This is a genomic window from Priestia sp. 3CA3 (assembly GCF_056836725.1).
The window spans coordinates 1-57671 of record NZ_JBXENJ010000004.1 but is presented as its reverse complement, the minus strand read 5'-3'; the positions used below and the strand labels follow the sequence as shown (position 1 = coordinate 57671).

60 protein-coding genes and 4 pseudogenes are annotated in these 57671 nt (G+C 38.1%); 7 read left to right on the top strand and 57 right to left on the bottom strand.

The genetic code is table 11. The features are described from left to right. Window positions 1-283 precede the first annotated feature (283 nt). From AC1VNJ_RS12080 to AC1VNJ_RS11945, 28 genes and pseudogenes are all read right to left on the bottom strand, one after another. Entirely contained in the window at window positions 284-790 is a 507-nt protein-coding gene (locus AC1VNJ_RS12080) for an ankyrin repeat domain-containing protein (protein ID WP_482640831.1), read from the bottom strand. Window positions 791-910: 120 nt separating this feature from the next. Beyond that, a pseudogene (locus AC1VNJ_RS12075) lies at window positions 911-1251 on the bottom strand (immunity protein YezG family protein). 215 nt (window positions 1252-1466) lie between these two features. Continuing rightward, entirely contained in the window at window positions 1467-1922 is a 456-nt protein-coding gene (locus AC1VNJ_RS12070; protein ID WP_025751642.1) for a DUF4274 domain-containing protein, read from the bottom strand. Between the two features lie 205 nt (window positions 1923-2127). After that, window positions 2128-2613, bottom strand: coding sequence for an antitoxin YezG family protein (locus tag AC1VNJ_RS12065; protein ID WP_374734165.1), 486 nt, complete (start codon window positions 2611-2613; stop codon window positions 2128-2130). Window positions 2614-2911: 298 nt separating this feature from the next. After that, window positions 2912-3376, bottom strand: coding sequence for a hypothetical protein (locus AC1VNJ_RS12060; protein WP_461673100.1), 465 nt, complete (start codon window positions 3374-3376; stop codon window positions 2912-2914). Between the two features lie 303 nt (window positions 3377-3679). Beyond that, window positions 3680-4093, bottom strand: coding sequence for a hypothetical protein (locus AC1VNJ_RS12055; RefSeq protein WP_098626658.1), 414 nt, complete (start codon window positions 4091-4093; stop codon window positions 3680-3682). Window positions 4094-4365: 272 nt separating this feature from the next. Beyond that, window positions 4366-4911 (bottom strand): Imm6 family immunity protein, encoded by a 546-nt coding sequence (locus AC1VNJ_RS12050; protein ID WP_226701296.1) that lies wholly within the window; start codon window positions 4909-4911, stop codon window positions 4366-4368. Between the two features lie 149 nt (window positions 4912-5060). Further along, window positions 5061-5759 carry an SMI1/KNR4 family protein gene (locus tag AC1VNJ_RS12045; RefSeq protein ID WP_374734028.1) on the bottom strand — a complete coding sequence of 233 codons (699 nt, stop codon included), beginning with the start codon at window positions 5757-5759 and terminating at the stop codon, window positions 5061-5063. 115 nt (window positions 5760-5874) lie between these two features. After that, a pseudogene (locus tag AC1VNJ_RS12040) lies at window positions 5875-6057 on the bottom strand (DUF6985 domain-containing protein); the annotation flags it as partial. Between the two features lie 316 nt (window positions 6058-6373). Continuing rightward, window positions 6374-6919, bottom strand: coding sequence for a T6SS immunity protein Tdi1 domain-containing protein (locus tag AC1VNJ_RS12035; RefSeq protein WP_025751635.1), 546 nt, complete (start codon window positions 6917-6919; stop codon window positions 6374-6376). Between the two features lie 305 nt (window positions 6920-7224). Then, on the bottom strand, window positions 7225-7317 hold the full coding sequence (locus AC1VNJ_RS12030) for a hypothetical protein (protein ID WP_226555440.1): 93 nt from the start codon (window positions 7315-7317) through the stop codon (window positions 7225-7227). A 306-nt stretch (window positions 7318-7623) separates the two neighbouring features. After that, complete coding sequence (locus AC1VNJ_RS12025; RefSeq protein WP_226555438.1) at window positions 7624-8079, bottom strand: immunity protein YezG family protein; 456 nt, start codon at window positions 8077-8079, stop codon at window positions 7624-7626. A 147-nt stretch (window positions 8080-8226) separates the two neighbouring features. Continuing rightward, on the bottom strand, window positions 8227-8706 hold the full coding sequence (locus AC1VNJ_RS12020) for a DUF6985 domain-containing protein (RefSeq protein WP_226555436.1): 480 nt from the start codon (window positions 8704-8706) through the stop codon (window positions 8227-8229). A 334-nt stretch (window positions 8707-9040) separates the two neighbouring features. Next, a pseudogene (locus tag AC1VNJ_RS12015) lies at window positions 9041-9468 on the bottom strand (DUF600 domain-containing protein). Window positions 9469-9754: 286 nt separating this feature from the next. Beyond that, window positions 9755-10237, bottom strand: a complete 483-nt coding sequence (locus AC1VNJ_RS12010) for an antitoxin YezG family protein (protein WP_482640830.1) — start codon at window positions 10235-10237, stop codon at window positions 9755-9757. 85 nt (window positions 10238-10322) lie between these two features. Then, entirely contained in the window at window positions 10323-10640 is a 318-nt protein-coding gene (locus AC1VNJ_RS12005; RefSeq protein WP_371905692.1) for an SMI1/KNR4 family protein, read from the bottom strand. Window positions 10641-10855: 215 nt separating this feature from the next. Next, the gene (locus AC1VNJ_RS12000) at window positions 10856-11503 is read right to left on the bottom strand and encodes an SMI1/KNR4 family protein (RefSeq protein WP_371905693.1); all 648 of its coding nucleotides are present in this window, start codon (window positions 11501-11503) and stop codon (window positions 10856-10858) included. 127 nt (window positions 11504-11630) lie between these two features. Next, window positions 11631-12144: pseudogene (locus AC1VNJ_RS11995) on the bottom strand (hypothetical protein); the annotation flags it as partial. Window positions 12145-12513: 369 nt separating this feature from the next. Further along, window positions 12514-13068 carry a T6SS immunity protein Tdi1 domain-containing protein gene (locus AC1VNJ_RS11990; protein ID WP_098113076.1) on the bottom strand — a complete coding sequence of 185 codons (555 nt, stop codon included), beginning with the start codon at window positions 13066-13068 and terminating at the stop codon, window positions 12514-12516. Between the two features lie 641 nt (window positions 13069-13709). Then, window positions 13710-14150, bottom strand: a complete 441-nt coding sequence (locus AC1VNJ_RS11985; protein ID WP_098113077.1) for an SMI1/KNR4 family protein — start codon at window positions 14148-14150, stop codon at window positions 13710-13712. After that, window positions 14150-16228 (bottom strand): ribonuclease YeeF family protein, encoded by a 2079-nt coding sequence (locus AC1VNJ_RS11980; RefSeq protein ID WP_482640829.1) that lies wholly within the window; start codon window positions 16226-16228, stop codon window positions 14150-14152. Before AC1VNJ_RS11980 ends, AC1VNJ_RS11985 begins: the two co-directional genes overlap by 1 nt. An 18-nt stretch (window positions 16229-16246) precedes the next feature. Then, a complete protein-coding gene (locus tag AC1VNJ_RS11975; protein WP_243556672.1) occupies window positions 16247-16504 on the bottom strand; it encodes a YwqI/YxiC family protein in 258 nt (85 codons plus the stop codon). Continuing rightward, window positions 16501-16932, bottom strand: coding sequence for a YwqH-like family protein (locus AC1VNJ_RS11970; protein WP_013057382.1), 432 nt, complete (start codon window positions 16930-16932; stop codon window positions 16501-16503). The genes AC1VNJ_RS11975 and AC1VNJ_RS11970 overlap by 4 nt, the downstream gene beginning before the upstream one ends. 336 nt (window positions 16933-17268) lie before the next feature. Next, a complete protein-coding gene (locus AC1VNJ_RS11965; protein ID WP_014459767.1) occupies window positions 17269-18663 on the bottom strand; it encodes an MATE family efflux transporter in 1395 nt (464 codons plus the stop codon). 154 nt (window positions 18664-18817) lie between these two features. Next, on the bottom strand, window positions 18818-19450 hold the full coding sequence (locus AC1VNJ_RS11960; RefSeq protein ID WP_025751627.1) for an HlyD family secretion protein: 633 nt from the start codon (window positions 19448-19450) through the stop codon (window positions 18818-18820). 29 nt (window positions 19451-19479) lie between these two features. After that, window positions 19480-21135 carry an MFS transporter gene (locus AC1VNJ_RS11955; protein WP_367071960.1) on the bottom strand — a complete coding sequence of 552 codons (1656 nt, stop codon included), beginning with the start codon at window positions 21133-21135 and terminating at the stop codon, window positions 19480-19482. A gap of 193 nt (window positions 21136-21328) precedes the next feature. Beyond that, window positions 21329-21766, bottom strand: a complete 438-nt coding sequence (locus AC1VNJ_RS11950; protein WP_482640828.1) for a MarR family winged helix-turn-helix transcriptional regulator — start codon at window positions 21764-21766, stop codon at window positions 21329-21331. Window positions 21767-21883: 117 nt separating this feature from the next. Then, window positions 21884-22645, bottom strand: a complete 762-nt coding sequence (locus tag AC1VNJ_RS11945) for an exodeoxyribonuclease III (protein ID WP_098432964.1) — start codon at window positions 22643-22645, stop codon at window positions 21884-21886. Between the two features lie 169 nt (window positions 22646-22814). Between AC1VNJ_RS11945 and AC1VNJ_RS11940 the strand changes: the two genes are divergently transcribed. Further along, complete coding sequence (locus AC1VNJ_RS11940; RefSeq protein WP_014459762.1) at window positions 22815-22973, top strand: hypothetical protein; 159 nt, start codon at window positions 22815-22817, stop codon at window positions 22971-22973. Window positions 22974-23102: 129 nt separating this feature from the next. On the opposite strand, the gene AC1VNJ_RS11935 is transcribed toward AC1VNJ_RS11940, so the two are convergent. The 14 genes from AC1VNJ_RS11935 to AC1VNJ_RS11870 all read right to left on the bottom strand — a co-directional run bounded on the left by AC1VNJ_RS11935 (window position 23103) and on the right by AC1VNJ_RS11870 (window position 39294). Further along, window positions 23103-23576: a heme-degrading domain-containing protein gene (locus AC1VNJ_RS11935; protein WP_311264596.1), complete on the bottom strand. Its 474-nt coding sequence runs from the start codon at window positions 23574-23576 to the stop codon at window positions 23103-23105. Window positions 23577-23589: 13 nt separating this feature from the next. Continuing rightward, the gene (locus AC1VNJ_RS11930; protein WP_367071958.1) at window positions 23590-24624 is read right to left on the bottom strand and encodes an oxidoreductase; all 1035 of its coding nucleotides are present in this window, start codon (window positions 24622-24624) and stop codon (window positions 23590-23592) included. Beyond that, the gene (locus tag AC1VNJ_RS11925) at window positions 24621-25391 is read right to left on the bottom strand and encodes a DeoR/GlpR family DNA-binding transcription regulator (protein WP_033579226.1); all 771 of its coding nucleotides are present in this window, start codon (window positions 25389-25391) and stop codon (window positions 24621-24623) included. The genes AC1VNJ_RS11930 and AC1VNJ_RS11925 overlap by 4 nt, the downstream gene beginning before the upstream one ends. A gap of 278 nt (window positions 25392-25669) precedes the next feature. Beyond that, entirely contained in the window at window positions 25670-26761 is a 1092-nt protein-coding gene (locus AC1VNJ_RS11920; protein WP_221817373.1) for a toxic anion resistance protein, read from the bottom strand. 18 nt (window positions 26762-26779) lie between these two features. Further along, entirely contained in the window at window positions 26780-28396 is a 1617-nt protein-coding gene (locus tag AC1VNJ_RS11915) for a YceG family protein (RefSeq protein WP_367071956.1), read from the bottom strand. Window positions 28397-28490: 94 nt separating this feature from the next. Beyond that, window positions 28491-29069: a TerD family protein gene (locus AC1VNJ_RS11910; RefSeq protein WP_028408240.1), complete on the bottom strand. Its 579-nt coding sequence runs from the start codon at window positions 29067-29069 to the stop codon at window positions 28491-28493. Between the two features lie 35 nt (window positions 29070-29104). Further along, window positions 29105-29683, bottom strand: a complete 579-nt coding sequence (locus AC1VNJ_RS11905; RefSeq protein WP_025751616.1) for a TerD family protein — start codon at window positions 29681-29683, stop codon at window positions 29105-29107. A gap of 24 nt (window positions 29684-29707) precedes the next feature. Further along, on the bottom strand, window positions 29708-30304 hold the full coding sequence (locus AC1VNJ_RS11900) for a TerD family protein (protein WP_028408239.1): 597 nt from the start codon (window positions 30302-30304) through the stop codon (window positions 29708-29710). Window positions 30305-30589: 285 nt separating this feature from the next. After that, a complete protein-coding gene (locus AC1VNJ_RS11895; protein ID WP_482640827.1) occupies window positions 30590-34228 on the bottom strand; it encodes a multifunctional 2',3'-cyclic-nucleotide 2'-phosphodiesterase/3'-nucleotidase/5'-nucleotidase in 3639 nt (1212 codons plus the stop codon). Between the two features lie 627 nt (window positions 34229-34855). Then, the gene (locus AC1VNJ_RS11890) at window positions 34856-35302 is read right to left on the bottom strand and encodes a DUF6376 family protein (RefSeq protein WP_049164979.1); all 447 of its coding nucleotides are present in this window, start codon (window positions 35300-35302) and stop codon (window positions 34856-34858) included. Window positions 35303-35699: 397 nt separating this feature from the next. Further along, complete coding sequence (locus AC1VNJ_RS11885; RefSeq protein WP_014459751.1) at window positions 35700-36680, bottom strand: ABC transporter permease; 981 nt, start codon at window positions 36678-36680, stop codon at window positions 35700-35702. Continuing rightward, on the bottom strand, window positions 36673-37584 hold the full coding sequence (locus AC1VNJ_RS11880) for an ABC transporter ATP-binding protein (RefSeq protein ID WP_045291811.1): 912 nt from the start codon (window positions 37582-37584) through the stop codon (window positions 36673-36675). Before AC1VNJ_RS11880 ends, AC1VNJ_RS11885 begins: the two co-directional genes overlap by 8 nt. A gap of 13 nt (window positions 37585-37597) precedes the next feature. Further along, the gene (locus AC1VNJ_RS11875) at window positions 37598-38392 is read right to left on the bottom strand and encodes a GDSL-type esterase/lipase family protein (RefSeq protein ID WP_014459749.1); all 795 of its coding nucleotides are present in this window, start codon (window positions 38390-38392) and stop codon (window positions 37598-37600) included. A gap of 23 nt (window positions 38393-38415) precedes the next feature. Beyond that, a complete protein-coding gene (locus AC1VNJ_RS11870; RefSeq protein ID WP_482640826.1) occupies window positions 38416-39294 on the bottom strand; it encodes an NAD(P)-dependent oxidoreductase in 879 nt (292 codons plus the stop codon). 345 nt (window positions 39295-39639) lie between these two features. Between AC1VNJ_RS11870 and AC1VNJ_RS11865 the strand changes: the two genes are divergently transcribed. After that, on the top strand, window positions 39640-39840 hold the full coding sequence (locus tag AC1VNJ_RS11865) for a cold-shock protein (protein WP_013057405.1): 201 nt from the start codon (window positions 39640-39642) through the stop codon (window positions 39838-39840). Between the two features lie 204 nt (window positions 39841-40044). Here AC1VNJ_RS11865 and pdxR read toward each other — a convergent pair whose 3' ends face one another. The 3 genes from pdxR to AC1VNJ_RS11850 all read right to left on the bottom strand — a co-directional run bounded on the left by pdxR (window position 40045) and on the right by AC1VNJ_RS11850 (window position 43752). Further along, window positions 40045-41478 (bottom strand): MocR-like pyridoxine biosynthesis transcription factor PdxR, encoded by a 1434-nt coding sequence (gene pdxR, locus AC1VNJ_RS11860; protein WP_028413044.1) that lies wholly within the window; start codon window positions 41476-41478, stop codon window positions 40045-40047. Between the two features lie 187 nt (window positions 41479-41665). Then, entirely contained in the window at window positions 41666-41908 is a 243-nt protein-coding gene (locus tag AC1VNJ_RS11855; RefSeq protein ID WP_328173510.1) for a hypothetical protein, read from the bottom strand. Between the two features lie 143 nt (window positions 41909-42051). Continuing rightward, entirely contained in the window at window positions 42052-43752 is a 1701-nt protein-coding gene (locus AC1VNJ_RS11850) for a pyruvate oxidase (RefSeq protein ID WP_223546054.1), read from the bottom strand. A gap of 282 nt (window positions 43753-44034) precedes the next feature. Here AC1VNJ_RS11850 and AC1VNJ_RS11845 point away from each other — a divergent pair, with 282 nt between their 5' ends. Beyond that, on the top strand, window positions 44035-44235 hold the full coding sequence (locus tag AC1VNJ_RS11845; protein WP_013057408.1) for a cold-shock protein: 201 nt from the start codon (window positions 44035-44037) through the stop codon (window positions 44233-44235). A gap of 196 nt (window positions 44236-44431) precedes the next feature. Here AC1VNJ_RS11845 and yjcZ read toward each other — a convergent pair whose 3' ends face one another. Continuing rightward, on the bottom strand, window positions 44432-44569 hold the full coding sequence (gene yjcZ / locus AC1VNJ_RS11840) for a sporulation protein YjcZ (RefSeq protein ID WP_013057409.1): 138 nt from the start codon (window positions 44567-44569) through the stop codon (window positions 44432-44434). A gap of 266 nt (window positions 44570-44835) precedes the next feature. On the opposite strand from yjcZ, the gene AC1VNJ_RS11835 reads away from it, so the two are divergent. Continuing rightward, a complete protein-coding gene (locus tag AC1VNJ_RS11835; RefSeq protein WP_013057410.1) occupies window positions 44836-45072 on the top strand; it encodes a hypothetical protein in 237 nt (78 codons plus the stop codon). Between the two features lie 28 nt (window positions 45073-45100). Here AC1VNJ_RS11835 and AC1VNJ_RS11830 read toward each other — a convergent pair whose 3' ends face one another. Together AC1VNJ_RS11830 and AC1VNJ_RS11825 are read right to left on the bottom strand one after the other, a co-directional pair. Continuing rightward, entirely contained in the window at window positions 45101-45373 is a 273-nt protein-coding gene (locus AC1VNJ_RS11830) for a hypothetical protein (protein ID WP_045292176.1), read from the bottom strand. 142 nt (window positions 45374-45515) lie between these two features. Further along, the gene (locus tag AC1VNJ_RS11825; RefSeq protein WP_014459743.1) at window positions 45516-45713 is read right to left on the bottom strand and encodes a hypothetical protein; all 198 of its coding nucleotides are present in this window, start codon (window positions 45711-45713) and stop codon (window positions 45516-45518) included. Window positions 45714-46021: 308 nt separating this feature from the next. Here AC1VNJ_RS11825 and AC1VNJ_RS11820 point away from each other — a divergent pair, with 308 nt between their 5' ends. Further along, window positions 46022-46804, top strand: a complete 783-nt coding sequence (locus AC1VNJ_RS11820) for an SDR family oxidoreductase (RefSeq protein WP_328173512.1) — start codon at window positions 46022-46024, stop codon at window positions 46802-46804. 22 nt (window positions 46805-46826) lie between these two features. Here the strand turns inward: AC1VNJ_RS11820 and AC1VNJ_RS11815 are convergent, their stop codons facing one another. The 4 genes from AC1VNJ_RS11815 to AC1VNJ_RS11800 form a co-directional block, all read right to left on the bottom strand. Further along, window positions 46827-47597, bottom strand: coding sequence for an SDR family oxidoreductase (locus AC1VNJ_RS11815; protein ID WP_482640825.1), 771 nt, complete (start codon window positions 47595-47597; stop codon window positions 46827-46829). Window positions 47598-47701: 104 nt separating this feature from the next. After that, entirely contained in the window at window positions 47702-48664 is a 963-nt protein-coding gene (locus AC1VNJ_RS11810) for a quinone oxidoreductase family protein (RefSeq protein ID WP_028413040.1), read from the bottom strand. Between the two features lie 118 nt (window positions 48665-48782). Beyond that, on the bottom strand, window positions 48783-50297 hold the full coding sequence (locus tag AC1VNJ_RS11805) for an acetyl-CoA hydrolase/transferase family protein (protein ID WP_328173514.1): 1515 nt from the start codon (window positions 50295-50297) through the stop codon (window positions 48783-48785). A 131-nt stretch (window positions 50298-50428) separates the two neighbouring features. Then, complete coding sequence (locus AC1VNJ_RS11800) at window positions 50429-51073, bottom strand: LytTR family DNA-binding domain-containing protein (RefSeq protein WP_014459738.1); 645 nt, start codon at window positions 51071-51073, stop codon at window positions 50429-50431. Window positions 51074-51231: 158 nt separating this feature from the next. On the opposite strand from AC1VNJ_RS11800, the gene AC1VNJ_RS11795 reads away from it, so the two are divergent. Next, window positions 51232-51912, top strand: a complete 681-nt coding sequence (locus AC1VNJ_RS11795) for a DUF421 domain-containing protein (RefSeq protein WP_033579243.1) — start codon at window positions 51232-51234, stop codon at window positions 51910-51912. Between the two features lie 34 nt (window positions 51913-51946). On the opposite strand, the gene AC1VNJ_RS11790 is transcribed toward AC1VNJ_RS11795, so the two are convergent. The 5 genes from AC1VNJ_RS11790 to AC1VNJ_RS11770 form a co-directional block, all read right to left on the bottom strand. Further along, window positions 51947-53434, bottom strand: coding sequence for a DHA2 family efflux MFS transporter permease subunit (locus tag AC1VNJ_RS11790; RefSeq protein WP_028413037.1), 1488 nt, complete (start codon window positions 53432-53434; stop codon window positions 51947-51949). A gap of 280 nt (window positions 53435-53714) precedes the next feature. Then, window positions 53715-54272, bottom strand: a complete 558-nt coding sequence (locus AC1VNJ_RS11785) for a 3D domain-containing protein (RefSeq protein ID WP_014459735.1) — start codon at window positions 54270-54272, stop codon at window positions 53715-53717. A 331-nt stretch (window positions 54273-54603) separates the two neighbouring features. Next, the gene (locus AC1VNJ_RS11780; protein WP_257042369.1) at window positions 54604-54738 is read right to left on the bottom strand and encodes a hypothetical protein; all 135 of its coding nucleotides are present in this window, start codon (window positions 54736-54738) and stop codon (window positions 54604-54606) included. A gap of 159 nt (window positions 54739-54897) precedes the next feature. Beyond that, window positions 54898-55782, bottom strand: a complete 885-nt coding sequence (locus AC1VNJ_RS11775; protein WP_098627470.1) for a superoxide dismutase — start codon at window positions 55780-55782, stop codon at window positions 54898-54900. Between the two features lie 139 nt (window positions 55783-55921). Beyond that, window positions 55922-56752, bottom strand: coding sequence for a hypothetical protein (locus AC1VNJ_RS11770; RefSeq protein WP_063247827.1), 831 nt, complete (start codon window positions 56750-56752; stop codon window positions 55922-55924). Between the two features lie 230 nt (window positions 56753-56982). On the opposite strand from AC1VNJ_RS11770, the gene AC1VNJ_RS11765 reads away from it, so the two are divergent. Further along, entirely contained in the window at window positions 56983-57648 is a 666-nt protein-coding gene (locus AC1VNJ_RS11765) for a cupin domain-containing protein (protein ID WP_098999540.1), read from the top strand. Window positions 57649-57671 lie beyond the last annotated feature (23 nt).

Below are 57671 nucleotides of genomic sequence, written 5' to 3'. Positions count from 1 at the left end.
TAACGCGTTCCTTACTGTACCATCCATTAATGTTTCTCTATAACTATTATAAACCACTACAATAAACTCATCATTACTCTTATCATAAAACACTAAAGTACTAAATACTTTCTCTCTACTTCCTGCATTGCATTCTTTATATTTCAAATACTAACTTTTTACTCCAACATAAAAAAAGAATTCGACTCTTTTCGAATTCTTTTCCTAATTTAACAACTTCTCTCCTCATTTTTTTGCTCTTAAGCAATTTGTACCACCTGCATGAGAGACAATCTAAACCCAATCAATTTTCAGTCCTCCTTTGCTTTAAATATTCAGCAATCTCAGTCTGCCCAAACTCTCTTGCATATTCATAGGCATTCATATTTTTGATATTTTCTCCCGTGTATCTAATCGACACATCTATTCCTTTTTGCACTAAATATTTAACTACTTCTTGATGCCCCCCATAAATTGCTCCAAACAGTGGATTTCTCTTCGCTAAGCTCACATCTAGTTCTGCTCCAGATTCTATTAAATACTTTACTATCTCTAAATTACCGGACCCAGCTGCTAAATTTAACGCAGAAGCATCAAATGTCCCGCCTTTCGCATTAACGTCAATTCCTTTTTCAACTAAATATCGGACGATTTGAAGGTTCTCTTTTTTAACCGCTACATGTAACCACGTACCAAATACAGTCACGGTATTTAAAACCTCTATATCATCTCCTATTAGTTTTTTCACTGCGTTGATATCGCCAGTTTTAATGGCATTTCTTATCAATTTCTTACTATGGCTTCGGTCCACTATGCAAACTCCTTCATTATCATCTACTCAAATAGGATCATTCGGAAATTCACTATCGTACTTTGCAATTAATACTCTATCTTTTTCTTCACTTGCTTCTTCACCTAGATATTTACGTTTTCAAATTATCATTTGGACACTAAAACTATACTTTGTATCGAACCAATTCGTATAATCATAGTGTATGTTCAACTTCCTGTTACTATCTACAGACATTGTAAATGAATACCAAAGCTCTTGATGACTATTTTCAAAACTGCTTCTTAATTGATTGCTCAATTCAAACAGTTTTCTTTTACATTTTTTAAATTCTTGTTGATCCACATGATACTCGAACGGGATTTTCAAGCTATACGTAAAACTTTGTGTATTCTGAGGTGTATTATAAAAAAATAAGTACCTCCCCCAGTTTCTGATATTTGAGCATAAAAATAAAACTTTCCCCATTCTTCTGGTATCATTTTATTCACTGTTTCAGCTATTTTTTTATGTAATTGCTTCATTTCATTTTCCACTCTTTTCATGACTTCAGTTCGTTCAAATTCTATACCTACCATTCTTCCAGATTTAGCTGCTTGATATTGATATTTAGCTTCCTTTATGTATTTTAGACTTAGACCTAACTCTTTTCTCTTTTTATAATGCATCAATTAACCTAAGTTTAGTTACTAATTCATTATATTTTAAAAATATCAACCGCATCTCCTGGAGATTTATTAATAAGGAGTTCAGGAATGTTTGGATTACTCTTCTTTAATTTATATTTTTGAATGTTTGTTAATTCAGGATTGAAAGAAATAGCCTGAGATGTAAACTCTAAGTTTATGAGTTTGTTGTAAACTTCCCCTAAAAATTTTTTCCAATTTTCCAAAGGAGAATTTAAAACCTCACCAGGATCTTCTAACATACGATACCCGTCTGCATAATGAAACATCAGTAAACCTGTTCCAAAATCACAAGCTGCATTTTCTAGAATAACTGTTGGCACTTCAAATCCACTATTCCAGTTATAATTTGCAGCAGAGTAATGAAGCAATAGAGAGTTATTAGTATTCAATAAATAACTTATTATATAATCCTTATCTGTGCTATTAAGTAACTGTTGAAGAAAATGAATATCGTCCTTATCCATAAGTTCTTGCCTCCTTTTTAAAAAACTCAAATGCTATAAATTATTGATTATTGCTGTTAAAATTTTCTTCATATCTTTTCATTTTCATCATTTGTTCTTTATCTTTTTCATCCGCTAATTCTCTACTTAAATATTTGTACTCGAAGATCCCGCATCTTCACTTTGTTCTTACTGCTTCCTTTATTTGTATAGCCTTAATAATTATTTAAATAGGATTATTTGGATATTCTTTTAAATATTGATCTATTAAACTTTTAGTTTTTTCATCCACCGGTGCTTCATCTAAATATTTATACTTCCAAATCTTTTTCTGTGCTACAAATCCGTAATCTGTATTCAACCAATCTGTATAATCAAATGATACAGAGAACTTCCCTGTTTGATCTAACATTAGCGTAAAAGAATACCATAGCTCCTGGTTATTTTCTTTAAAGATTTCCCTGAGCTGTTCACTAAGATCAAAAAGCTTATCTTCTTTATTATTAAATTCTAGTTCCGATAGATTAAATTGTTTCGGTATATCTAGACTATACGTGTAGCTATTATCTCTAATTGATTTATAAAAAAAGTAAACTCGCCCCCCGGATTCATCAATCTGTGCATAAAAATAAAATCTTTCCCATTCTTCTGGAATCATATTATTAACCGTTTCTGCTATTTCTTGATACAATTCCTGTAACTGGCTTTCCATTTGCATAGAATTTATCCTCCTGACTGGTTTTCAACTGTTGCTATCCCTAGTTCTTCATCTTCAATTTGGTATGTTATTCTAACTGTTTATCTTTAACTTTTTTATGTTTCTTCAAATCCATGTCAGACAACTAAAAAAAGACACTTGGTTACTTTTGTACAAAATCAAGTGCTTTAAGTCCATCTGTTTTTTAGTAGCATTAATGTTGTAACTTTCATAGTAAAAGTATGATACTTATATATATATCGTAGCAACTATTAAGCTGACACATCTTATGAACTCTAGCTTTACAAAAGAATTAGCGTTCTTCTTTGCACAAATATAAGTATTGGCCAAACTCAGGAAACACATCCCAGTTTTTTTCAAGGGTATTGTTTGTTTCGCGCTCCTCTACTGAACCATTCTTTAAATCTCGCTTTTCCATTGCTATGTAACCATCTTCTCGGAAATTCAAAATCAAACTACTTACTTCTGTATTAGTTTTATCATCATATTCCCAATACATGGCTGTTCTTAAAAAAAGCTTACCTTCACTCATAACTTCGAAATCATAATTTAAATATTTACGAATTAGTTCATCATAAAACCCTACCGAAACCCATTCATTTGTAATATTTATAATATACTTGTGCTTCTCATCTTCCCCTAGTACGACCGTATAGGGTTTATGTTTTTGGTGGTATGTGTATGCAGTATGCTCATCGAGAATGTTCCAAGGCTTCTTTTTGATATCTGACCATTCGTCACAATAATACATTTCCATAGTCACTTGTACACCTTCCCATAATATTTCTACTAACAGTGCTGTTTTTTTTCACAAATTCTTTATACGTTTCTGGTAAATTTATTCTCCATTTACCTTCCTTTTCAGAAAGCACAGTATCGTCTGGCAAGGGATAAATGATTGATTGATTGATCCATCCTTACATTCCATTTGTATACCTCCTTAACATTATGATGAAGTGTAATAGTAAATTAGATAGTGACAATAGATACTCGACTTTAGCATCCTTGCTCAAATTATTAAATCGATTCATTTGATTTGGTGATTCTCCTTCATACATGATTACCTTTTGAGTAATTTTATGTATTTCGTATCTTTCCCTTCAAATAATCTTCCTTCTGATTTTCGATTAGCTATATCAAAAAACTCTTTGGCAATTAAAAGAGATCCCACTTCATAATAAATAACGCCTGAAATAAACTCTTTTTCACCATCATCAAATCGTTTAAAGCCTGATGAGTATAGATGAGTTAGCCAATATTGGGCACTTTCATAGTCATTCATTATGATAAAGGTATCAATGATATCTTTTACCACCTCATAAGTATCACTATATAACCCTTTTGGAAGCGGAATTTCTTCCCACCCTTTGATTAATACATCAACAGATTGTTGGTAATTTTTCTGTTCAAATAACTGATCACTTTTCACTCTATATTCTCCAACTCTTTGTTGGATATTTAATTCCATTTTCATTTACATTCTCCTTAATAAAATGGGATGACTTGTTAAAACTAAAGATACATTGTTATTTAATAGTTTTGCACTTATAAAATTTGACTAGACCTATTAATCCCTATCCTAAAACGTAAAAAACACCTTTTTCTTTTCTTTAACAATTACGTGCTGTTAAAAATAGTGCATTTAACTGCTTATTGAGGTTTGCTGACTGTTAGTTCTCACTATTTGCTGTAGTGGTCTACACTTACTCATTCGTTCTCTTTATTCAATGGGTTCCATACACTGAGTTAAAATAATTTCATAAAATCTTCTCTTTTTATTGAGGTTTCATTGCTTGTACACTCATAATCATAAAAAACTAATTCCATTCTTTCAATTTCCTCTACTGTGATAAAACCCGTCTCAACTGCGCTATTCAAAAAGACAGTGCTACTATCTGCACCGATACCTTCCAGTGCTTGCGGTACATATTTTACTTTTTCGTTTTTATAAGCTTCCCAAGATGTATAAGCGGCGGCATCCACTAGTAGTGACCATAGCCTAGCCATATTCAAGTCTTCTTCTTCCTCAGCAAATTCTGAGATCCCTGTATAGTCTGCATTGTCAATAAGCTCATAGAGTTCATCTCCAGTTACAGTATGAGATTCACCCCATAACCAACATTTGTCTAACGCTTCTCTACCTGCTGGATATCTTTCATCACCTTTACTTATTACAGAAAATACTCTTTCAGCAACAATTAAAACAACCCCAACTTTTCGTTCACTTTGCAAATTAAGAATGAATTTATTTTTCACAAAATCCTCTTTATGTTTATTTAATAATCTTTCCATTTTTTTAACGTACACGTAATTCATTTTTGAACTTTTCTATGATTGTACTGATTGTTACGCTCAAATAAAAGAAAGCACCTGCTTCCTTTTATGGACAATCAAGTGCTATATGCTATATAAACTTACTTAGTCTATTTACACATTATTTTTTAATTATCTTGTAACCCTATTAAAATCCATTCATCTACAATATCCCAGAAATCAACACTATATTCAGGCTGATCATTGGTGAACCACAGTGTTGCTCTATTATCCGTACAATTGTTCAAATCTACCGCAACGTATCCACCCATACCATTCTCAAAAAATCCATAAGTGGTATCAAGATTGATTTCTAATGGATGCTCTAAATCATCAAGAATCCCCCATTCATCTTCTTTAAAATAAGTTACTCTCTCTAACGGTACTAGACCCATTGCTCGACTTGGCATATAATAAAAGCCATTATGTAACTTTCCGTAAAATTTAACAATAGATTGCGGAACACTTGACCAAGCTTGTTCAATGTCTAAATCGTAAATTGATTTGTTTGGTATTCCCCCTTCATAATAAAGAATTTCGTCATTTTCACTCTTCACGCTATATAGAATGGCGTACTGTCCATTATCTATAATGAGTTCAACATCTACTAAATTCTCTTTTAAATATGAAATCGTGTGACTTAATTCTTTTTCACATACCCGATTCCATAAAGCAATTAGTTTATCTTTCCTCTCAGTCTTGTCAGTTTCTATAAATACTTCCACCCATTCTTTCGGGATGTTCTCTTTCTTAATATTTAGTAAGTCTTCATTAGATACAAACTCAATACTTTTTCTGTATTGTTGCAGAAAAGACAACTTATCCACTTAGAATCACTCCTATTTATCCGCTTAAATTCATTTATTAAACTATCTTTATTTTCTACCGTGTTTTCTCTTGTAAATATGGTTATAGATTGTTGTCGGATAAAAAACAGTTTATTTAGATGGTCACATCATGCCACCCTACGTCATTCACCTGTTCATCTAATAAACGAAGTCCCAATCCATTTTCTATATCCCATGTACAATCAAATGTTAGTCCAATATCACGTTCATCATAAATATCCTTATACGAAACAATAATACCCACTAGGCTAATTATTTCAAGTATTTGGTCAGTGTTTTCAGTTTCTAGGTAATGCCTATTTTAACTAACATCACAACCTAACTCATGCCATGTTTGTTTATATACGTCTTTGTACTTGTCATACATGGAACTTCCCCCCACTTACTCGCTGAGCTAAGCTCGTTCCGCTCCTTCAGGTAGGGGTCTTCTAGACTAAAATGATAAAATGTCATCTCACCTAGACTCGTAATTCTTTTTCTACTCATTTCACTCGTACTTTGTTTTTTTATTTATATATTCGTTATTGTGTTTCCTATACGATCTGCTTGTAAAATATAAAATAAGTAGTAAGTCTACTTCATTAGAACGAACCTTATACCTCTACTGGCCCCATAAAACCAGTAATAATAAGAATATGTTCCTTCAATTTGACCTTTTTTAAGTTCTCTACTTTTTCTGCTCCACCTAACCCTAATAGAGGTGTATAACCAAAACACTCATCATACTCTAACTCATTGTATTGTTTAAGCGCTTCGGGATAAGGCTGCCAAGATAAATCTTCATCCCTGAATTCTAAATCAGCAATATTTTGAAAGAAAAATTCAAATGTAAACATAATAATCTTTACTATGCCATACCTGTAATTAAGTAATCCAACATATCCATCCGCCCAAATAATCAAGTCTCCCATACTCGTAGCAAACAATACGATTGAATCCTTAAATCTTGGACAACTCTCCTCCAAGATTTCTATAAATTCCTCTGGATTTACGCTTTTAAAATACCCTTGCATAAATGTACCAAATCCATAATTACTCCAAAAATTTATCACTTCATTTGGTACTAATTCTTTATACTTTTCAATGATTTCACTCGGAACTTTACTATGCAACTTAAAATCTTTTAAATATTGCTCCATTCAAACTCCTCCCCTAAAGTGTTAACTTTACATTCAAATACGTATTTTTAAATTGTTCTGGTGTCATGTTTTTCGCTACTTCCTCTATTTGTTTATCAATACTCTTGATTCTAGACCTCCATTAACTACCTATAGAGAAATTAATCCTCTTATCTCCTATTATTTCAGCTTTTCCACCTGCTATCTAGTCAGGAGTCAGGGTGCTTGAGTAACTAACCATGCCTGAGCTTTTTTCTTTGCTTGTGATAACGGTAATCCCTCACTTTGAAGTTCATTTACCTTTTGTACATAAGCTTTTTGTCTAGCTATTTTTGAACTGCATTTCCTTCTTTCGCTCTACCTTTATCAATAAATTGCTCTCGATTTTTCTGATATTCATATATGGTTAATTCATTCATCCCTTTTTCTTGATCTTTTAACTGTCTTGTAAATTCTTATGAATCGAATTTAGTTTTGTAGGTAAATTTCACTTTAATTTCTTTTGTTCTAGGTATATCATCTAAATGCTTGGCTTTATCCGTATCCTTATTTAAAACCAAAAGCGATAATTGGGTTACCAATTATCGCTTACTAAGTCAAACCATTTGATGTACTATAAAGTAACAATTATTTTATTATCTATGATAGTTCTAAAATTGGTGTAATTTCTCATCATGTTATTACCATATGCACTAACTGCTTCATTACCACACACCAATACTAAATTAAAGCTTGTTATTTTTCACTTCTTCAAACCACTCATCAGCAACGTGATCAGCTGTTTTACTATCATCGTTAGTATATACTAAATCATACTTGTATCCAGCTTTAAAATTGCCACTCTTAACATCATAGATTAACTTCATCTCCGTTGGCATATCTCTTTCATATTCTTTGCATAATTCTTCAATCTTTTCGATATCTTCACATATTATTCGCAACACCATAAGCATTCTTTTTTGAGACACATCATATCTTTCGTCTCCATTCTCCAATGCATCATTCACTTTATGACATTCTACATACTTATTATTGATACAATAAAAGAAACTGCCTGAAACAATTCCTCCTTCACGTGAAGCATAAACATATATTTTATCAGCTCTATCTTCAACGTACTCCATACATATAGATATCATATCAGCTTGTAACTCACTAAACTTATCTTCAAATTCTTTCATACTACCTTTACTCCTTTAGCCGCTCTAAATTTAAGTTCAACGTCAATGCTTTTTCATTTAGTTGGACACCACTATCTCTGAACATATGTATCAAGTCCGAGTTATTCTCTTTACTTTACAGTATGCTTTACCAGGTAGCCCTCAAAATTATAAAACAATATCTTGAAAACCAACCGCGACTATTTCTTCATCCTCAAATTTTACCGCAAGACCATGCTCAGGTTCCCACGTGCATTCAAGTAACAAACCAACTTGTCTTACATCTTCATCAAAGACCATAGGAAATATCAGTTGCTTAGGTTCAACAATAGTAGCTATCTCGTCCTTTGTGGATATGACAGGAGCCATCTTATCAGCGAATTTCTCACCGAGCCGCTGTCTGTAATCTTCGTAAACTTCTAAATAATAGTTCAATATAGCATCCTCAGCCAAGTTCAAAAGACGTTCTTTGTCATTAAAAAATTTATGATAAGCATTGACCTGTGCATCTTCAAATTCTGCATCATCTTCTGCTTCAATATTTAATATTACAGTCTTTTCCTGTCCAAACAAGGTAATGTTCATAGCCCTCTTCCAACCATGGTAGTAGGCTAATTCTCCAAACATTTTATGTTGAATGGTCTTCATTGCTGCCACCCTCTACTTGTTTTTTTACTTTACCTGCCTTAAAAACTCCACTTAGGGTTTCATTGACCCTCTCATTCTTATAAGCAAATGTGGAGTCACCACGTTCTTCATTCTATTTTCCATTATTCACCGGCATTTGTGCAAGTCTTTCTCCATACGTATTGTTAAAGGTTCTAGCTGGGCTCTTCTGCCCAACTTCAAACGTACCCTTAGGAGCCTCCTCAAAATTTACGCCTTCTCTCAGTAGCGAAACTGCCTTTTATAAAAAGAAACCCTTTAACGAGTAACTGACACTCAATCAAGGGTTCTTAATAAGTAAAAAGCTATTTTATTATTAAATATGTTCCCTCTTAACTTGCTCAAACCACCGCCTAGCAACGGAACTTGCAGTTTCGTTAGAATCAATTGTATGCACAAGCTCATACTTATAATCTGCGGTTAATTTATTTGCTTTAACATCGTAAACCAGTTTAATCTCTGTTGGCATTTCACGATTGTATTCTTTGCATAATTTAATCATTTCTTTAATATCTTCATTGATTATTTTAACAACTGCTTTTTGACGGACTACAGAAGTATCATAAGAAAAATCGTCTTTATTCTCTACATTGATCAATGCATCATTAAGTTTATGTCTCTCGACAATTTTACCATTGATATTATAAAAAAAACCATTTAAAATAAGACCTTCTTCATAAGAACAATATATATATATATTTTATTTGCTCTATCGAAAACATACTCTAAACATATCGAAACCATATCCGCCTGAAATTCACTAAAGTAATCCTCAAATACTTTCCCCAATATGTTCACTCCTAGTTTAGTATATTTATTCCCTCATATCTTCCGTCTATCTCATATTCAACGATAAATTCTGATGGCCTTTTATTGTTTCCTTTTCTTCTTGAAATAACAAAAACAAAAAGCATTTGTTGCCATTCCATAGACAATCAAGTGCTTTAAGTTTATATGTTTTCGAAGTTTCTATGTTCGTTCAAAGTTTGTAAGTTTCATTACACCGCCGTAACAATATTACCTAACGCACTTAATTCTTCGCATCTTCAAGAGTTTTAAGATACTTTTCTAAGTATTTTTTCCCTGAATTACTTTTAGGCATAATACGAAGATGCTCATATTCCCAAATAATCATTCTCTCATGAGAATTTTCATCCGAAAGGTCATCATAATTAAAATCAATTTTAAACTTTCCTGTATTATCAAAAATCATAGTGAAGTTTGTCCAAACTTCTTGATTGTTATCAATAAACTCTTTCTTCATGGTCTTAATACAACCTAACAAACAATGCCACTTCTTAAAATATTCTTCTTCTGATACATTAAAAAGTTCAACAATATTATGACTGTAAATAGGCGTAGCATCCTCTTCTGGATAGTAATAAAAATATGACTCTTGCACACCTTCTCTAACCTCACCATAAAGATATATATTAAACCACTTGTTGGGAATTGTATCAATCACAACCTCTGCTATTTCACTATATAACTTACTTAACTTTTCATCCCTCATCTAATTCCCCTCTCGGTACGTTATCCAAATTCTTTTCCACAACCATAAAATTTTCATGAACTAAGTGTTTATTTTCTCTTACTCCTTAGTCATATAACTTATTGAGAAATTCAGTAAATGTTGGTTCAACGTAAAATACATTTTCTCTTGCACGCTCTTCCTGGTAATCATTAAAGACTTCTAGAATATGCTCACCATCTTCAACTTCATATGTTAATAATTTTCCAAATACCTTTTCTTTTCCTTCAACTTGACATAATTCAGGACTAACATGGGCACCATTATAATCTATAGCGACCTCTATATAATCTAAGGGAAATTTCACTCCTAATTTTTCTTCAACATTCTCCACTTCTTTCTTAGTCACTGGTTCATCCCATGATCTCCAATTTATATTACTCATCCCTCTATAAATTATCTCAGTCCATAACTTTGCAACCCCATGTCATACCTAGAGGCTCTTTTAAATATCTTTTCAAATGTTAATTTTTATTCATTACAATATGGTGTTTAGCTTACAGAATCTTGTATAACATGCATGGTGAGGGCATTACCGTTATAAAATAAAAAAACCTGAAAGGCATAAAAACCAATTCAGGTCATCTTGTTAATACAAAGCTAATTGTAAATAGGTGTTGCATTAAGAACAGTACCAGCAGGACCCAATTTCTCAATTAGCTTCTTTGCCTTACCATATGGGAATTTTTCTACTAATATAAAAGGCGGATTCTTAGAAGCCCTTAATAAATCTCCAGTTGATATGTCTATTCCTAACACTTTTTTTATATTTACTAAGTCTTTTAACCCACCATCAGGGGCTTTTATCAACACTATATTGCAAGTATTAGATGATTCTACTGCTTGCTTCTGTGCTCCTTCAATTAAACAACCATTACTAACCCATTTAATGAAATCTAAAGCAATTATAGTAGCATTGGTAGGATTCATGTCGCCAGAATCAACTACAAATACTGTTTTTTCTTCCGTATCTTGCAGCATTAAAAAAACATTTCCACCACCGTCATCACCAATGGCAACATAGTCGCTTGTATATTTATCTACTTCCCAAGTTTCATTTCGTTCCGCAATATCCTGAGTACCGTAAATTAACACCCCACCATCAATTGAAAAACCATTCGTACATCTCAATAACCCCCTATATACATTAGGTAGAATAATTTTCATTCGATCTTCTACTTCTTGAATTTCAATATCACTTGCTGAAGTGTTGCTTATTAGACCTTGGACGTTGGATAATTTAAACATTTTACGAAGCCTCCTACACTACAGACATATTTATATGCATCTTTAACTGCTTTTTGAGGTGTGCTTACTGTTAGTTCTCATCATTTGCTGTAGTGGTCTACACTTACTCATTCGTTCTCTTTATTTAATATGTTCTAGCTCCTACCCCCAAGGGACCGTTAGGAAGAAACCTGACCGGTATAGGTAGTGAAGACATATTCATCCACATATGTAAGCGTTCATATTCAGTATTCCATGGATAAGATGCTTTCCAAAAAATTTGGGACACTCCATAACGCGGCTTTACAATTTCTGCGATTTGATCAGATAACTCAAAAAAAAACAGACCATAATTTTTTAGGTATTGATTTATGGAACTCAAACTCCAAATATGAACTATGACTCCAGTTAACTTTAAAACTCCCTTTATAGTGCACCGCTTTATCACGATACAGGTGAACTTCAGATACTCTACGCTCTGAAATCACTTTTTCTAGAATTTCCCGACGATTATATTCTACCTTTACTGTTTCAGAGTTACCCCAATGAGTAGGAGCAAATTTTTCATTTGACTCAAACACATCCAAAAGACGACCTAATAGCTCCTCTTCGTTAAAAGCTACTGTGGGGTACATTGAAATTGAAAAATAATTAGGTTTCATTTATATCCTCCTTCCATACTAGATATCATATCAGTCTGCAATTCACTGAATAAATCTTCAAATTCTTTCATACTACTTTTACTTCTTTAACAATAATAAAATGCTGTAAGGCCATGCTTACCATCAATAATGTTTTTAACTATAAATTTCTTTGTTTGCATATTACTCTCAGTATAAATGTTTTTAACATCAACACCTGTTTTTTTGAAATATTTTTTTCAAAATTCAACCTCATTTCTCTTTAACTTTCTGATGTTTTTCACATTCACATCGGATAATTTAAAAACAAAAAATTGTTCACAAAAAAACACTTGTTGCCTAAAAGGCAGTCAAGTGCTTATAGTTCATTTTGTAATATAGCTTTGAACATTACTGAACTGGTCCCATGAATTCAGTAATAATAAGAATATGTTCCTTCAATTTGACTTTTTTTAGATTCTCTACTTTTTCTGCTCCACCAAGCCCTAATAATGGAGTATAACCAAAACACTCATCATAAGCTGGCAACTCATAGTGGTCTACTGCTTCTGTATAAGGTGACCATTCTAATGATCTCCGTCTAAATGGTTCTTCCTCTAAAAATCTAATAAATAAAGAATATTTTGAAGCTAGCACTTTCGTTTTAGCCTTACGATAGTTAACCATCACTACATAGGACTCATTATTTTCATCCATCTCAAATAGTATAATATCACCCATGGATGTAGCAAAAATTGGAATGGCCCCTTCATTTCTTAAATATGTGTCAGTTATCAACTCCCTAAAATCATCAGGGTTAATTACTTTTAAATAACCATTCAGAAGAGTTCCATATCCATATGTTTTCCACGCTTCAATCAATTCTTTTGGAAGATACTCTTTATATTTATTGATTGTTTCTTCTTCTACTGTTCCAATTTGCCGAAAATCATTGTATATATTCAATTCCTACTCCTCCCTAGTGTGTAAGCTTTACATTTTAATACGTGTTTTTTAGTTGTTCAGGCGTCATATCTTTAGCCATCTCTGCTATTCCTTCATCTCTAACAATATGTATCAAGTTCAAGCCTTTTTCCTTACAGTATACTTTGATTTCGTCTTTTTGATATTTCAACTTACCTGTCCTTGAGTTGAGAATTCTGTATACCCAACAACGCTTAATTTTTCAGCCTCCCGTTACGAAATTTAAATTTATATAACGCTTTTTTAACGAATAGCGAGTATTATACGACCGCCTCTTATAAAGATACAACCTAAAAATTAAAATCCAACGCAGAGTAAGAACACCTTTTTACGTTATCCATTGTTTATCGCCACGAGTTTTGTCAATCTCGTTAATTTTTTAACCACTCCATGTCATACTATCTCTAACATGTAAAATGTCACCTCGCCCATTTCTCGTTCTTGTTCGTTTCTCCAAGTGTTAATACGATACTCCATGATGGTACTACCATCATGAGCTCTCGATTCTCAAACAAGTCATTTTCTTATTATCTCATTCAAATATCAGCGAGTTTAATATTAATTAAAGTAAAAAACCTTGAAAGGCATTTAGCCAATCAAGGTGTGCGTTTTATTATGTTTTTTTAATCAACTAGTAACTCCAAGTAATATTTGTCATCTACTTCTATTTTTCTTAAAAATTCTTCAAGAGAAGTCGCAATTTGAATATCATAATAGTAAACCGGACTGCTATTCTTTTCATTTAATTCAATTGACATTAAAGCTGATTCACTACCTTCAAAAAATATTAGTTTGTTATTTTCAAATTCATCATAGATTTCTATGTCAGGATAAAACTCAAAATCATTATCTCTTAATCGAAAATCTCTTACGGAATAAGGATCCATAATACGATTTATATTATACTCTGAACCTTTAATAAACCCGTAGCCAACCTCTATATAAAAATTAACTAACTCCTTAGGAAATTTTAAATCGAGTTCCTTCTCAACCTCTTTTATTTCATTTTCAGTTACTGGATAAAAACTATTTTCTTGATTTGCCTTCATAGATTCGTATCCCATTATTTTCTACCTCCTTTAAATAGTGCATTTGCTGGTGAACCTGCTCCATGTATACCAGCTTGATGCTCATTTGGAAATTTTGCAGGATGCATATTCCACCATTCATGTTCTCCGCCAAAAGTATTTTCAATTATATGATGAGCATCATACTTATCTCCTTGTTTCCTAATTCTTTTACCTGTTTTTTCTGAAATAACATTTTCAGTATACACAGGCCACTTTTGCCCAGTATTTTCTTCCCACTCTTTAATTACTTTATTTTTTACTTTATCAAATTCTGCCCTGTGCTTAGCTGTTTCTATTGGTGACATTTTTTTATATTCTTTATTTCTTAAGGCTTCCTTCAACTTCTCTATTTGGTTTTTAGGTAACTCTCTGCCGGTTCGCCCTTCTATATCTCTAATATATTTTTTTATTGTATCAGAATCTATCTTATTACCCGTACCCTTAGTAACTTCTTGAACCTTCTCAACTTCTTTAACAACCGGTTTCTCCACTCTCTCCACATTCGGGTTAGCCACAAATCGTCCGGTTTCTGGATCTTGGTATCGCTTGGCAGTTGGGTTATAGAGAGCTTGCGCCATCTGCATCGTCTGCTGCTTCACATTCTGCAAGGTCTCCCTCACCGTCTGCTGGGCAAGTGCTGGACCTGCCGGCACAAAATCTGGCATGAGTCTTGGCATACTGCTGTCTAGGATGTTGTTATACGTTTTATGTAGCGACTGAGTCCAAGAGGCCGGTGCGTTTTTGACGCTTTGGTAGGCTTGCTTTGTGACGTTGGCAACAGCGCTTGTGCGAAGCGTGTTGCGCATGTTGTTGAGCTTTTCGGTTCCTTTGGTCGCAAGGCTTTGTCCCATTTTCCCCGCTACCTTCGTAGAAAGCGCTCCAGCTCCAGCAATTCCTAATGCTTGCAGAAGACTTGCTTTACGCTGCTCTTCACTGATTTTATTCCCGAACATGTCGCGTCCGGTCATGTATTCTCCTAGCCCGTTTGCGGCCACAAGACCGTAGAGGCCTTTTTCGGTTTGCTCTAGGACTTTGAAGGATTTGGCAGATTTGTAGGCGTCTAGGGCGTGATCCGCTGCGCTTAGGCCTTTAGCTGTTTTGTAGATGGCTTTTCCGCCTTTTGCGGCTCTTCCTACCCAGCCGACAACCGGAATGAAGCCGGCTGCTGCCATGGCTCCCGCTGCGACGCGCTGTGAGGTGGAAAGTTTTTCACCCGTAACAGGGTCCACGCCTTCTGCTGCTCGTTTATAATCATAATATCCGCTGACCTCTCCTGTAAAGGTAGAAACCGCGTCCCACGTTTTTTCATACCACGGCTTGTTTGCTTCTTCTTCTTGCTTTTTTTCCAGCTCGTATACTTCTTCTTGCTGCTTGTTGTAATCAACATATGAAGTGGCATAGTCGTTTAGCTTTGTTTGAACTTTATACAGCTCGCTGTCGTGATAGGCTTTTTCGTCAAAGGCAAGCTGATAGACACTTCCTCCTTGACTCGTAGCAAGCTCTAAGCCGCTTACTAGCGTATCCACTACCGCATAGAAGTCGTCCATTTCGCTGTATTCTTTTGACCATTCAGCGTCAAGCTGGTTCACTGCTTCAATTGTATCGGTGCGTTTTTTCTCTGCTTCTTCTATTTTATCGTTAAACTCACTCGTTGAAAACGCTGAAATAGAGACGATATCATCGATGCCGTTTAAAATACTCTGCAGATCGTCGTGCTGCTGCGCAACCATTTCTTTAGCATTGCTATTGGCGTTTTTTAGCTCTGTTTCTAAAAATGATTCAGTTACAATCGTGCTTCCTGATAGCTTTGCTTTTTCAGCTTTAACGTGAAGCGTTGAAAAATAGCTTTGCTGCATTTTAATTAAGTTTTCCCACTGTCCGGCCGTATCGACGTGCTGCTTATAAAAAGATTTTATATTGTCAGCGCCTTTTCCTTCTAAGCTGCCTTCTAAGTCTGCTACGCCCTGCAGCGCTTTTTTCAATTCACCCAGCTGGCTGAGTAACTCATCGTAGGCTTTTTCCCTGTCTTTTGCTACATCAAACAGCGCTTTTGCATCGTATACCTTTCCCACAGTCATCCCCCTTTGCTGCTACGAATGGATAATAGATTCGTCTTGTTCTTTTAGTAAGTCTACATTAGATTTTGTATCTTTTACGTTTTTGTTTAGTGCTTTTATATAAGTAGAAATAAGCGTTTGAATTTCTTCTTCGCGCGCTTCCCATTTCTCTGTAGTATCAAGGCTGTTTTTTCCAAGGTCAGGCATTTTGCTAATGGATAAATTCCCAATCGCTGAGCTGACTGCTTCAAGCTTTTTGATAACGTCAGCGTGATCAAGCTTAATTGTCATGAAAACAGCCCCCTTCTAATTTCACTAATCTTGTTTTCTACTGCGTCATAGGCTTCTTCACCTTTAGCTAATAAAGAATCCGCTTCTCCAATAACGGCGTTCAAGCCACTCAAAGCTCCTTTTTCAGCTTCTAGCGCCCATATCTTTGTTTCAATTTCACGAATGTATCCATCGTAATCACCGTCTAAAATGCCTTTTATGTTGTCGTAGGCTGCCGTACGTTTTTCGTCAAAATCATCCGATAACGTACCCGTCCATTTGTCTCCCAGCTCAGGCTTTTTGATGTGTTCAATTTCTTTTAATGAAACAGCTTGTTCATGCTCAATTTTACTTTTAGCCGTTCTTAGCTTAGAAATTTTCCCTTCTACATCTGAGACTCTTCCAGATACTTCACCCAGCAGTCCGTCTAATACGCTTCCTAACCCCATATCGTTCCTCCTGTTCCGCACATTTCGAGTTTAATCCAATAATTATAAGTATAAAATTTGTCTCATTATAGCTAAATAGGAAAAAACTCTCTTTTTTATGCTTCTAGTTTCATGAATTGAGATAAAAATGAAAAATAAGAGAAAAAAGACTCATGTCTAAATACGTTATCCAACCATATGCCGTTATCTAAAACAAAGAATAAGTAGAATAAAACCATTCCTTTGTACCCATACCCGTTTTTTCCCACAAATTAAAGCTTTTTGCGTAAAAAGACCAACTTCACTTCATTTTTTTACACAGCAAAAAACCTCTGCACATCCTGCAGAGGTTTTGTTTTATACTTGAACCGGCGTTGGTTCTTCAGCTGTTTGTTCGTGCTGTATAAGTCCGTAGTTTTCCCACGCTCGGCTTTTCCAGCGAAAAAACATAATAACTGCGCGCGTCCATTCATCGGCTGCGATGGCAAGCCAAATGCCAGCGAGCCCCATGTCTAAATGGAAAACGAAGAAATAACCGAGCGGCAAGCTCATCATGACCATCGACATCGCACCAATTAACACCGGATATTTGGCATCTCCCGCTGCCCGCAGCGAGTTAATCAGCACAATGTTCATCGTTCTTCCCGTTTCAAGCACAATGCTCAGAAGCAGCACCGTCGCCCCAAGCTCAATGATATGCGGATTGTCTGTAAACACGCTGATCAGTTGTGTTCTGAATGTCATCACAAGAACAACCATCATCATCGTTACGGCACTGGCCCATTTGACGCTTTTCCATACGCGATGGTACGCTTCATCTTTTTCGTTTCCGCCTACTAAACGGCCGACAATAATCGCTGTACCCATTCCAATTGCAATGGCAAATAAGTAAATGAACATTGAAATATTCATCGCGTACTGTCTCGCAGCAAGCGATTCTGCTCCTAGGTAGGTTGCATAGTATAAAAAGACAATTTGACAGCCTTGATACATCACTTGTTCAAAAGCCGACGGAATACCAATTTTTAAAATTTTACCGATATATTCTTTTGAAAGCGTAATGTAGTATTGAAATTTCACTCTATATTCCATCACTTGATACAGCAGCCAAAAGAACACAATAAGGGCAACGAATCGGCTGAACGCAGATGAAATTGCTGCTCCTTGTACGCCCATTTCCGGAAAGCCGAACTTCCCGAAGATTAAAGCATAGTTTCCTGCAATATGAAAAATGTTCATTCCAAGTGAAACAAACATTGCCTGCTTCGTAAAGCCATGTACGCGAATAATCGCTGCAAGAGAGTTGATAATCGCTTGAAGAAAAATAGCTCCTCCAACGATGGATAAATAGCTTTGTGCATACATCAGCACGTCACCTTGTAAGTTCATCGCTTCCATCATATGTCTTGAAAACAAAAGAAAACCCGCGCTAATGACTAGCCCGACTCCTAAATTTAACGTAACGGCCAAAGCAGAAATCTTTGACGCTTCCATATACCGTTTTGATCCTAAATACTGAGAGACAACAATTGCCGCTCCGTTACCAATGACCTCTAACACCAAAATCGCAATGTGAAGGTATTGATTGGCTGCTCCGACTCCTGATACGGCATCATCCGACAGCGCACTTAGCATAAAGGTATCTGCAATCCCCATTAACATAAAAAGAAACACTTCTAAAAAGATCGGCCACGTTAAGAAAAACAAATTCAGCTTTTCTTTTGGCCCTTTTTTTGTTTCGACCGCGGTCATCCCATCACCTTCTTTACCGATATCCAATTTCAAACAAGAAGTATCTTACCACACATTTCCTTTGTATACATCCCCTTTTTAGCACATTTTTTATTTTATTTGTTTAGGCATAAAAAAAGCCGCTTCCTTAGAGGAAGCAGCTTTTTTTCCGTTATTAAATTGAAATTTTCACTTCTGCGTTCATACCTGGAAGAACTTTATCTGATGCGTCATCAATTGAAATTTTCACCGGTACTTTTTGCGTTACTTTTGTGTAGTTTCCTGTATTTTGAGCAGGAAGCATAGAAGACACTGAGTTTGTTGCGCGACCGATTGCTTCAACATGGCCTTTAAAGACTTTACCTGAATCTCCGTCCACTGTAATGTCGACGCTGTCTCCTTCTTCTAAGTCACCTAGGTCTGTTTCTTTAATGTTTGCATTGATATAGATTTTAGATAAATCAGCTGTTTGTGCTAACACATCGCCAGCTTTTACTAATTGATTTTGAGATGCGTTGTTTTTAATAATTGTTCCGTCAATCATAGACGTTACGTCTGTTGATTTTTCGCCTTCTTTTAAGCTTCCAACAGAATCACCTTGAGAAACGCTATCTCCTTCTTTTACATTCCATTCGCTTAACTGACCGTTAGCTGAAGCGATGACTTGTGAAAGCGGTGCTTCTACCTGCGCTTCATCTGTTTTAACGTAATTTGCTTTTTCGTAGAAATAATATCCACCAAAGCCTACTAGTAATAAAATCACAATGATTCCAACAATGTTAGTAACCAATAAACGACTTTTACTCATCGGAATTCCTTCTTTCTATAGTTAGTATATTATACAGAGGTTTCTTCTGTTTGAGGTGCCGGCAGCATTTTTCTTTCTTCTTGCGGCTCAGCTTCTTCTTGAACCTCTTCTTTTTGAACAAGAATTCTATTTTCACCGCTCCACGCTTTACTTAGTGAAGCAATGAGCATAATTACGCCTAAAATACCAAGCATGAAAAATAAGTTGTGATACGCATGTAAAATCGACGCTTTTTTAGCGCCTGCTACAACAGCCGTCACGGCCGATGTTTTTGCGTCTGCTTGACTCATTCCCATACCCATATAGCGTTTGATCATTTCAGATAGCTGCATCTTCACCTGAGGATCTACTGAGCTAATTTGACCTCGGAAATCTTCATAATAAATCGCGTTTTGTCGAACAACAAACCACCCAATCACAGGTGCTACAATCGCTCCTAATAAATTTCGAATGGAGTGCAGTGAAATGGAACGCATCGAAGCTTGATGTAAATCTCCGGCTAGTGCCGCTCCTAATGCACCGGATACCAGTGCCATACTAACACCCATACCAAAGAGCATAATGTGAACATATAAACTTACTAGTGATGTATCAGCTGATACGTTTACCCAGCTAAATCCTACAATGACAATGAGAAGTGATCCAATCGCTCCAAGATAACCTGGACCAAATTTGTCATATAAGAATGTCGTTGCAAATGCTGAAATCAGTACCCCAACAAAAAAGTATAAATAAAAATAAGAAAGCGTGGTGTACGATGCATTTTGCACATTTTGCATGACGCCATTAATACCTGCAATTGCTAAGATGTATGCCATATGACCGCCAATGGCCATAATTGTACCCGCAACTGGTTTTACGGCTAGCAGCGATTTTAATGGTACTAACGGATTTTCAGCCGCTAAATCAACTAAGACAAAAATGACAACTAACCCTGCTGCAGCTAGTAAGAACGGCCACACTTGGATAGAAGCAAATCCTTCGTATCTTAGTTCATACAGTGGATAAACTAATAAAATCATAATAAGGCTAAGAATAAAGATACTTTTCTTATCCACTGGACGGTCTTCTTGCTGAGTTGGATCATGAGCAGGTAATACCTTATATCCGATAAACAGAGAGACAAGAGAAGCAAGTATTCCTAAAACAAACACCCAGCGCCAATTATCCATGCTAAGAGATACAGCACCTAAAAAGGCTCCAATCGCCGTTGAACCGAACAGTCCGCCGATCGCTAATACTAAAAAGAAGTTTCGGATTTTATTCGGAAACGAGATCAGCGCAGCTGGAATAATGGTTAAAAACAGCATTCCTGAGCTTAAGCCTTGAATCAGACGACCAAGGGATAAAAACGCAACGTTTTCGGAAAAAACGTTGATAATCGAACCTGCTAAAAAGACTAAAACGAACGTTAAGTATGCTTTACGTACGCCATATTTTTTCGCAAGCATCGGACCAATTGGTACCCCAAGTCCAAATGCCAAGTTAGAAATAATAGATGGCAATAGTAAGCTTTGTGTACTCGCATCAAATCGATTTTGAATCAATACTTGATTGACCGTGTAAGATAAATTCAAAAAATACTGAGGGCCAATTGAAAATAGCGTTAAAATCGCCATAATTAAGTATTTAGGTACGCTTAAACCTTGTTTGTCGGAGGCTACTACTGGATTATTCTGACTCATATTTATTCCTCCTTTTATTAAATTCTTTTCATATGACTAACAATTCCTTACATATTTTATTGTACAAGTTGTATCATGCAAGTTATAGCAGCACTACATATTATACATCTTTTAATGAAGAAATCAACTTCTTTGTTTCAACTTAAAAAGACTATTTTTCAATAGCCTTTTTGTTCATCTATATGTATTCGCTTTAACATCCATTACTGCGCCATCTTTTAAAATCAAGATTCAAGCGTGATAAACTTTTTTCCAGTGCCAAAACCTCTTCTTCCGACCAATTTTCTAACACTTCAGCATAGGCTTGTTTACGCTTGCTTTGTACATGCTGCAAAATACCTTTCCCTGCATCCGTCATTTCAATTAAACTAATCCGCCCATTTTCTGGACTCGGAAAGCGACGAACAAACTGTTTAGTCTCAAGCGCAGATACTTGCCGGCTAGCTGTAGATAAGCTCAGCTTTAAATTTTCAGCTAATGCATTAATCCCGAGCGGACTGCGCTGATCTAGCTCGCTTAACAGTAAATACTCAGAACGGTCCAAGCTTCCAAGCTTAGGACTGTGCGTCGTTGTTAGACGAACAAGCAGCGCAATTTCGTGTTCAATGGTTTGCAGCGAGTCTCGCTTCACCTCTGTCTCCCCCTTTATCTCATGAAACATTCTGTACTTTTTAATATGTTTACTATACCGCAACCGTTCGCGTGAACCAACCTTTTTTCCGTTTTTCTTCTATTATATAGAAAGATATCATAGATGAGGTACATTTAATTCCAACATCACAGGACAGTGGTCGCTTCCCATTACATGCGGATGAATAGCAGCTTCTTGAATAACATCTTTGATTCTCTCCGAGACGATAAAATAATCAATGCGCCATCCGATATTTCGTTCTCTCACTTTGTTCATATACGACCACCACGTGTATGCTCCTTCTTGATTCGGATACAAATAGCGAAATGTATCAAGAAATCCGCTAGCAAGAAGCGTCGTCATTTTTCCTCGCTCTTCTATTGTAAAACCAGAATTCCCTCGGTTTGGCTTCGGATTACGCAAGTCAATTTCTGCGTGTGCTACGTTTAAGTCTCCGCACAAAATCACCGCTTTACGGCTATTTAATTTGTTTAAGTACACGAGCAGATCGTCTTCCCATTGAAGCCTTTCTTCAAGCCTTGCTAAATCTCTTTTAGAATTTGGCGTATACACATTTACTACATAGCATTGTTCAAATTCAAGCGTAATGATACGTCCTTCGTCTTCCGATTCTTTATCCACACCGTATGAAACCGATAAAGGCTTCTGCTTTGTAAAAACAGCCGTTCCGGAATAGCCTTTTTTCACGGCGTAATTCCAATACTGATAATACCCTTCTAGCTGCAAATCAATTTGGCCTTCCTGCAGCTTCGTCTCTTGAATACAAAATACATCCGCATTTACTTCTTGAAAATAATCTAAAAAACCTTTTCGCACACACGCGCGAATGCCATTTACGTTCCAGGAAATCAACTTCATAAACTGTCCACGTTCTCCTCACTTGATTTATGTATCAGTGTTTAGTGTAGACAATTTTTTGCACGAGTTCAAATAATTTAAAGAGTACCCTTCTTTTTAAGGTATTCCTGATATTTCTTCTTATTTTATTTTCTGTACCTCAAACACTAGATACAAGAGGTGAAACATAATGTCAACAAACTACACGTATGAAAATAACGAAGAAGTTTCTACTGTTTCTAAAAAAGAAGAGCATCCTACTAAAGAATGCGAAACACAGAATCAAACGGCGCTTACCAAAGAAGATTTTTCTTTAAATGATTCTGCCATTAAGCACTTCAGCAGATAATGGCTCCGCAAAAATAGAGGTTGAGACATAGTTAAGTAGGCGAAACCTTCGTTTACCAAACCAATAAAAAGATCCGAACGATTTATCGTTCGGATCTTCCTTAAACTATTCCTACCCTAAGTTCTTTCTTTACGAAATAAAGCTGCGAATCGTATCTGCCACAAGTTCATGATCTTCTTCTTGCGACATACCTGATACGGTAATGGTTCCAATTACGCCGACGTTTTTAACCGAAATTGGAAATGACCCTCCTACTGCTTCGAATTCCTGAGGATTCGCTGCGTAAAACTGCGCGTAAGAACGATCTTTTAACTCGCAGTACAGCTTCATATAATACGAGCTGTGATGGTGACGAAGAACGGTGTTTGATTTTCGTTTTATCCATTCTTCATGATCGGGAATAGCCCCTTCCATCGCATGTTGAAAGAGAGTTTGACCATTTCGTTTAATACTTACGGTTACTGCCTTATCTTTGCTTTTCGCTTCATTAATAATGGCCGTGCCGATCTGTAACGCCTGGTCATTTGTAAATTGATGAAAGATTAGTTCTTTTTCCTGTTGAACTACTTTTTCAAGCAGCGTCTCTGTCGAATGATTACTCACTGTTTCTCGCTCCTTAGTTAAAATAAACCGCTCGTTTTTCTTTGCTGCTTTCAAATGCCGCTTCGATAACTTTAACCACGTCACGAGCTTCTTCTGCTGAAACCGGAAGCTCTTCTCCTCGAAGCAGGCTGTCGGCGATTTTTTGATAATACATTACGTAAGAACCGTGCAGCGTTTCAATTTCTGTTGTTTCTCCTTCCCCTGTTGTCAGCTTACCGTAGTGTTCAGGACGATCCGCTCCCCACGTATCATCCACAGGCTTCTTGCCAGCTCTTAGCATATCTTCTTGGCCGTCAATTCCGTATTTGATATAGCTTGCTTTTGTTCCGTGAACTTGAAAGCGAGGCCCGTTGCTTGGCACAATGGCGCTTGAATGTAAAATAACACGAAGAGAACCGTATCCAAGCACTAAGTGGAAGTAATCATCCGTGCGTGCATGATCTCGCTGCCCAAACACATCAGCTTGAACAAAGTCAGGCATTCCAAAAAGATGTAAAGCTTGGTCAATTAAATGAGATCCTAAATCGTAAAGCGCTCCTGACCCAGGTCCTTCATTTTCTCTCCAGCGGTCTCGAACAGCTGGACGATAGCGATCAAAATGAGCTTCATACATTTTTACGTCGCCTAATTTCCCTTCTTCAATCAGCTGTTTCACTGTCAAATAATCATTGTCCCATCTACGGTTATGATAGACGCTTAGTTGAACACCTTGTTCTTTTGCTAATTGAATTAATTCATTTGCTTCTTTTTCGGATACCACCATCGGCTTTTCAACAATTACGTGCTTACCTGCGCGTAGTGCGTCTTTCACCATTTCATAGTGCATGCCGCTAGGCGTTGTAATAATCACTAAATCAACGCTGTCATCTTCTAGAAGTTCAGACAGAGTGCTCACTACTTCAACATCTTCTAAGTCGCTCTTTACTTTTTCAGGATTTGAACTCATTACCTTTGAAATATGAAATTCGTCTAACACGCTTAAAAGCGGCGTGTGAAAGACCGTTGCTGAAAATCCGTATCCTACTAATCCTACTTTTATTTTTTTCATCGTTTTTCCTCTCCTTTATCAAAATCTGTGACGATAAGCCGCACTTGATTTTGTTCTATTTTTTCTTTTACATCCGCTTCTGGGTCTTTATTTGTAATTAAGATATCAATGTCGCTCATATCACATACTCGATGTAAAAATTCACGTTCAAACTTCGTATGATCCGCAAGCATAATCACTTGTCTTGCACATTGAATCATCTGTCTTTTTAAAAACGCTTCTTCTTCACTTGGAGACGTAATAGCATCTGCACCAACGCCGCACGTACCTAAAAACAGCTGATCTACTTTGTATTCCTGCAACGTAGAAATCGTTCTTGGCCCGGTGACGTTACGGTTTTTCCCGTTAAACTTGCCCGGCAGCAAAAACGTATCACACGGGGTATATTGATCGAGCAAATCCACATTATCAATGGAATTTGTAATAACGTTTACATGCTTTACATCCATATACTTTGCCATCAGTGCGATGGTAGAAGACGTATCTAAAAGCACGTCATACCCCTCCGACATTAACGCAGCTGCTTCTTTAGCAATTTGTTCTTTCGCTTTGGTAGGCGTTCGCTCACTGTAATCGATGATATGACTTGACGATAGCGTCGCTCCGCCTTTGACTCTCATAACCTCACCGTGTTCTTCAAGCTTGACTAAATCGCGTCTCGCCGTATCTTTTGAAACGGTGAACATATCGCAAATTTCGTCTAATGTAATCGTGCGGTGTGTGTGAAGGTATTCAATAATCGCACTCATGCGCTGCTCTTGATACACCCGAATACCCTCCTTTTTTACTTTGATATGAGCTAATTGTAGCGCAAAGAAAAGTTAAAAACCAGAAAAAAACTTAAAAAAATTAAGTTTTTTGCTTTTTTAACTTAAATTATAAAAGTACACAAACGTCTTCTGGAAATAACTATCTTATTTTGGATAATACTTCTTTTATATCTGATACCCTTTCACGCTTTTGACTAATCGCTTATGATTTAGATTTCTAGCAAACAAACGTATGTGCAAAAAAAGCGGGAATCTTTACGATTCCCGCTTTTTCGTTACATCTTATGTTCAAGCGCCTTGAAGTTTTTTTGAAATTGCTCCAAGCGAACAAGTCCTTCTTCACGAAGGCGTTTATTTTCTTCTTCAATTGCTTTTGTTTCCTGCATTCCTTTCATAATAATATTCCACGTTTGTTCCATCGTTTCTACTTTTACGCTAGGGGCACCGGACATTTTGGCGATTTTAACACTTTGCTGTGAAATATTTTCTGCATTTCGAATGAGCAGTTCATTTGTGCGTTTGTCTAATTCGTTCATAGACTCCGCTACTAAATTTTGACGCTTTGCTGCAATTGCGTTAATGAGTCCATTTTTAAAAATAGGAATCGTTGTAATAAACGCGGAATTGATTTTGCCGATCAGCTTTGTATTTCCTCGCTGCAGCATACGGATTTGAGGAGCGGATTGATAAGATACTTGTTTTGCCATTTCTAAATCATATAATCGCTGTTCCATTAGCTCAACCGCATTTTTTAAGGTTTGAAGCTCCATTGCCGCCAGCTGATTTCCACTCGACGCTCTTTCTTCAAGCACCTTTAGCTCTTGTTTTAACTCTTCTACTTTCACTTCGCCCGCTACAATGTATTTTTCAAGCTCCATATAATACTGATAGTTTTGCTCGTAAAGCTGTTCAAGCGTTGTGGTTGAATGCTTCATTTCGGTTTCATATTTTGTGATTTCAACATATACTTTATCAATTTCAGAGCCCATCGTCTCATATTTTTGAAAGAGCTTGTCCACTATTTTTTGACCGCGTTTAAAAAGCTTAGAGAAAAACCCTTTATCTTCAACAAAATCCTTTGCATCAAATTTGTCCATAATCTTTCCAAGCTGCTTTAATAATTGACTTGACTCTTCCATGCTAGACGATTTAATTGTACTAAGCACTTTTCCGGAAAAAGAGGAAATTTCATTGGCTGTTTCTTTCCCATACTCAAGTAAAGCCAGCTGATTTTTATAATCAATTTGTTCTGCTAAGCGACGTACTTCCGGCTCTTCTCGCAGTTTTGCTTTTACTTCGTTAGGCTTTGTTTCTAAAACTTCTTCGGCTTCGTTTACATCTAAAGGCTGTAATTCATTTGTTGCCATTTAAAAACCCTTCTTTCTTTAAAAGATTCGTTTTAACCATTTTTGAATGAGCGACGGTTCTTTGAATTCTTCATTAAAGCTAATATCTTCTAGCCAGTGCATATCGAAATACTTTTCTTCGACGAACGCTTCTATATCCAGTTGACCGGTTGGATTAAAGAGAACAATATCAACGCCAAATTCATTTAATAGAAGCAGTAAAGCTGCATCTTCACGCGTAAACGCTTCTCGTTCATTTCCATGATAAATAATGAGACGGGGTACATGCTGCGTATAATCAAACTTTTGAAGCATGCGAATCACGTTGTTTGGAAGCTTCAAAGACTGATTAAACAAATACATTTGATGCTGATACGCATCTTCATGATCCAAGCGAAGGAGCTTTGAATGTGCACAATACCTAGAAATAGCTGCAGCGAGCCCTTTCTGAAGTCCGATAGGCAGCTCTTTATAGCGCCACCAGTTGCTTTCAATCATTCTATCAGGACTGAGCGTGCCATCACTTCCGAGAGCTCCTTGATAGTGAAAGTGATTATTTCCTTCTATTTTTTTAGCAAAAGGAACAGAATCAATCGTCAGAGCTAACTCATCTTCCGTTTGCATGAGCTCATGCACTTTACTCCAGTACTCTTTTCGGTTTTTAGAGATACCAAGTACTTTTGAAAACAAGACCGGCACGTGTACATATGGCTTGGACACTTGAAAATTAGGACGAATAAACGCCCGTTCTCTCATTAATAAAAAGATTTCATCATACGTCGTTTTAAGAGTAACTGAAGTTGGAAAATACGAACGAAATTGCCAAGGTTTATACAGCATGGACTCCTCTGAATGAAGCACTTGCTCAATTTCTTGAGAAGCTCGAAATGCTACCGTACCTTTTCGAACCGGTTTATCCGTTGGAAAAGGTACAAGAGAGCTAGTAGAAGGAAACGTATAAACCGTTGTTAAGTGCTGATTCTTATCTACTTCTTTTAAATGATCCTTTCCTTCTGGATGAAAGGTAAGGACGTCAAAACCTAGTAAAATTAAATAATGGAGAAAATACTGCTCGCTTTTATTTGCATCCCCATACCACATGATGCGAGGCGCGTGCTCAGGAAATGCTTTATCGACCATCCAAGGTTTTACATGATTCCACTGCCACTTTATTAAATCGATTAATACGCGTTGAAAATGCCCGTCCATAAAGCCCTCTGCGTGCTGTTCTTTAAAACACGTTAACGTTTCAATAAATTTTTCACGTACTCTTCTATGTATAGCGGGATTTTCTGACTTCACGATCAGCTTTTTCCCTTCTAAAAAAGCAAATAGCCGATTGACAGAAAGGCCGCGTTCTTCTTGATTAATTTTAAGGATCGTTTGTACTTCTTTTAATCTATCATTAGAAATCGACTTATCAAGCTTATCGTACAGGACAAGGATCGATGGTGATGAATGCGCAAGTTCATAAAGAAAATCTGCGTACTCGTCCGCATCAAGATGAGTGCCTACATATCTGCCTGCCACTTGTTTATAGGTAGTTTGCTGTTCATTTTGTATAAAGTCACCTCGCAGAGAAACATCTTTAGAAAAAAGAGAAGTTCCATCCTCCTCGTTAAGATTAATCATATGAGGATCAATTAATTTACTCACACCTTACAGCTCCTTTCTTTTCAGACATATACATGCTAAAAAGAAAGGGTACTCGTTAAAGCACCCTTTCTTTTTCATTTATCGCATGCCTTTTTTATACGGATAGTCCGTAGTTGCGGCAAAGATCGGCCAATCCGCCAGAAAAACCGCTGCCAATGGCATTAAATTTCCAGTCGTTTCCGTGCTTGTATAGCTCACACACCACAACAGCTGTTTCGATTGAAAAATCTTCGCCTAAATCATAACGAAGCACTTCTTCATTTGTTTGGGCGTCAATGAGACGAACAAACGCGTTGGATACTTGTCCAAAGTTTTGTCCGCGAGCATCTGCGTCGTGAATCGTGACGCTAATTCCGATTTTTTCAACGTGGTCAGGAAGAAGAGAAAAATCAACGGCGATTTGCTCATCGTCTCCATCTCCTGCACCTGTACGGTTGTCACCGGTATGCTCCACAGCTCCGTTTGGACTTTTTAAATTGTTGTAAAAAACAAACTCTTCGTCATTTACGACTTGGCTTGATTTATTGGCTAAAAATGCACATGCATCTAAATCGAAGTCCTGAGACCCAGCATATTTATTTGTATCCCACCCAAGACCTACTATTACTTTTGTTAAGCCTGGGTTCGTTTTGGTTAGGTCAATGCGCTGACCTTTTGATAAAGAAATTGACATAAAAACATCCTCCGTACATTTTCTTACTTTAATGATTAGGCGTTTAAACCAAAGTCGTTTACAAGTGCCGCCAAGCCGCCTTGATAGCCGCTGCCAATGGCATTGAACTTCCATTCTCCACCGTGTCGATACAGCTCGCCTACCACGACCGCTGTTTCAATCGAGAAGTCTTCACCTAAATCATAACGAATTAACTCTTCGTCATTTGTTGCATTTAAAATACGAACGTAGGCGTTGCTTACTTGGCCAAAGTTTTGACCGCGTGCTTCCCCTTCATGGATCGTAATGGTGAACGCAATACGTTCAATAGATTGAGGCACATTTTTCAAATCTACTTGAACCTGCTCATCGTCTCCTTCACCTACGCCTGTACGGTTATCTCCGGTATGCTCGACCGCTCCGTTTGCACCCGTCGTATTGTTGTAAAAAATAAAATCAGATTCTGAAGCGCATTTTCCCGCTCCGTTTAATAAAAAGACAGATGAATCTAAATCAAAATCGTTTCCACCGTCATACTTATTTACATCCCACCCAAGACCTACTACTACGTTTGTTAATCCTGGATTCGTTTTTGTTAAATCTACTTTTTGTCCTTTTGAAAGATTAATAGCCATTTCGTTTCCCTCTTTTCTAGTTGTTTATTTTGTATATTTGTTTGCAATTTCAGCCAATCCAGTATCTCTCGTTGCATCTCCAGTTGCTGAAAACTTCCACTCTTTTCCGTCTCGATAAATTTCACCTGCAAATAAAGCTGTTGCTCCTGAATGATCTTCAGATAGATTAAAGTGTACAAGCTCTTCGTTTTTAGCACTGTCCACAACACGGATAAAAGCATTTTTAATCATACCGAAATCTTGGTTTCGCTCAACACACTGATAGATGTTGACTACAAACACAAGTTTATGTACGTTTCCAGGAACATTTTTTAAATTAACAAAAATTTGTTCATCGTCCCCTTCACCTGCTCCGGTAAGATTATCGCCTGAATGCTTGACGCTTCCACAGTTACTATGACGATTTCCAAAATACACAACGGCTGAGTTACTTACAAGTTTATCGTTCGAATTGAGCATAAGAACAGATGCATCGCAGTCAATCTCTGGGCCGCTTCCTCCAAAACCAAAAAAGCTGCGTTTTTTTACAGGATCCCATCCTAATCCAACCGTAATAGAAGATAACCCTTCTCTTCCCTTTGTTAAATCAATTTTCTGCCCTTTTTGTAGATTAATAGCCACGTTTATTTACTCCTTTACTATAGCGAACACATTCTTTTACAGGTTCTATATAACTTTACATAATAGCGTAGATAAATGAAAAAATAGTGAAATCTTTGATACTATTTTTAACGTTTACGTAAGTCTTCTTATGGAGAGAATACCACAATTTGGTGATTGTTTCAAAAATTAAGCTATGTTTTATAACGTAAATTCATTGACTGAGAGTTTAAAATTTAAGTTAAACTATTAAAAAAAGGCTGTCTCTAAACCGGAAATCCGAGTTATGAGACAGCCTTTTTTGGCTTATTGAGCTATTTTTAAAGTCGGTTCTTGCTGTTCAGCTGTTTTAGAAGCTGCCACGTTTTGAATACGGCCTTCAGCTTTGTATTCAAACGGGCTCTGAAGTGTTTTAATATAGTTTACCGTTGCTTGTAAATCTTCTGGTCCCACTTCCATATCTGACGAAAGTGCACCAATACCATACTTTTCATTTCCGTACATGTAGTTATTCACTACTACCGTATATTCTTTTTCTTTGTCGATTTTACTTCCATCTGGTAGCGTAATATCGACTACTTTATTTGTGCTTCCATTCCACGTATAGTTAAAGCCTGCAATATGGAAATCTAGTCCAGATGATGTAATTTGATTATTTAACACCGTTTCTAAATCCGCTCCGCTTAGCTTTACTTTATTTAAGACGTTGCCAAACGGCTGAATCGCAAACAAATCACCGTATGTCACATCACCAGCATCAAGCTGTGAACGAACGCCTCCGCCATTCATTAAAGCAAAGTCAGCGTTCATTTCTGCTTTCATACCGTCAGCAATTAAGTTTCCAAGCGCGATATCCCCTGTTGCTTCGCTAGAAGGATAGCCTTTTGCCAAATCTGTAGATGAATTCCCAACCACTTGTGCTTTAATAGGCGCTGCTAAATCTTCGTACTTTTTCATAATGCTTGAAACTTCAGGATCTGGCGTATAGTCTTTTTGGTATACGGTCACAATTTTTGCATCTTTTTTCACGATGTCACCCGTGTTATCAATTTCAACGTCTACGTCAGAAAACGCTGAGCCGTATGAATAAGCTTGAACGATTAGTTTGTTATCTACTACTTTGTTGTTGTATACGTGATTGTGAGCTGAAAAGATCACGTCAACTTCATCGTCAACTTTTTTAGCGATATCTGCTGCATCAAACTCGGTAGACGTTCCATTTTGATTAGATGGATTATGAGCAAGTACCACAATGGCTTTAATACCTTGCTTTTTCAACTCTGCCGTGTATTTATCAATTGCTTCTGCTTCGTCCGTAATTTTTAAGTTTTCATTTCCTTTACGAACAATCATGCTTGGCGTTTCTTGTGTTACAACGCCGATGAAGCCGATTTTTTTACCGCCTACTTCTTTTATTGCATAAGGTTCTGTAATTAATTTATTCGTTGAAGTATCATAAGCATTTGCCGCTACTACTGGGAAATTCATGCCGTCGTATCCTTTTGTTCCTTTTGGATGGTCTCCGCCTTCAATCATACGGTGAAGCTCAGCAATACCTTCATCAAACTCATGGTTTCCAAGCGTCCCTACATCAAATCCAAGCGATTCCATCACTTCAACCGTTGGCTCGTCTTGAAACAGCGCTGAAACTAGCGGACTTCCGCCAATCATGTCTCCTGCATGAACTAAAAGCGTATTCGGATTTTCAGCTTCTTGTTTACGAATAGCTGCTGCTGTATATTTCATATTTCCAGCTAACAGCGATTGGCCATTTGAATTGATTTTTGTATCTGTATCGAGCTGACCGTGAAGGTCGTTCATGCCTAACAGCTGAATCTTTGTATTATCTTTTGATTCGCCGTTTAAATTAATTTTGTAAATGCCGAATCCTTTGTCGTCCGTTTTATTTGTATACGTAATGTTACTTCCTTCAGTTAAATAGCTTTCTCCGCGCGGTGAGCTTGTGAACGTCACGTTAGCCGTTCCGTTAATTGGTGCAATGGACCAGTTATCATCAGCTGTCGGCGTAATTTCTTTTTGTTCGGTGATGTAGTCCATTAGAATTTGACGGTTTTCATCCGCTGAATCCACCACAAGCTCGCTTCCTTTTAGACCAGGGAAGTTTCCGCCTCCGCCAGCTCGGTAGTTATTTGTCACAACGATAAACTCTTGATTCGGGTCAACTGGTTTACCGTTATACGTTAAGTTAACAACTCGGCTTGAATCTGCGTGAATCACGTTTCCATTCACATCGTATTTTGCTGGTTTTGTCACGTCGATTTGGTATTGAACGCCGTCAATGACGTCAAAATTATAAACAGGGAAGCTTGGGTTTAATAATTCCTGCTCTTCTGTTTTGTTCGGTGTAATTTGATTAAATTTACCGGCAGACATATCAATCCAGTCTTTTACAACAGAACCTTTTACTTTAACCGCTTTTAACGTGTTGTCATATAGATACAGGTCGCCAGCGCTTCGGATCGTTAAGTCACCTTTTTTAATTTCCGTATATTCATCAACGCCGTTTCTTCCTGCTTTAAAAGGCGCTCCCACTGATAAAATCGGAAGGTCTTTATATTCCGGCTTGTTTTGAGAAACGTATTTTTCCACGTAGTCTTTTTGTGCATTTGTTACAACTTGAATAGAGGGATCATCTTTCACAAGAGAAAAATAGCTGTGAATATCATCCGTCGTTTTACCGATGGGTGTGTTCACATATTTAACCGTTGCATCGTGATCTTTTTGAACTGCTTTAACAACACCTTTATCCGGTTCTACCGTACTTTGCGTAACCGTTTTCCCTGACGCGTCTTTTACGTCTTTATACGTTTCACGCGTGGACGATTGAGAGTTTACTACTTTCCATTTTCCTTTTTCTTCTTTTAACGTTAAGTCAATTAAGCCAAGTGACCCTCCGCCGTAACCTGCTTGGACAGCCGGAACGCCGTTGATTGTTCCTTTTGCATTATCAACGCCAGGAAGAGGCTTTTTATCTGCTCCAAGGAACAAACCGTCTAGCGAAGCTTCCGTTTTAGCAGGGAAGACTTTATGCGTATGCGAAAACGTAATAGCATCAATGCCTTTTACTTCACTTAATGAGTAAATGACATCTTCCGTGTTTTGCTTGTTGCTGCTAAACCCGGAGTGAGCCATCGCGACAACTACGTCCGCGCCTTTTTTCTTCATTTCTGGAATGTACTTGTTGGCTGTTTCCACAATGCCTTTTGTAATGACTTTTCCATCAAGGTTTGCTTTATCCCAATCGTTAATTTGAGGAGGCACAAAGCCAATGAAACCAACTTTAATCGTTCGTTTCTTTCCATTTTCATCGACGACTTTTTTATTCATAATTTTATACGGCGTAAATTTATTTTTGTCGTTTTTCGGGTTGTTGTCATGATCATCAACGTAAACATTGGCATTTATGTAAGGAAAGTTCGCGTCGTTATACGCTTCTGTTAAGAAGTCTAATCCATAGTTGAACTCATGATTTCCAAGTGTTGCAATATCGTAATCCAGCTGATTCATGGCTTTAAATACAGGATGAACTTCACCTTTTTTCAGCGGGTTAATCTTGGCTTTATACGTGCCTAGAGGCGTTCCTTGAATGAGGTCTCCGTTATCTACTAATAAGCTGTTTTTTACTTCTTTTCGAGCATTTTTGATTAAGGTAGCGGTTTTAGCTAAACCTACTTTTTCATAAGGGGCGTCTTTGAAATAATCATAGTTTAATAGATTCGTATGAACATCAGTTGTTTCCATCAGGCGTATATTCACAAGCGCATCTTTTTTATTGTGGCCTTGATGCTTGCTTTGCTGTGAGCTTTGTCCAGGGTGACGTTCTTCTGCTCCTGCCTGTGTAGTTAGAAGCGGCATTGATAATAAAGAAAGTGCCAGTGATGTAGTTAGTATTTTCTTCGTTTTGCTGCGTTTGTTCTTTTTCATCTACCATTCACCTTTCAAGTAAGTTATCATCGCTATAAATCTAGCAACTGTTCAAAAATAGTATAGCAGAAAAGATTTATAAAGGATGTAAATTTTTTGATTTTTTAGTAAACCATTTGTATGCGTTTTATTAACTTTTTGTAAACCGAAAAATTTTTTTTAGTTTCTCTCTTTAAAACAAAGGACTATAGTTTTTATTAATTGGATGAACCCTCCTTTTTAAATGAGTCTTATTACCTAATACATCAACGTTCCCACGTTCTCTTTTCATTCAAAAAAAATTTATTTCAAGCGGTGTGTATATATGTACTATACATAGGATATGAAAAGCAGACATTAAGTTTGTCACAGCTTCTAACAAAATTTCGTAGATATAAAAAAGAAAGAGAAGGTTTTTCCTTCTAATTAATAGATATATTTATATAATTTTACATTTATAACATGGAAACGAGATTGAATTATAAGGCATACCTACTATATCAATCCAATCTAAAGCATCTATACACATGAAACCTACGTTCATCCTACAAATAAAAAAATCCGAACGAAGTTGATTCTCCATCAAGAATCGTGATTCATCGTTCGGATTTTCTTCAATTAGCACACTTTTGTCCCAGGTTTGTTTTTTTACTGACCTAATTCTTTAATTTGTTTCATAATACTTGATACATCTTGAATTGATTGAAACAATTCACTGTTTTTTAGCGCTTCTGGATTGAAGCTGCCATCCTTTATATTGGCTTCATACGCTTCAATTCCACTAATGATTTTTTCGTTTTGCTGAACAAGCTGATCGTGCACATCAGAAGCGATGTCAGGAGCTTTGGTTTGATTAAATTCTTCGGCTTTCCCTTTCATTTCCTGCAGCTTTTGCTCGAGCTTTTTTATTGCCTCATCGTCATTAACAGCTTTTTCCGCTAGAGGCGGTATTTCTTCAGCAAACTTTTGAGCTTCACTCACGTAATCTTTCGCATCGTTTGCGTAGTTCAACGTACTGCTTGTATCTTCAAGAAAAGAACAGCCGCCGACCATAAAGAGAACAGCAGTTGACATGACTAGCATCCACTTTTTCACTTAGCACTCAACCTTTCTTATTTTCTTTTCTACTATCTTCTTTTCGATTTTCGTTTCTTTAACTCTTTCATAATAATGGGTACAGCTTTTTTTATTCCTTTTTTTACAGCGGGGCTTTTTAACAGTCTCGATAGTTTTGACATTTTTAAGCTCCTCTCTTCTTTTGAAATAACAAAAAACACCTTTACCATATGTGGTAAAGGTGTTTGTATCCAGACCTTTACCAATGGCAACATTGGCAAAGGTCTCGCTAACAATTTGCATTGTCAATAAAGCCGGAGATAATAATCTCGAAATGACGACTTTACTGCAAGAGCTACTCCCCTTTGAGCAAAACAGCATTTTTTGTTAACACAATCATAACGTATGTTCCTGATTATCGTCAACTTATATGGAATTAATACACATCTTTTTTGGTAAATACCAGAAACGACACGAGCAGCCCGGCAAGTCCCCAAATGGTTAAAACACCTAAGGAAAATCCTAGTGTCATTCCTTCAGTCGGAGGAGCTGTGCCTTGCAGGTAAGAAGTTAAATTTAAATTGACCATAAACAAGTACTTAGCTGAATTCCACGAAGAAACCATACTGCTTAAAATCGTACCTGCAATCAAACAAGCAAGCATCACCCCCATACCAGCAGCCGTACTTTTAATTAAAACGGACAGCATAAAAGCAAGCGTTCCAACCACCAGGGATACAAACCAAGCAAGGCCAAATTCCATTAAAATATATCTCCACTGCGAAATTAAATGAACGTCCGCTGTATTCAAATCATTGCCCTGCACGCTAAATCCCGTAAGAATAGGCGCTGTCCAGCCTTTAAATCCAAATACAACGCCAGAAATGAGATACGACAAAACGCCAAACATTAAAATTAAAAACGAGACGGACATGACGAGCGTGATGTATTTACTAAGCAGGATTTTCCACCGTTTCACAGGCCTCGTCAACAGTACCTTGATGGATCCCAAGCTGTATTCTGAAGACACTAAATCCGCTGCAATAATCATAATCATTAGCGGCAGCAAAAGCTGAATGGCGTTTTCAATAAACCCTCGCACAAACGTTGGGGCTCCTGGTTCCGAAGGATTAATATCGTTATCTAAGTAATACTGCTGCTGCGCCACGCGAATTTCAAGCTGCTTGCGCCAATCATCTGAAATTTGGCTTCCGCTCAGCCGGTTTTGCGTATCGATAATTTCTTGCTGCAGCGTACTGCGCCAATCGGTCGTTCCTAGCTTTTCTTGAAGGCGCTGCGTTTCGCGAAGCTGAGCATAGGTGAACATGGAAATCAAAACGCCCATAATAAGGGTAACGATTAACAGGCGCTTTTTTCGAACGAGCTTGATCATTTCATTTTGAACCAAACTAATCAATCGATTCGCCTCCTGTCATTTCGATAAATAAATCTTCAAGAGTCGGAAGCTTTCGGTTCATTTCTTTTACCGTTACTCCTGCTTGAATGAGCTGTTTGTTCCACTCTCCCACTTCAGCTTCTTCATAAAACGTCGTGACATATTCTCCCTGCACTTGCACAAAGTCCGTCACTTGTTTTAAGACGTCTATTCCCGCTGGCTGCGGATCTAGCTTCCACAGTAGGCGCTCCTGCTGAGTTAACAGGGTCTTCACCGATTCTGTGTGAATAACTTCTCCTTTTGCAATAATCGCTACTCGGTCACACATCAGCTGAATCTCGCTCAGCAAATGACTCGATACTAAGACGCTTAGACCTTCACTTTCAGCTAAAAAGCGAATAAATTTACGCATGTCCCGAATCCCAGATGGGTCGAGTCCGTTCGTTGGCTCATCTAAAATGAGCACTTTTGGTTTTCCGAGAAGCGCTTGCGCAATTCCTAAACGCTGCCTCATGCCTAACGAATACGTGCGAACTAAGTCGTGGATGCGCTCTTGCAAGCCAACTAATGCCACAACTTCATAAATGCGTTCTTCCGTCATAGAAGGAATCATACGTGAAAAATGCTGCAGATTTTCCCAGCCGCTTAAGTATGGATACAGCTCAGGATTTTCAACAATACAGCCGATATGCTCCATCGCTTTTGTAAACTGCTTCGATACGCTGTATCCACAGATAGAAATGGAACCAGCCGTCGGGCGAATCAAGCCGACAAGCATTCGAATCGTTGTCGTTTTACCGGCTCCATTGGGTCCTAAAAAACCGAACACTTCTCCTCTTTTTAATTCAAAATCAATATTTTTGATGATTTCACGTTTTCCTATTACTTTTCTCAGTCCTTTTACGGAAAGTGTTACTTCACTCATATCATTCCCTCCCTTACCACGTAATAAGCGATGCTACACGTTCTGCGATCAGCTTGTAGCCTTTTGCATTCGGATGAAACTTATCAGTATATAAGTAGTCATCTACCTTTAACTGAAACAAATCAAAGGTCGGAACAAAAACAGTTTGCTTATAATTAGCGCTTAATTCACTGCTTTTATAATTCCATTCTCTTACAATAGCCGTTGTCGTTTCTGCATCTTGCAGGTTACTAAACGGATTATATAAACCAATTAAAAAAATCGTTGCGTCTTTATTTGCCGAACGGATGCTTTTTAAGATGCTGTCTACGTTTTTTAAATAGTCATTTTCTAGCTTTTGAATATTGTTTTTATTTAAGTTTTGCAGCGTTTGTCCACCTTGAAATAAGTCATTTCCGCCAATCGTAATCAGCACGGTGTCTGCAGACTTAATCTGTCGCTGAATTTGCTGCTGCTTTACTTGACTTGCCAGCTGCGAAGACGTTTGACCTTTTATTCCAAAGTTACTTAAGAGGATTTTTTTCTTCGTTTTTTCTTCAAGATTATCTTTTAAATACCCAACGTATCCTTTCCCCGCTGCGTCTCCTGTTCCTCTTGTCAGTGAATCTCCTAAAGCAACAATCGTATAATTTTTGGTGCTTTTGTTACTGCTGCTTGTTTCTTGCTTCGGCTTTGGCATTTCTTTTACAGTAGCTTTTGAGGCGCTAACATAATCATAAATAGACATTCCAAGCCCTGCTGCAAACAGCAGACACGAAATAATTGAAATAAAGGATACGATCCATACCCACTTTCCTTTCGCTTTCACTGGCTGCACTCCTTTTCGTCTTTTTAGTTATCTTTTTTTAGAGCTTCAACTGTTTTTAGTAACGCCGACCAGTCTAAATGACCCCAGCCATTTTCGACCCCTTGTTCATAGTGACCTTTCACAAGCTCTCCTAACGGAAGCGGCGCCGACACTTTTTTGGCTGCATCAATAGCCAAGTTTACATCTTTTAATCCAAGCTCCAGCTTAAATCCGGCTGGATCAAAGTCTCTTTTAGCAATTAAATTGCCGTAATTTTTATACACAGGAGATGCAAATAAGCTGTTAACCACTTCAAGAAACTGCTCCGCTTGCATCCCGTACTGCTCTACCATGACTACTGCTTCAGAAACAGCTTCTAACATCGATACTAATAAAAAATTATTGCCAAGCTTAGCTACATTTGATAAGTAAGGCTCGTCTCCTACAGTAAAAATAGTTTGACCAATCGCTTCAAACAGCGGCCAAACGTGCTCTCTTGCTTCTTTATTACCTGCCACTATTACTTTGAGAGCCGCAGCTGCTGCTGCGTCGGGGCGCCCTAAAACGGTCGCTGCAACAAAATGCTGTCCTGATGCAGCATGTGCGCTTGTTAATTTTTCGGACAAATCTACGCTAATAGTACTCACAGAAACGTGAATACCGCCTTCTTGGAGGCCTGCAAGTATACCGTCTTGTGACATCGTTACTTCTTCTAAAGCCTCGTCATTGGAAAGAATCGTAAAGACAAGATTCGCTTCTTGTGCTGCTTGGGCAGGTGTCTCTACAACCTTTGCTCCTTTTTTCACAAGACTTTCCGCCTTTGAAGCAGTTCGGTTATAAATCACAAGTTCATGACCCGCTTTTATCATATTTTCCGCCATCGGTAATCCTATATTTCCTAAACCAATTAAACCCACTTTCATCTTTACCACTCCATTTCAGCGCTCAGTATGTACATTTATACTTGTTTTCTACCTTTAGAAAAACCATATTTTCATTATTATATAACTACAGTAAAAGCGAATACAAAGAATAGCCTTTCTAAAATGTTCAAAATGTGACATTTTTTAGACGTGTCTTATGAAAAACTTGTCAAAAAAATACGCATAGTTTTTAAATAAAGCGCTTGCAAGCATAGGAAATTTCTGCTAAGATATAAGAGAATTATTTTTGTTCGGTGGGGATGTATGAGTATTGTCACTTTTCGTCTTTAGATTTGAGCAAGAATAGTACCACAATGTGCGAGTCCGCACGAGGAGGCAACAATTATGGAACAAGGTAAAGTAAAATGGTTTAACGCAGAAAAAGGTTTTGGATTCATCGAGCGCGAAGGTGGAGACGATGTATTCGTACACTTCTCAGCAATCCAAAGCGAAGGCTTCAAATCTTTAGACGAAGGTCAAGCTGTAACATTTGACGTAGAACAAGGTCAACGCGGACCTCAAGCTGCTAACGTTCAAAAAGCATAAGAAACACAACATATCAGAAACAGATCCTTTAAGGGATCTGTTTTTTTGTGTACAAACATAAAAAAGCCCTGTTTTTCAACAGGGCCAGTCGGTACAAATACAGAAGTAAAGTTAATGGTACTCTTAGTATAGCACAAGATCATAACAATCTATACGAAATAATAAAATAAAACTTTCATCCGGCACGTTTACCTATGTTTATAGCTATTCCAGACTCTCTAGGGCGCTCGCAAATCGTTTAATTCCTTCTCGAATAACCTCTTCTTCCCCTCTGCCAAACGTAAAGCGAATAGCTCCGCTTTGAGAACTCAGCACGCTTCCTGGGACAAAGGCCACTCCTTTTTTAAGCGATTCTTCCAATAGACGATAGTCATCGACCGGCTGATTCACTTTGCACCATAAGTGAATCCCGCCTTGAGGCGAATCGAAAGATACTTTTGATCCAAGCAATTCGTTCAGACTCGACGACAGGGCATACTCTTGCTTTTTGAGCTCTTGTCTAAGCTTTTCAATATGAGAAGAAAACGTAGGAGAATCTAAGAATTGATAAGCAATCCACTGCGGAAAGATGCTGTGACCAAAATCAATTTGCTGCTTAGCGTCTGCCAGGCGCTGAATTACTTGCTCCGGCCCCACTATCCATCCAATTCGAAGGCCTGATGCAACAATTTTAGAAAGCGAGCTGATATAGAGGACATTTCCATTCTCGTCCATCGATTTCAGCGTTTGATGTACATTTCCGTCAAATGCCGTGAGTGAATAAGGATCATCTTCAATAAGCGGAATGCCGTATTCTGAAGAAAGCTCTAAAAACCGCTTTCGACGCGCTTCTGATAACACAATACCGGTCGGATTTTGATAGTACGGATTTAAAAAAATCATTCGAATGCGATGCTTTTTATGTAATTCTACTAAGTCGTCCGGGTTGGCTCCATTTTTATCTACAGGCAGTAAAAACGTTCGTAGACCTGCTGATTGAAAAAGTGGCAGTGAATAGCTATAGGATGGATCTTCAATCGCTACTGCATCCCCTGGTTTTAACAGACACTGCACAATCAAATGAAGTGCTTGCTGTGCACCTGATGTAATTAGAATAGAATTGGAGTCAGTGGAGATTTTCCGGTACTCATAAACATGAGCAGCAATAGCATCGCGCAAACGTTCATTGCCGTGGGGATGATCATAGCCTAAATGTTCATTAAAAGGCATGCCCGCTAATATTTGCTGAAAATCTTCGCTTGGAAATAAGCTAGGAGCTAACTCTCCGCTGGCTAAGTTCACAAAATCTGTTCGCAAAGCCTCGCTTCTGATTCGCTGTACGAGCGGTAAATTAGGCAAAAATGAACCGTCTTCTACATATCTCCCCCAGTTTGGAATACGTTTTCGGGAAATTCCCCAGATGCTCGAACTCACTCGCGTGCCGCTTCCTTTTTTACGTTCTACGATTCCAAGTGCCTGCAGCTCTTCATAAGCAGCTACTACCGTACTTCTGTTCACGTTGAGCTCAGCGGCAAGCGTTCGTTCTGATGGCAGCATAGAATCCGGTGGAAAAGCTCCCGATGAAATACAGCTTTCAATATATTCTGCAATTTGTTTATAAATCGCTTTTTTGCTAGCGCGATCTGGTCTCCAGTTCATGCGGCGTCAGTCCTTACATTTAAACTTTCTTAATTAGTAGTTTATCCTTTATCTCTCTTATCTTAAAGCAGTTTTATAAAAAAAGACCATCCAATTCGGCGTTTTTTTGCTCATCCACTTTATCAAAAATTATAATAGTAGCTATTTTTTATTTTTAGGTATTTTAGTTTACATAATAATTTTATAGTTAATCATATTGAATGAATTTCACCATGAAAAAGAGATTGAGACATAACCACACCAGTCCAATCTGAAGACGAACAAATGGGATACATGAGCTCATATGGGTTGCTTGGTACACCACATTTGATTTCCGTGCAAGACTTCGCTTTCCGCGGGCGGCCGGTGAGCCTCCTCGTCGCATACGCTCCTGCGGGGTCTCACCTATTTCGCTTTTCCCGCAGGAGTCTTCGCCTTGCTCTCCAATCAACTGCTAGAAGCAACGAAATACATGAAAACTACATTCACCATGCCAATTAAAAAAACCCAAACGAAGTTGATTCTCCATCAAGAATCTCGATTCATCGTTCGGATCTTTCTTCAACTAAATTACTTTCGTCACAGCCTATTTTTTTATAAAGGCGGTAAATCTAGCTTGCCTTCTTGAAACAATTCTTTCACCATGTGCTTGGCATACCCTGTTGCTTGCCCAAGCGTTATTTTTGCTGGCATAGGCGCTTCGTTTGCATCAACGATTACATCGATAATACACGGTTTATTCTGTCTAACTGCACTTTCAAAAGCCGGCAACAGCTCGTCTTCCTTTTCTACTCGGTAGCCAACACCTCCGCAGATATCTGCATACCTAGCAAAATTCGGGTTTGTTAAATCTGTCCCAAATTCAGCATTTCCCATTACTTCTTGTTCAAATTTAATCATGCCGATTTTATGATTATTAAATAGCACTACGACTAGCGGAAGATTGTATTTAACAGCTGTAATAAAGTCAGCCATTGTCATCGCAAAGCCGCCGTCTCCACACACCGCAAACACCTGCTTCTCGGGATAAGCAACTTTTCCAGCAATTCCGCCCGGCAGCCCGCATCCGAGAGTGGCTAACCAGCTTGAAATCACAAACTGCTGATTTGTCATCCGAAAATGACGCGCCATCCATACTGTGACGTTTCCTACATCTACAGACAAGACCGCGTTATCATCCGCTACGTGCTGAAGCGCTCGAATCACTCGCTGAGGCTTGATAGGTACACTTTCTTTGGCTTCTTGGTTATCAAGTTGATTCCACCACTTTTTCATACGTTCTTGACTTTGCTCTAAAAACTGGCGATGCTCTGAGCGGCCCACATTTTCTAAAAACCACTGAACCGTTGCTTTCGCTTCTCCTGCAAGCCCCGCATCTACAGGATATCTTTTGCCAATTTGTGCAGGATCAATATCAATATGAATCGTTTTCGCATGGTCTGGCAAAAAGCCTGTAAACGGATAGGACGTCCCAATCATGATGAGCGTATCCGCTTCTTGCATCGCTTCATACGCTGGCTTTGTCCCGATTAATCCAAGTCCTCCGAGACAATATGGATGCTCATCCGGTATTGCGCCTTTTCCAGGAAGCGTAAGGACAATAGGTGCTGCGATTTTTTCTGCAAATGCAAGCAGCTCTTCTCTCATTTCATGTGTGCCTCGACCGGCTAGGATAACCGGGCTTTCCGCTTTACCAATCAAATCTTTTGCTTTTTCAAGATCTTCTCTATGGGGAAAAATGTCTTGCTTAACAATGATGCTTGATGTTTCTCGTGCTTCTGATCCAACTTCGAAACGAGGAATATCATCGGGAATGGTTAACACAGCCACACCTTTTTTAGCATACGCTGTTCGAATCGCTTGATTGACAACAGTCGGAAGCTGCTCAGCGGACATGACTCGCTGGTTATATACAGCCACATCATCGAACATTCTCTCTAAATTAATTTCTTGAAACGCATCGCTGCCGATGAGATCTGATTCTACTTGCCCCGTAAGTGCTAAAACGGGCGCTTTGTCTAATTTGGCATCATATAAGCCATTTAGTAAATGAATTGCTCCCGGTCCGGCAATAGCCGTGCATACACCGATTTTACCCGTTAACTTCGCATATGCAGCTGCTGCGAGAGCTCCCGCTTCTTCATGCCTTACTTGAATAAATTTAATTTTATCCTGGGCTTTGCGAAGCGGTTCAATAATTGAATTAATGGAGTCTCCTGGCATGCCGTAAATATGATCAACGCCCCATTCAATTAGCAGTTCAATCAGTTTTTCTCCAGCTTTTTGTTTAAACATATGACTACCCCTTTCTTCTTATATATAGAGATAGTGTGACCTGATACGCTCTTTCTTACTTATTTTCAGCCGTATAATTTTCGTTTTCTTTCGTTAAAAGAAGGTAACATCTTCGTTAAATTTTCTTCATTCCTTGCAATTATCATTATCTTTTGCTATTCTATAAGAAGAATTATTTTTGTTCGGCAACAATCGATAGGTGAATACTTTCGTCTTAAAGATTTTGATCATGAGCAAGGATAGTAATACAATGTGTGCATAGCACACGAGGAGGCAACATTCATGGAAAAAGGTACAGTAAAATGGTTTAACGCAGAAAAAGGTTTCGGATTTATCGAGCGCGAAAACGGCGACGATGTATTCGTACATTTCTCAGCAATCCAAAGCGAAGGATTCAAATCTTTAGACGAAGGTCAAGCTGTAACATTCGACGTTGAAGAAGGTCAACGCGGACCTCAAGCTGCTAACGTTCAAAAAGCATAAGTAGTAAAAAGACTCTGATTTCAGTCAGAGTCTTTTTTTTATGTAGAGCTACGCATAAATTTTTTTAACATGTAGTTTGTACACGTTATTATAAATAGTAAACTAAAAGAGTCTCTTCATTCCGAAGAGACCTTTTGTGGAAGAAATAGTTGAAGAAATAAAGTGTGGATGTTGCATCGTCCTCATTTTTTAATAATTAGCACCAGCCGCCGCCGAAGCAAGAAGCGCCGATGATGATTAATAAGATGAAAAGTACAATGATTAAAGCGAAACCGCCGCCGCAGCCACCGCCGCCATAACCACAACCGTATCCGTAACCTCCGTAGTATCCCATGTGTTTCACCTCCATTTGCTATACTTTAAGATATGTGGATTTAGTTAAATTGCTCCTAATAATTCCATAGAACTTTTGAAAATGTTTGTCATACACTAAAATACTGAGCTTCTCAAACAAGTTCCACAAAGTGATAAAATATCTGATTTTATGGGCATTTACTCCTCTTTTCTTTATCTTTTAAAAATGTAATCGCTCCCTTTTTCATGAATGTACAATGCGCTGAATACCTTTAGTTATGTACACTCACACAGGAGGGATTCAATATGTTAACACTCGAAATTTCAAAGCAAATCGTTAAAAACGTCTACCCTATTGTCTTATCGAACCGCAGTAAAATCTTTCAAGAGGAAGTGAGCGTCGCCGCCTTGCAAGACTACTTTGGTCTTGATCATGCCTTTAGCGTATATGCAGCTGCCACCATTATTTATCAGCTAGAAGCTGACGGATATGTATCCAAACCTCTGAAACGCAACGAATACAAGCGAATTTTGCTCAAATAAAAACAAGCATCCCACAAGGATGCTTGTCTTATTTATAGCTATACCTGTCGAATAATTGCTCGACTCTTTTGTGATAGTCCGCAAGGTAATCAGAGAGCTCCGTTTTGCTCAAATTATTGGCCTGCTCCTCAAATAGTGACAGCAGAGAAATTTTAATCATTTCCATTTCCGTTTCCGAACGATTTTCATTTCGCAAATCTTTTCTTAAATTCCACAGGCTTTGTTCCATTTCATGCTTTAATTGTTCTAGTGAGTGTGGTTCTTCAAATCCGGCACGAATGTCTTTTTTAAATCCACTCATCTTATCACTCCTCGCATTTGCACCTGCTAGATAGTATCTAATGTATACTATACCATAAATAACTATACGAGGCTTAAGCATGCATTTTAAGCAATTGGTCACAAAATAAAAAACATCTCTTTGGATGTCTTTACGTTACTTTTTATCTTACTTCGTCTTCTTCACCTTTTACATATTTAAAAAATGAATCAATCATTTCATTTAAAAAATCATTTCGATCTTCAAAATTCATAATTTCTAAAAACTCCACAATATCCTTATCTAAGCTAATAGAAGCGGGAACATAAGCAGCTGCTTCCCTTCTTTGCGGGAATGGAATCACATTATCTTTCTTCTTCATAAAACACCGTCCTTTTTCTGTGCTTTACTAGTGTAAGCTTTCAAGGAACGATTTGCAAGTCCCTCTGATGTAAAATTTTATATAAACATTCTTCTGAAAAGACAGAGTATATCTTTAGCTACTCAAGCAAGCTCATTTGACCTTAGCCTTTTTCGTGTTCTGGCGTCATATTAATAATTCGCCGCTGTTTTCTCTTTTCCTTTTGGCATCTTTTAGCAAATTTAAACACAAATAGTTTAAAAGAGGTTTTTATTTCCTTCTTATAGGTTAAAGAAAGGAAACAACATTTTTATATGGAGGGGTTACAAATGATTGCATTAACTGGAAAAGTTGCGCTTGTGACGGGAGCGGCATCTGGAATTGGACGCGCTTCAGCCGTCACATTAGCTGAACAAGGAGCGCGCGTTGCTCTTTTAGACTTAGAGGAAGAAAAATTACAAGAAGTAAAAGAGACCATCATGGCGAGCGGCGGAGAGTGTATAGCCATTAAAACAGACGTATCTGACTCTGAAAGTATAAAAGAAAGTATCGAAACGATTAGCAGCTTATGGAGTCAATTACATATTGTTTCTATTAACGCAGGCATCAACGGTACGTTTTCTTCTATTGAAGAACTATCACCAGAAGATTGGACAAAAACAATTGATACAAATTTAACGAGTACTTTTTTAACCGTGAAGCATTCTATTCCTTATTTAAAAGCTCAGGGAGGAAGCGTTATTATTACTAGCTCGATTAACGGCAACCGTACATTTTCAAACATCGGCATGAGCGCATACAGTTCCTCAAAGGCTGGCCAAATGGCCTTCGGCAAAATGGCAGCTCTTGAACTTTCTACATACGGAATACGCGTTAACGTTATTTGTCCAGGAGCAGTTGATACAAATATTGAAAGCAATACATTCCGTCAAGAAGACAAATTAAAAGAAGTCGCGATTCCAATTGAATATCCAAACGGCAATCAGCCGCTTGCTAAACGCTCGGCTAAGCCTGAAGAAGTAGCAGATTTAATTTCCTTTTTAGCTTCTGACGCGTCCAAACATATTACCGGAAGTGAAATGTTTATTGACGGCGGAGAATCGCTGCTGTAATGTACAAGCCCCTGCATCAACGTCAGGGGCTTGTTTTTTTACTTTTATGAACAACATCTACTCCGCCCGAAGCAGACATAATGCTGCCTGTAATCATATCTGAGTTTTCATCACAAAGAAACTCAATAATACGCGCAATGTCTTCTCCCGTACCTGATCGGCCCACAGGCGTTTCCTTGTCTTCTAGTAATCTTGCTTTTATAATATTACTTTCTTTCATGTCTCCTACAATATCTCCAGGACAGACCATATTGGCCGTAATCCCGTATTCGGCTACTTCTAGAGCAAGCGATTTGGTCAGAGAAGCCAGCCCTGACTTAGCGGCACTAAAAGCCGCGCGGTCCATCCATCCAGGGGTATGCTCTACATCTTGAAAGCCATATGTAATAATCCGTCCAAACTGCTGCTTTTTCATAATAGGAACAACAGCTTTAACAAAGTGAAAAACAGAGCTTAAATTCCCTTCCACCATTTCATACCATTCATTGTCTGTGTACTCTATTAATTTCTTTCTTTCAAATACATACGGACCTGCATTATTAATTAAAACATCAATACGTCCAAACCGCTCCATAGCCTGCGCAACGACATATTCAATATCTTCTTTATTTGTTATGTCTCCTTCTATAAACTGTACGTTATCACTATATTGATGCCATTCTTCTTGCAGTTCTCGCACTTTATTTTTATCACTGCGAAAATGGACGGTAACGGAATACTGCTTTTTCAGAAACTGTTCTGTTACTTTTTTGCCAATACCTTTATGACCTGCTGTAATTAATGCATGTTTCATCGACCTTCACCTCTTTTACTCTACTTCTCTACTATATATATTAGACAGCTCCTTGATTTCTCCTTTACTAACGGAAAAAAGCCCTTGACGAAAGGGCTTTTCTTTTACGGTCTTAACAAAATTTTACCTGTACTTTTTCGGCTTTCAAGAAGCTCATGTGCTTTCGCTCCGTCTTTTAAGTCAAATACCACAGGATCGGTTAGCACAAGCTGACCTTTACTGATCCACTCAAACAGCTGCTGTGAGCGTACTTTGCGTTCTTCATAAGATACAAGTACGTTCCACAGATCTCCGCCTGTAAGCGTTTTAGAGGTATCCATCAACATACGCGGATCCACTGGAGCTGGATCGCCTCCTGCCATTCCGTAAAACACTACGGTTCCTCCTGTTTTTACGGCTTCAAAGCTTTTTTCTAGCGTAACCCCTACAGATTCGTAGGCAACATCTGCGCCTCGCTTCGTTACTTCTTTCACTTGTTCCACCCAGTTATCTTCGTATAAAAAGACATAGTCAGCCCCTGCTTGAGCCGCTGCTTTTGCTTTTTCAGAAGATGACGTTAAGCCAATAACCTGTCCGCCTAATAGCTTAGAAATTTGAACTAAAAGCTGCCCTACACCTCCAGCAGCTGCGTGAACAAGTACATAATCACCCGGCTGAATGCTGTAGCTGTCTTGTGTTAAATAGTGAGCCGTTAACCCTTGCAAAAGCACAGAAGCAGCTGCATCAAACGAAATATCGTCAGGTACAGCAATTATTTTATCCTGTGGCACGGCAACAAGCTCTGCATTTGCAAAAGGAACGTCAGCAAACGCAATGCGGTCTCCTACGTTAACATGACTTACTTCTGCTCCTACTTCTTCTACCACACCTGCTCCTTCATATCCTAAAATATATGGAGGTGTACCCGTTAAGTGATAGTTCCCTTTTCTTCGGTAAACATCCGCAAAATTAAGTCCAATTGCTTTTGTTCTTACTAGTACATCTGTTGGTCCAATAGAGGGATTCGGTATATCTTGATAGTGAAGAACGTCAGGTCCTCCAAATCTTTCAAATACTAATGCTTTCATATATAAGTTACCTCGTTTTCTTTATGTATTCCCTTTCATCGTAATTCAACGAGATAACAAACACAAGTTTCTTACTCAGCAAAAAACGCTTTGTCTCCTCATGAGACAAAGCGTTCTTTTACTTTGTTTGCGCTACAACTTCTCGCATTGTTCCATTTTTTTGATAAGACGTATGAAAAGAAAAGGCTTTTTCAAGAACGTGCGGTGTTTGGCCGCCTCGCGTGAGCGCTTCTTCGTAATACGCCATAAGCTGATTGCGATACATTGGGTGGGCACAATTTTCAATAATGCGTTTTGCTCGTTCTCTTGGAGCGAGTCCGCGTAAGTCGGCGTATCCTTGCTCTGTTACAATGACATCCACATCGTGTTCCGTATGATCAACGTGCGAAACAAACGGCACTATGCTTGAAATATCCCCGTTTTTAGCAATGGATTTTGTTACAAAAATACCAAGGCGCGCATTTCGGGCAAAATCTCCTGAGCCTCCGATTCCGTTCATCATTTTTGTTCCCATCACATGCGTGGAATTGACGTTTCCGTAAATATCTAGTTCTAGCGCGGTATTAATTGAAATCAGCCCTAAACGACGAATGATTTCGGGGTGGTTGGAAATTTCCTGCGGGCGAAGAATAAGCTTATCTCGATAGGCTTCAAAATTCGAGAAAACATGTTTCATTTTATCTGCTGAAAGCGTAATTGAGCAGCAGGAAGCAAACGTAACTTTTCCTGCATCAAATAAATCAAACACGGCGTCTTGTAATACTTCTGAATACACTTCTAAATCATGAAACTCCGAATCTAACAAACCGTGGAAAACGGCATTTGCCACAGATCCAATTCCAGATTGTAAAGGAGCAAGCGATTCAGTTAATCGCCCTTCTTTAATTTCTTGGCGTAAAAATGAAATCAAATTTTGAGCCATCACAACCGTTTCTTCGTCAGGTGCTACAATCGTAGACGGTGAATCTAGCTGATTTGTAAACACAATACCCTTTACTTTATCTAAATCAATTGGTATGCCTAACGAACCAATACGATCATCGGATTTTTTCAAAGGAATTGCATCTCGCTTTCCTTGAGCGCCCGGATCATACAGATCGTGAATACCTTCTAACAGCTCTGGCTGCGCTGTGTTTATTTCAATAATAATTGATTTTGCATGCTCGGCAAACACCATTGAATTGCCGATTGACGTTGTTGGAATCATCATTCCGTCATCTGTGATAGAAACCGCTTCCAAAATAGCGAAATCTATTGAATCTAACACGCCTGAACGCACCCATTCAGAAGTATGCGATAAATGCTGGTCAATAAACTGAAATTCACCTTCATTAATTTTTTTACGCATCGTCGGATCCGCTTGAAACGGCAGGCGTTTGTTTAACATGCCTTTTTCTGCAAATAGCTTATCCACATCTGACCCAAGTGAAGCACCGGTATACACGCTGACTTTTATTGCCTCAGTTTCCGCTCGTTTCGCTAGCGCAAACGGCACAGCTTTGACATCGCCCGCGCGTGTAAAACCGCTTAGACCAAGCGTCATTCCATCTTGAATCCAAGACGCTGCTTCTTCAGCAGAGACAACGCGATTCTGTAATGCTTCATGCTTAATTCGATTACGTACGTTTTCCATTCTCTTCACTCCTTGTTTTTGCTCTTTTTACCATTTTACTGTAAAGAAAGCGTCCACAAGAGTTTTTGGAATGAAATGGACAAAAATAGCGACAAAACAGCATATTTGATGATAATGAAGCTAAATGACGGTTAAAACCCAAGCAGCTTTCGAAAATAACTGGCGTACGACTGACTGACCGGAATTTTTTCTCCATTGTTCATCACTAATAAAAAAGTCGAATGTGTATCAGGGTAAATTTCTTGAATTTGTGTCACATTGACGATAAAGGAACGATGACAGCGCACAAACTCTTCTTTTGGAAGCACATAATCAAATTCATTTAACGTGTATTTATGCGTACCCGTATACTTCTGTGCGTACACATAGGTTTTTCGGTCACGCGCTTCTACGTAGATGATTTTTGAGAAAGGAACCGGTATCCATCCTTCGTTCACCTTTAACGTCACAACTGACTTTCCGCTCGTTAACGCAGGAAAAATCGCCGTTACGCATCCTTGAACATCTCCTTCATCTAAAAAAGGCACGGCCATGCCGTAGTAAGGTGTGCCGAACACGTCTCGGTGAATAAATTCCGATACTTTTTGCTTTCGTTCTAATGCTTTATATGTAATCGTTCCTTTTTTTATTTGATCTCCAGGGCTGATTTTCAAATTAATTCGTTTGCTTGCTCGGTAATACACGTACGTTTCTAGATCTGAAACGGCAATCGACGCTTCATCGGAGAACAATTCACTGATAACATCTAGTAGGGCTGAGGCTTTAAATGGTTTCATGGTTTCACCTTCTTTTGTCTAGTTAAACACGTTGCTTCTTTATTGTAGCGCAAAAGCAAAAGCGATTGGGAGACAAGCATGGAATTTATCCTTTTAACTGCATAAAATTTCTATTTTTTCACAACATAAAACAATGAAATGAAGGAAGGGTGAAATGTATGGGCTATGCTGAATCGACGTTTCGAATCGCCTGTTCATTTTTTGTGTTGCTTCTTTTAACGCGGCTCATGGGAAAAACAGAAATCAGCCAGTTAAATGTATTTACATTTATTACGGCGATTACGATTGGTAATATTGCTTCTTCCCTTTCCACTGATAAGCGAGTAGAGATTGATAAAGGAGTTTATTCACTGCTAGGATGGACATTTTTAACAATCGCTATGGGCTATATTGGAATGAAATCGAAAAAAGCACGGCATCTTATTACCGGTGAGCCTAAAATTGTGATTAAGCAAGGAAAAGTGATGGAAAAGGCGTTAAAACAAGTGCGGCTAGATATTGAATCTCTTTTAGGCATGCTGAGGCAGCAAAACGTATTTTCCATAAAAGATGTCGAATACGCCATATTAGAAATCAATGGAAATCTTTCCGTTATGCAAAAACAAGATAAAAAGCCAAACGCGTGGTCAAAAACGCTTTTATTTCCCACTTCAACCGGCGTTATTTACGACGGAAAAGCGAATGAAGATGCGTTGAAGGACCTGCACGTAGATCATAACTGGCTGCATAAGCAGCTCGAAAAAGCCGGAGTCAAATCAATTGATGACGTCTTTTATGCTGAGGTTCAGTCGGACGGATCGCTTTATATTGACTATAAAAAAGATAAATTTAACTCATAAAAAAATCCGTACCATATAAGGCACGGATTTTTTATTAGCTTGCTTTTTTTACACGATTTGTAATGGTATCTTCTTTTGGTGATGTTTTGCGAATAAAGAAGGCTAAAACAAACGCGATCACACTTAAAATCGTTGCGATCATAAACGCATCGTTAATACCCATTGCTGTACCTTGATTCACAGCTTCAGCCATACTGCCTTTATCTGTCGGCAAAATTTGCTGATTCGTTACGATGTTTTTCACGTGTTTTTCACCTTGATTCATCATAATGGATACGAAGAACGCCATTCCTACAGCTCCGGCAACCATTCGAAGCGTATTAACCATCGCGGTACCGTATTTATTTAAGCTAAGCGCAAGCTCATTTAATCCAGCTGTAAAGATCGGCATCATAAGCAGTGACATCCCAAACATACGAACAGTATAGACAATCATGACATACATAAATGTTGTGGTTGTTTCAAGCTTTGTTAATTCATATGTTGTCACAACGGTAATTGCTAAACCAATAACAGCAAGCCATCTTGCGCCGAACTTATCAAACAGCCTTCCTGTAATCGGAGACATAATCCCCATTACAATTCCCCCAGGAAGTAGCAGCAATCCTGAAAGAAACGGTGAAAAGCCGCGTACGTTTTGCATATAAATCGGCATTAAAATCATACCTGAAAACATTGCCATTGTCACAATCACGTTAATGATTGTTGTCAGCGTGAACATACGGTAACGGAAAATACGGAATTCAAGAAGCGGCTGATCGATTTTTAACTGACGGAAAATAAAGAACAGAATTGAAATACCGCCTACAATGAACATGGCTAATACTTCAGTGCTGGTCCAGCCCTTTGTACCGCCCGTAGCGAACGCATACAGTAAGCCGCCAAATCCAATTGTTGATAAAATAACGCCAAGCACGTCTAGCTTAGGTCGGCTTGTTTCCGTTACGTTTTTCACTAAAATAATAGCCGCAATTACGTTGATAAGTGCAATTGGAAACATCATAAAGAATAAAACACGCCATGAGTAGTGCTCAACGATTAAACCAGAAAGTGTCGGCCCTACTGCCGGTGCGAAGTTCATGGCTACTCCAAAAATCCCCATCGCAAAACCGCGTCGGTCAGGCGGGAATAATGTGAAAATAACGTTTGTAATTAACGGAAATAAAATTCCTGCTCCTGCAGCTTGCACGACGCGTCCCACTAAAATAACAGAAAATGTCGGTGCGATACCGCAAAGGAGTGTTCCTACTGTAAACAGACCCATTGCTGTAATATACAGCTGCCTTGTCGTAAATCGATTCATTAAAAATGCTGTAATTGGAATAACAATTCCGTTTACTAACATAAAGATGGTTGTTAACCAGTTCCCCGTAGCCGCCGTTACATGGAAATGATCCATCATTTGCGGAAGCGCAATGTTAATTAGCGTTTGATTTAAAAAAGCGACGAGCGCTCCCATTATCATTACGCCAAAAATAGACCGAGTTCGCGCTTGATCGGACTGTTGTGTTTGTGTATTCATTTTAACAAGACCTTTCCCTTTTAAAATTATCTGTATGTAAATCTTCAGATGACAAACAGGTTAAGAATATAGTTTATGTGTTCATTCTATTAATTTATGTCACGAATATTTAATGAACTTAATTATATACCGGATAAATATATCCGTTTCCGAAATATTTGTCAACAAATATGATCATTTTCGTAAAACTTTTCCATCAGTATATATAAAGTAGGATGCCCTTTAATGAAGAAAAAAATGAGAGCCTTTCAACGAAGGCTCTCATTTCTTTAAGGAATACTTATTTTAAGATTTGAACTTTTACTGTTTTTCTTCCCCATTTTAACGCTTCTTTTTGAGAAGGAAGAAGAACATCAATTTTATTTCCTTTAATCGCACCGCCTGTATCAGCTGCGATTGCCGTGCCATAACCTTCTACGTATACTTTTGAACCAAGCTTAATCACCTTTGGATCGACAGAAATCACTTTTTGATTTGGATTCTTTTTCAAATCGATTCCAATCGCCGTTTTTCCGCTGCAGCCTTTGCAGTTCGCTGTGTACGCTGTTGCTGTTACTTTAAATTCTTTCACAACGTTTGAAGACTTGGCAGGCGCTGCTTTAGCAGGCGTGCTTGATTTTACTTGAGATACTTTTAATACTTGTTTCGGATGAATGCTGTCTGACTTTAAGTTATTCCACTGTTTCAGCTGACTAACCGATACTTTGTATGTCTTTGCAATTTTGTATAGCGAATCTCCGCTTTTTACTGTATATGTATTTGTTGCAGCTGATGCACCACTTGCCACTCCGAACAGTGACATTAGAACTAAACTGAACGTAATCATTGTCTTTTTCATGTAATTGATTTCCCCTTTATCTACCAATACATAAAAAATAACACATGAATATTACAGTTATATTTCAATAACATGTCAATAGTTTGATAGTTTAGTTACAGTAAAAATAAATATTCTTCCTTTTAAACTAGTAAATTAATCACCTTAACATTTTAAAAACATACATATTTAGGCATATAACGGTGCTTTTACACACATTTATATTAGATTATTTCATTTGTAACATTTAACTGGTTCTAGAGGCTTATACTTTATTTTTATATTGGTTATTTAGAACATAGTTTATTTAAAATTAATAAATGCGTTAAAGAATCTTAATATAAATCACTTTTTACACCGCAGTTGATTTCCGTGCAAGACTTCGCTTTCCGCGGGTGGCCGATGAGCCTCCTCGTCGCTTGCGCTCCTGCGGGGTCTCATCTATTCCACTATTTCCGCAGGAGTCTTCGTCTTGCCCTCCAATCAACTGCTAGAAGCGTATACATATATCACCGCGATAACAATAAAAAATCCGAACGCGTTGGATTCTCCATCAAGAATCTCGATTCATCGTTCGGATCTTTCTTCAACTAATATAATTTTTTCATATCCTCTTTATTTGAAATTAAGATAACTGCAATACTTGTTAATACGGCTGCCACTGAAGCATTCTAGCTGCCTCAAACCTTTTTTCTACATTCGGCCAGTAAACGATTTTCCACCAATTATCAACGTATGGATCACGTTCATTTTTGTACTGTAAATAATATGCGTGTTCCCATACGTCTAATACGAGCAGCGGAATCGTATCCCACTGCGTGAGAAGCTGATGGCGCTCAGCTTGCAGAACTTCAAGCTTGCGCGAACGGGGCGACCATACTAAGATTGCCCAGCCAACACCTTCTACTTTTTTAGCGGCTTGAGAAAAGTGCATCATAAACTTCTCATAGCTGCCAAAGTCTTTTTGAAGCTGCTGCAGCAGCTGGCGCCTCGGCCTTCCTCCTCCTTCTGGACTCATGATTTCCCAAAAGATTGTATGCAGATAATGACCGGAGCCATGAAAAGAAGCTTCCCGTTCCCAATGTTTTATGAGGTCAAAATTGTTTGTGTTACGGGCTTGCTGCAGCATGAGCTCTGCTTTATTTAATCCATCGACATAGCTTTGGTGATGCTTGCTGTGATGAAGGCGCATAATTTCCCGGTTAATATACGGCTCAAGAGCTGAGTAACTATAACCAAGCGGCGGCAGCTCATGCTGCCCCGGAGCTATCGATTCCCTCTCCCTGCCGTCGTCTCCAAGCCGCTCTTTTAAGATTTTATCAATGTGCCGTACCGCATTATTGATTTCTTCTAACGTATATTCGTTCACATCTTCTTCACTTAAATATTCAAGAACGTCTTCTTGCGTGCGCGTGATATATGACGTTATATCTACTTCTGTAAAGGCTTCTTCAAATACAGGATCACATACTTGTTCAAGCCAGGTCTGAACTTCCATCAAGTATCTTTTTCTCTCATCTTGATCGGCCATACTTCCCCTCCTTACACCTCATCTTCACTATCATATTCAAAAGAAAAAGCAACATAACTTCCTACTTGTATCTATTGAGGTAGAAAATTCGACATAAAAAAGCAAGAGCTCCTTAAAGGATAAACTCTTGCCTTTTTTCTTATATCTTCTTTGCCATATTCACATAATCAATCGTTTCTTGCTTGCTAACAGCCGCGTGCTTCAGCTTTGGATTATAATAGAGCTCGACTTTTATATTATTGATTTCACAGTCATCTGGCATATCCTGCAAATCCGTTAAAAACGGCAGCAAGTGATTGTTCATATCGTATTCAAACGCCCCGTTTTGCAAGTAATACACCTTTGGCACATAGTTAATATGGCGAAAAAACTTCACTACGTTGATTCTCTCACCGTATGAGGCGATCACTTCATCTTCTGTGAGGTTAGGATAAGATAAATTAAACACTTGCCGAACCGGCGTTTTCAGCCACTTGGTCAAGCAAGTCTGCGGATTATTGACAAGCGCTTTTGCTCCTTTTACGTACCCCGCTAAAAACATTGACATAAAGCCGCCGCCCGAAGATCCGTAAAATAGCACATTAGACGAACTCACCTGTACTTTTTTCATGAACTTTTCAATTAAAACCGCAATGTCTTTTAAATAAAAACGGTCGCTTGTCCCTTGCCCCCACGCAAGCGACACCTTTCCTAAATAAAGCGTAGGATCGTTATAATAAATAATTGAATCTTGGAATTCATTCATCCACGAATGGCGCTGAAAATATGGAGGACCTGCCGGCATTTCTTGACTTGCTCCTCCTCCTGAACCAAACACAAGCAAATGAGAAGACTCTTTTTTCAGCCTTACTAAAAACTCAAACAGCACTCCGTTCCACTCGACTCCTACTAAAATGGGCTTATCAAACGGCAGCTGAAGTTCATCCAGCTTTTCATACGTACTATTTATCTTTTCATATTGATCAAGCAACAGCTCTGCAACTCACTTTCCTTAAAATGATCCGTCTTATGCGTCTGACATTGATCATGGCTCTGTAAAAAAGAACCTGTTACAGTGTATGAAAATCAGTGGACAAATGTTTGTACACGTTATCAAAAATAGGCCTTACCTACGTATCCTCCTAGGCTTCTGTCACGAAATAAAACTCTCTACATACGATACAGCATCATAAAAAATTCAAGGATAGGAGCTGGAGACCCTTGTCAACGCCCTATATGGATTACAATAATCCAAACGTACAATACTTTTCTGATGTGAATAAAAACAGACTTAATACGCGAAACGATCAAAATTACATTAACCGATTGGGCCGGGATGTGCTCAACACATTAGGAAATGTATCATTACTTGATATTTACTTAAGCAAAAGCCGCGTAGTCGAACCGCACTATCACCAAAATGCCGCTGAGCTTGTCTACTGCATTTCAGGCTCAGCCGTCGTTTCATTAATCAATCCGTTTAACAACGAAGTCACAAATATTCCGATTACTCCCGGTCAAGTAGCTAATATCCCTCAAGGCTGGTGGCACTGGGAAATTGCGTCTGAAGACAATACGCATTTACTTGCCATTTTTGACGCTCCTTATCCGGAATACATTTTTGGATCTGATATTTTAAATAAAACGCCTATTGAAGTCCTTGCTCACACGTACTGCTTAGATCCGGAGCAGCTAAAGAAAACGCTGGCTCCGCTAAAAAATCAAACCATCGTGATTGGACCAACGGACGAATGCGGAGAAAAAGAACACTATAAAAAGAAAAAACAAGTAGGCCCTGTACACCACCAGCAGCCTACTTATACGTATCCTCCGCCTCAAAATCCTTATTACTCTCCTCAAAATCCCTATCACTATCGATATTGGTAGAGACAAAAAAACCCCGCTGCCAG

Bases quoted from the DNA above. Each gene is read 5' to 3' on its own strand.
- AC1VNJ_RS12070 (WP_025751642.1), bottom strand. From the start codon at position 1,922: ATGGATAAGGACGATATTCATTTTCTTCAACAGTTACTTAATAGCACA.
- AC1VNJ_RS12065 (WP_374734165.1), bottom strand. From the start codon at position 2,613: ATGGAAAGCCAGTTACAGGAATTGTATCAAGAAATAGCAGAAACGGTT.
- AC1VNJ_RS12060 (WP_461673100.1), bottom strand. From the start codon at position 3,376: ATGGAAATGTATTATTGTGACGAATGGTCAGATATCAAAAAGAAGCCT.
- AC1VNJ_RS12055 (WP_098626658.1), bottom strand. From the start codon at position 4,093: ATGAAAATGGAATTAAATATCCAACAAAGAGTTGGAGAATATAGAGTG.
- AC1VNJ_RS12050 (WP_226701296.1), bottom strand. From the start codon at position 4,911: ATGGAAAGATTATTAAATAAACATAAAGAGGATTTTGTGAAAAATAAA.
- AC1VNJ_RS12035 (WP_025751635.1), bottom strand. From the start codon at position 6,919: ATGGAGCAATATTTAAAAGATTTTAAGTTGCATAGTAAAGTTCCGAGT.
- AC1VNJ_RS12030 (WP_226555440.1), bottom strand. From the start codon at position 7,317: ATGAATGAATTAACCATATATGAATATCAGAAAAATCGAGAGCAATTT.
- AC1VNJ_RS12025 (WP_226555438.1), bottom strand. From the start codon at position 8,079: ATGAAAGAATTTGAAGATAAGTTTAGTGAGTTACAAGCTGATATGATA.
- AC1VNJ_RS12020 (WP_226555436.1), bottom strand. From the start codon at position 8,706: ATGAAGACCATTCAACATAAAATGTTTGGAGAATTAGCCTACTACCAT.
- AC1VNJ_RS12010 (WP_482640830.1), bottom strand. From the start codon at position 10,237: ATGAGGGATGAAAAGTTAAGTAAGTTATATAGTGAAATAGCAGAGGTT.
- AC1VNJ_RS12005 (WP_371905692.1), bottom strand. From the start codon at position 10,640: ATGAGTAATATAAATTGGAGATCATGGGATGAACCAGTGACTAAGAAA.
- AC1VNJ_RS12000 (WP_371905693.1), bottom strand. From the start codon at position 11,503: ATGTTTAAATTATCCAACGTCCAAGGTCTAATAAGCAACACTTCAGCA.
- AC1VNJ_RS11985 (WP_098113077.1), bottom strand. From the start codon at position 14,150: ATGGGATACGAATCTATGAAGGCAAATCAAGAAAATAGTTTTTATCCA.
- AC1VNJ_RS11975 (WP_243556672.1), bottom strand. From the start codon at position 16,504: ATGACAATTAAGCTTGATCACGCTGACGTTATCAAAAAGCTTGAAGCA.
- AC1VNJ_RS11970 (WP_013057382.1), bottom strand. From the start codon at position 16,932: ATGGGGTTAGGAAGCGTATTAGACGGACTGCTGGGTGAAGTATCTGGA.
- AC1VNJ_RS11965 (WP_014459767.1), bottom strand. From the start codon at position 18,663: ATGACCGCGGTCGAAACAAAAAAAGGGCCAAAAGAAAAGCTGAATTTG.
- AC1VNJ_RS11960 (WP_025751627.1), bottom strand. From the start codon at position 19,450: ATGAGTAAAAGTCGTTTATTGGTTACTAACATTGTTGGAATCATTGTG.
- AC1VNJ_RS11955 (WP_367071960.1), bottom strand. From the start codon at position 21,135: ATGAGTCAGAATAATCCAGTAGTAGCCTCCGACAAACAAGGTTTAAGC.
- AC1VNJ_RS11945 (WP_098432964.1), bottom strand. From the start codon at position 22,645: ATGAAGTTGATTTCCTGGAACGTAAATGGCATTCGCGCGTGTGTGCGA.
- AC1VNJ_RS11940 (WP_014459762.1), top strand. From the start codon at position 22,815: ATGTCAACAAACTACACGTATGAAAATAACGAAGAAGTTTCTACTGTT.
- AC1VNJ_RS11930 (WP_367071958.1), bottom strand. From the start codon at position 24,624: ATGAAAAAAATAAAAGTAGGATTAGTAGGATACGGATTTTCAGCAACG.
- AC1VNJ_RS11920 (WP_221817373.1), bottom strand. From the start codon at position 26,761: ATGGCAACAAATGAATTACAGCCTTTAGATGTAAACGAAGCCGAAGAA.
- AC1VNJ_RS11910 (WP_028408240.1), bottom strand. From the start codon at position 29,069: ATGTCAATTTCTTTATCAAAAGGTCAGCGCATTGACCTAACCAAAACG.
- AC1VNJ_RS11905 (WP_025751616.1), bottom strand. From the start codon at position 29,683: ATGGCTATTAATCTTTCAAAAGGACAAAAAGTAGATTTAACAAAAACG.
- AC1VNJ_RS11895 (WP_482640827.1), bottom strand. From the start codon at position 34,228: ATGAAAAAGAACAAACGCAGCAAAACGAAGAAAATACTAACTACATCA.
- AC1VNJ_RS11880 (WP_045291811.1), bottom strand. From the start codon at position 37,584: ATGAGTGAAGTAACACTTTCCGTAAAAGGACTGAGAAAAGTAATAGGA.
- AC1VNJ_RS11870 (WP_482640826.1), bottom strand. From the start codon at position 39,294: ATGAAAGTGGGTTTAATTGGTTTAGGAAATATAGGATTACCGATGGCG.
- AC1VNJ_RS11865 (WP_013057405.1), top strand. From the start codon at position 39,640: ATGGAACAAGGTAAAGTAAAATGGTTTAACGCAGAAAAAGGTTTTGGA.
- pdxR (WP_028413044.1), bottom strand. From the start codon at position 41,478: ATGAACTGGAGACCAGATCGCGCTAGCAAAAAAGCGATTTATAAACAA.
- AC1VNJ_RS11850 (WP_223546054.1), bottom strand. From the start codon at position 43,752: ATGTTTAAACAAAAAGCTGGAGAAAAACTGATTGAACTGCTAATTGAA.
- AC1VNJ_RS11845 (WP_013057408.1), top strand. From the start codon at position 44,035: ATGGAAAAAGGTACAGTAAAATGGTTTAACGCAGAAAAAGGTTTCGGA.
- yjcZ (WP_013057409.1), bottom strand. From the start codon at position 44,569: ATGGGATACTACGGAGGTTACGGATACGGTTGTGGTTATGGCGGCGGT.
- AC1VNJ_RS11835 (WP_013057410.1), top strand. From the start codon at position 44,836: ATGTTAACACTCGAAATTTCAAAGCAAATCGTTAAAAACGTCTACCCT.
- AC1VNJ_RS11830 (WP_045292176.1), bottom strand. From the start codon at position 45,373: ATGAGTGGATTTAAAAAAGACATTCGTGCCGGATTTGAAGAACCACAC.
- AC1VNJ_RS11825 (WP_014459743.1), bottom strand. From the start codon at position 45,713: ATGAAGAAGAAAGATAATGTGATTCCATTCCCGCAAAGAAGGGAAGCA.
- AC1VNJ_RS11820 (WP_328173512.1), top strand. From the start codon at position 46,022: ATGATTGCATTAACTGGAAAAGTTGCGCTTGTGACGGGAGCGGCATCT.
- AC1VNJ_RS11815 (WP_482640825.1), bottom strand. From the start codon at position 47,597: ATGAAACATGCATTAATTACAGCAGGTCATAAAGGTATTGGCAAAAAA.
- AC1VNJ_RS11810 (WP_028413040.1), bottom strand. From the start codon at position 48,664: ATGAAAGCATTAGTATTTGAAAGATTTGGAGGACCTGACGTTCTTCAC.
- AC1VNJ_RS11805 (WP_328173514.1), bottom strand. From the start codon at position 50,297: ATGGAAAACGTACGTAATCGAATTAAGCATGAAGCATTACAGAATCGC.
- AC1VNJ_RS11800 (WP_014459738.1), bottom strand. From the start codon at position 51,073: ATGAAACCATTTAAAGCCTCAGCCCTACTAGATGTTATCAGTGAATTG.
- AC1VNJ_RS11795 (WP_033579243.1), top strand. From the start codon at position 51,232: ATGGGCTATGCTGAATCGACGTTTCGAATCGCCTGTTCATTTTTTGTG.
- AC1VNJ_RS11790 (WP_028413037.1), bottom strand. From the start codon at position 53,434: ATGAATACACAAACACAACAGTCCGATCAAGCGCGAACTCGGTCTATT.
- AC1VNJ_RS11785 (WP_014459735.1), bottom strand. From the start codon at position 54,272: ATGAAAAAGACAATGATTACGTTCAGTTTAGTTCTAATGTCACTGTTC.
- AC1VNJ_RS11775 (WP_098627470.1), bottom strand. From the start codon at position 55,782: ATGGCCGATCAAGATGAGAGAAAAAGATACTTGATGGAAGTTCAGACC.